The organism is Sphaerochaeta sp., assembly GCF_050256055.1.
Lineage (GTDB): Bacteria > Spirochaetota > Spirochaetia > Sphaerochaetales > Sphaerochaetaceae > Sphaerochaeta.
Map to the genome: position 1 here is coordinate 1 of NZ_JBFWIJ010000025.1, position 45846 is coordinate 45846.

Consider the following 45846-nt stretch of genomic DNA (forward strand, 5'->3'; position numbering starts at 1 on the left):
ATGATAACGTATTTGTACAGAATTATGTTTCTAAGCCCTAGGGGTATAGACGCAAAAAAACCACCCTGGGGTGGCTGGCGTGTGGTTTTGGGGTTTTGAATTAGATTATGCTGCTGTCAAACTGTGGAGGGTCCCAGGCTACTTGAAAGACGTACCAGCCTTCCAGTCTTCGCCGCGAATATTATGGTAGACCCAATAGGGTGTTTTCGCTAGGTCGATACACGTTGTGTACAATTGATTGAGCATCCATAATACCGTGGTATACTATATAGTATATCCAATTATCATCTCATGGAATCTGTGGACGAAGTGCATATACTATAAGTTTATATCTGCTAATTATAATATGCCTTCAGTACAAATTTATTCACTTCCTTGACTCACAAGCGAAGGCGGTATATAGTCTGAAGCAACGAAAACGACGTAAGGAGTCAATATCATGGCTTACAAAATCACTGATGCATGCGTGGCTTGTGGAACTTGCCAGCCTGAGTGCCCCACCGGTGCTATTTCCGAAGGCGATATCTATGTAATCGACGCTGATACCTGCATCGATTGCGGCACTTGTGCCGATGTCTGCCCCACCGGAGCTATCATCCAGGACTAAATCAACCGCTTTGGTTGAGAGACAGCTTCGATTGCTGTCTCTTTTTTTTTCATAAGGATATGTCATGCAAGGAGAAACAACAACACTCGGCGCCCCGATTCTGCTCTTGGGACTTTTGCTAGGTTTCTTTCTCTGCTTTTACGGCTACCGGGCCAAGCGGTTGTTCATCAAGATTCGCAGTGCCGTGGCTGGAGCTTTGGTAGCGACTGCCGCCGCTCTCTTCTTCCATGCGCGGGCACAAGTCCTGGCAGCCCTGCAAACAGACCATCAACTACACGAACTTTGGTTGGTGATTTCCAATCCAGCTGATTATTCCGGACTGCTGCTGTATCTTCTCGCCTGTTCGGCGGGCGCCTTGGCTCTCTTTTTTCTCGCCCGCAATGCACACCCATTCCTCGATACGGTGGTGGCATTCTTCACTGCCGTAAGTATGGATCTTTTGATTTTCCTTCTGATCATCCCCTACCTACCCCTCAGTGTCAGCATCATCATCTCCTTGACGCTTCTGGTCGTCATCCTGGCATTCAGTTTGATCCACTTCACCTCCTATCTGGCCATCGAAAGCGCGTTGGCAGGATCCCTGTTGGTTTCCTATCTGCTTTCACGATTCTGGTACCTCGGATTTTGGATATTTTTCGGCCTTTGGGCATTGTTGGCGTTCCTGGGGATCCTGAATCAGCTGCATATGCTCACCCATAGGGAGAGCGACAATGCCTGAACTCATCAACACCGAACTGACCGTCTCTGAATTGACCAGTTTGATCAAGCAAACCCTTGAGCAGGGGTTCTATGGTTTGAAAGTCAGCGGGGAAATTTCCAATTTTCGACCTTCCTCAACGGGGCATTGGTTCTTCACGCTCAAGGACAGCAGTTGTGCGATCAGTGCGGTCATGTTCAAAAGCGCCCTCTGGAAGGTTGATTTCTCGCCGAAGGAAGGTGACAAGGTAACGGTAACCGGAAGCATCGATGTCTATGGTGCTCGGGGCACCTACCAACTCAAATGCGATACCATGGAACAATCGGGGGTCGGGGAGCTGCTTGCACTGCTGGAGAAACGAAAACGCTTCTATGCAGAAAAAGGATACTTTGCTCCGGAGAGAAAAAAAGTACTTCCCGTACGTCCCAAACGAATCGGTGTGGTGACCAGTCCCACAGGTGCAGCCCTCCAGGACATTCTCAATGTCTTGGGAAGAAGGGCTCCCGGTTTGGATGTCCTCGTCCTTCCCGCAGTCGTACAGGGAGAAGATGCAGCACGCAGCATTGCAAATCGCATCTGCCAGGCGAACAACCTCCTGCTCTGTGATGTGCTGATCGTCGGACGAGGCGGAGGGTCGCTTGAGGACCTGCTTCCGTTCAGTGAGGAGTGTGTGATCGAGGCGATCCATGATTCGTCCATACCGATCGTCAGCGCTGTCGGCCACGAGATCGACTGGGCGTTGTCCGATTATGCAGCGGATCTGAGGGCCCCCACTCCGTCGGCTGCTGCCGAACTGGTGAGCCAAGGCTATATGGAAAGCAGGCAACGCATCAAGGAAATTGAGGAGCAGTTGAAGCAGACGATGCTGCATCGCCTTGTGTTCTTTGAGGAACGGCTGAGACGATATACAAGCCAAGCGTTCCAACAAAGACTGGAGGCCATCATCGACAAACGCCAGTATCTGCTCGCCAATGCAAGCAACAACCTGGTCCTTGCCCAAAAACAACTGCTTAGGGATGCGTCCTCCCGTGTGGAATCGGCCCAAAGAGAGTTGCAAGCCCTTTCCCCCCTTGCTATACTGGCCCGAGGATATACCGTCGTCACCGATGATACAGGAAAGCTTGTCAAATCCCGGGCCCAGGCCGAGATCGGAAAACAGGTAACGCTTACTTTCATCGACGGCAAGCGAACGGCGCTGGTCAAGGAGTAGTCATGAGTTTTGAGACTGATGTTGCCAGAATTGAAGAAATTGCACAAACGTTGAACGCCTCCGATACCTCCTTGGAGGAAAGCCTTGCGTTGTTCGAGGAAGGCATGCGTTTGTCCAAGAAATTGGAACAAAGCCTCGCCGAAGCGAAACGCAAAGTCGAGCAGGTGCTCGGCGAAGACACGGATTCCATCGAGATAACATCACGTACCTAGAGGCGGCAACCATGGCAGAAACACAGAAAAAAATTATATTCCTCATCCAATGCGAGGATCGCAAAGGCATACTCAGTGCTACATCCACCTGGTTCTACAACCGGTCGTTCAATATCCTGCACTGCCAACAGCATACGGACAATACCCAAGGCAGGTACTTCATGCGCATCGAATTGGATATGGATGACCTGAAGACGACCAGAAAGGAATTGGAGGATGATTTTGCTGAATTCGCCGCCGAATACAAACTGACCTGGGAATGTCATTACAGTGACTATCATGCCAGGATGGCCATCATGGTAAGTAAGACCAGTCATTGCCTGTATGACCTGATAGCCCGGAAGAATGAAGGTGACCTTGATTGCGAAATCCCCTTGATCATCAGCAATCACCCCGATCTGGAGATGATCGCCAACCAGTTCCGCATTCCTTTCTACTACCTTCCGGTCACGGCCGAAACAAAGAACGAGCAGGAAGCAAAAATCCGCAGTCTGCTCAAGCGGTTCGACATTGATTTGGTGGTACTGGCACGGTACATGCAGATTCTTTCAGCTGAATTCACCCAGGAATGGCAAGGAAGGATCATCAATATCCACCACGGGTTCCTCCCTGCATTCCAAGGTGCGAATCCGTACCGTCGTGCGTATGAACGGGGAGTGAAGATGATCGGGGCGACTGCTCACTACGCCAGTGAAGATCTCGACCAGGGACCGATCATCGACCAGGATGTAGTGCGCGTCAACCATGAACTCAGCCCGAACGGACTTCGCGACGTTGGCAAGGATGTGGAACGCAGAGTGCTCGCCAAGGCAGTCCAGGCACATCTGGAAAGCCGCATCATCATCTTCAAGAACAGAACCATCGTATTTGAGGCGGAACGGTAAGCGATTATCCACTTGGATCCTGCAAGCTTGAGAATCGATACTGAACTATTGGAGGATCGGCATGGGAGACAGGGGAAATTTTCGGGTACTCGGAAAAACAGCATCGGTCAGCGCGATGGTGATGTTTTTACTCATTCCTCTGCAAATCATCATATTCATGTTGCATCCCCTGCCGACGGATGTACAGCAGTGGTATGCTCTGTTTCATGACTCTTGGTTGCTCGGCTTGGTTTCACTCGATCTGTTGTACATCATAGACAACAGCTTGGTGGCCTTGGTATACCTTGCACTGTATCAGTTGCTCAAGGATGTTTCGCCCTCTCGGATGCGCATAGCGCTTCTGCTGGGATTTCTCGGGATCGCAGCATACTGGGCAAGCAATCCGGCATTTGAAATGTGGCATGCACAGCAACAATTCCAGCTTGCCCAGGACTCAATGAGCAGGCAAACCTGGCTCATCGTCGGAGAAACCCTCTTGCTGCAATGGCGAGGAACTGCATTCATCACCTACTATATTCTCAATGGGGTTTCCCTGATTCTCATCTCCTCCGTCCTGCTTCACAGTAATTACCCTAAACGCATCGGCCGTATCGGATTGGTAAGCGGCATCTTGATGAGCATCCCATCGACCTTCGGCATGGTGGGGTTGATTTGTTCCCTGCTTTCCCTGATTCCCTGGCTTATCTTTCTTGCTTACCTGATCCCGATCTTTTGGAAACAGGAATACTGATGATCGGGGCTGGTCCCTCAAAAACAACCCCGATCAATCTTCTCGGATACGTTACTCTTCCACCACCTCATCCTGAAGGGCATCATACCCTTCCTCACCGGTTCTGACCTTGATCACGTTGTCAACCGTATAGACGAAGATCTTGCCGTCACCAATATGCCCGGTATACAGTGCTTTCTTTGCAGCCTCGATGACTGTACGGACCGGGACCTTGCTCACCACCGTCTCCACCTGCATCTTGGGAAGCAGGGTCATGGAAACCGGCAGACCGCGGTAATACTCCTTGTTTCCTTTCTGCATGCCGCATCCCATGACCTCGGTGACGGTCAACCCGGTCACCCCGATGGCGTTGAGCTGCTGTTTCAGCTCATTGAACTTGCTCTGTCTGCTGACGATGACCACCTTGTACATCGGAACCTCTTTGCTCGGGCGTTTGGTCGGCGGGACCTCTATGACCGGCAACGCCTGCTCAACTGGTGCGATTTCCCCCAGGACATGGGGAACGGCAGGCATGAAATCGGCATAGGAGGAAACGATGCCATGTTCCTCCAGATCGAGCCCTGCAATTTCCTCGGCCGGCGACACCCGAAGTCCCACAGTCCTGTCGATCACGGCAAAGAGGATGATCATGGAAAGAGAAACCCAAATCATCACCGAGAAGACCCCGATTGCCTGAACGCCGAGCAAAGCGAACCCACCTCCGTAGAGCAGTCCACCATCAACGGAGAACAGTCCGACCAACAATGTTCCCAAAGCACCACAAATGCCGTGAACCGAAATTGCGCCCACCGGGTCATCGATATTGGCAACCTTCTCAAAGAATTCGACGGCGAACACGATGACCACCCCGCTGATCAATCCGATGATTGCAGCTCCCATCGGAGAGACTGCATCGCATCCGGCGGTGATGGCGACCAAACCCGCCAACGCTCCGTTGAGTGTCATCGACACATCGGGCTTCTTGTAGCGAATCCAAGTCACGATCATCGTTGCAATGGAAGCAAACGCAGCGGCGAGGTTGGTGGTGACGAAAATCTTGGAGGCACTGAGTATCGTGTCATCACCACTGAGACTTACCGTAGACCCCCCATTGAAACCGAACCAACAGAACCAGAGAATGAAAACACCCAAAGCACCAAGGGTGAGGCTGTGGCCGGGGATTGCCTTTGCATTCCCCTGTGCGTCGTATTTGCCTATGCGCGCCCCCAATCGTTTCGCACCCCAGAATGCTGCCACGCCACCTACCATATGGACTGCAGTGGAACCGGCGAAATCATGGAATCCCAGAGCTGAGAGCCACCCGCCGCCCCAAATCCAATGACCACTGACCGGATAGATGAAGGCACTGATGATCAAAGAGTAGATGCAGTAGGAAATGAACTTCGTCCTCTCAGCCATGGCTCCACTGACGATGGTGGCTGCAGTTGCACAGAAAACCGTCTGGAAAATCAAGAAGGCATAGGAAGGAAAGGATGCGCTGTAATCACCATGTACAAAGATGTCCAATGTACCGATGAAGGGGTTTGCTATGCCTGTAGCCCCGATGCCGAACATCAAGCCGAACCCGATGATCCAGAAAGCGGCACTTCCCAGGCAGAAGTCCATCAAATTCTTCATGATGATGTTTCCCGCATTCTTCGCCCTGGTGAACCCCGTCTCAACCATGGCGAATCCGGCCTGCATGAAGAATACCAACACAGAACCCAACAACACCCACATGGTGTCTACCGATGAATACATACCGTTTCCTCCCGTGCAAAAAAAGAGACGTGCAGTGACCTTTCACCGCACGCCTTCGTACGAAGCCCAACGGGCCGCAACAACGAAAGAAGGCGATGCGGATCACTCCACATCGCCTTCGACGTATGCACAGGTTATAACCAACCTCGGCCTATTCTGTCAAGCACCTTCAGAGCGAAAGATTCAGGCACTGCAACCGAGGGTGCACGAACAGCCCGTCCTTGCGTACCAATTCCCCGTCGAAATACATCTCCCCGCCACCGTACTCCGGCCGCTGGATCTGCACCAAATCCCAATGGACGGCGCTGCGGTTGCCGTTGTCACAATCATCATAGGCATTACCCGGGGTGAAGTGAATGGAACCGAGGATTTTCTCATCGAAGAGGATGTTATCCATCGGCTTGAGAATGCCTGGATTGCAGCCCAAGGCGAATTCACCGATATAGCGTGCACCCTCATCAATATCGAAAATCTCATTGAGCAGGACATCGTCATCGGCATGCGCCTCGACGATCTTCCCATCCTTGAAGGTTAGGCTCACATCCTTGAAACAATGTCCATGATAGGTGCTTTCCGTATTGTAGGTGATCGTTCCGTTCACCGAATCCTTGACCGGACACGAATAGATTTCCCCATCGGGAATGTTCATCTGCCCTGCACAGGGGATCCAACCCATTTTCTTTACACTGAAGGTCAGATCGGTTCTGGGCGCCTTGATATGCACCTTGTCCACGGTATCGAGATAGGCCTTGGCTTCCGCCATGGCCGCAGCCATCCTGTCATAGTCGACTTCAGTGCAGACTTTGTAGAAGAAGTCCTCGAATTCAGTGGTTCCCATCCCTGCCTGCATGGCAAAAATCTCGGTCGGGTACCGAAGGACGACCCATTTGGTGTGGGGAACCCTGGTTTGCATATGCACCGGAATATTGTAAAGCTTGCTCACCAGATTCGCCTGCTCGGGGATAGTGGCAAGTTCGCGTACGTTGGCGATTCCCCTGATTCCGATGAAGGCATCCATCTGTTTCATCCGGTAGGTATCGACATCGGCCCATTTCTTCAAGGATTCTTCCGTCGCCCCTTCCGACATGGCCCGTTCGAGACGAGCCTGCCAGAGATTGACCACAGGATAGCCGCCGGCCTCATACACGGCCTGTACCAACGCTTCGGTCATGGTGATTGGGACATCGACTGCGTTGATCAGACAAGACTCCCCTTTCTGAAGTTTTACTGAATAATTCACGAGAAGCTTCGCCAGCTTCTGTTCCCTAGGATCTGCCATCCATCATTCTCCTTCTTCTTGGCTTTGAATTCGTATTTCGAGAGGCTTTGCGGTGATCGGATGCACCAGTTCAACCGCAACCGCACGCAAGCCGAGATTATGCGCACTCCGTCCATGATACACCTCATCGCCCTCAAGCGGCCACCCACTCCAGGCAAGATGCACCCGCACCTGATGCCTGAACCCGGAGGACAATCTGCAGGTAAAGTGCTCCCTACCTCCGGGACCACTTCCGGCATAGGTGACCTTAGTCATGTACCAGGTACCGGTGGTCTTGTCCAACAGATGCTTGGGACTGTCTGCGAGCACCGGCCTTACTTCCCTCCGGTTCTCCCCAAAACGCCGGAAAAGACTACCTATGGCAACCTCCTTCCCTTTTGCAGCATAGGGATCCTCATACGGGTAAGCAGGGAAACCCGGCAGATCAGGAACTCGGGGACCGCTTGAGATGGCTTGGTATTCCTTGAAGAACAGATCGGCTTTCTGCAACGCCTGCAAGGAAGCATAGGCCTCCTTGGTCCTCGCGATGACCACCAAGCCACTGGTGGCGGTATCCAGACGATGCAGGACCCCGCCTTCCCAGAGGTTATGGCCGGCGATCTGCCGCACCTCGGGATATGCTTGGGAAACCAGACCCAATAGGGTCAGTTTCTCCACAGGATCATCCTTAAGCGGAACGGTGGGCAAATGGGCGGGCTTGTCCACTACCAGAATATCATGGTCTTCATAGACGAGTGCGAACTTCATTTCCTCTTCCATACCCTTTCACTATACTAAAATTTCCGGGTTCCGGCATCAAGAAAAGGGTCGGTCGAAAGCCAAGGTTTCTTTGCACGCGTACAAAGCTGATGTATACTCATGCTATGCAAGAGATCCCTATCAATACCTACACCTCACCCAATGTCATCCTCGAGCTCATTTATCGGCTGAAGGTCAAGGATGTCATGACCACCGACCTGATCACTGCAGCCAAGGAAACATCCTTGCGGGAAATCCAGTACATCATGCGTCAGCAACAGGTGACCGGACTTCCGATCGTCATGGGCAAGCGCTTGATAGGGATCGTCAGTATGGATGACATCATCCAGGCGTTGGACAAGGGCTATATCGAGGAAAAGGCGCAGGACCATATGACCAGGAATCTCATCGTTCTTGAGGATGATATGCCCATCTCCTTCGCGATCAGCTATTTCGACCGTTTCAAGTACCATCGGTTCCCGGTGCTGAACAAACATAAGGAACTGGTGGGTATGATCACCAGCCGGGATATTACCAGCACCTTGCTTGTCGAGGTAAACCGGGAAATAGAGGAGCTGGAGAAACGCACCCGCACCACCAGCCTCAGCGAGGAGATGAGTGGGGAGATCCACACCTACTCGATCATGAAGAATGATTTCGAGAATGCAGGATATGCATCAACGGAGATCAAGAAACGTTTGAAGAGTGCGGGGATCCAACCGCATATCATCCGACGAGCGGCCGTGGCAAGCTATGAGCTGGAGATGAATCTGGTGGTCCACTCCGATGGTGGGGAATTGATCGCTGAGTATTCCCCGCAAACGCTGCAGATCACCGCCAGGGACAGCGGACCGGGCATCAGTGATCTTGCATCAGCTATGACTCCCGGCTGGTCGACCGCCAGCGAATGGATCAGATCCCTCGGATTCGGGGCGGGCATGGGATTGCCCAACGTGAAATCCGTATCGGATGACTTTACCATTGAAAGCAGTAGAAACGGGACGACGGTGGTCAGTACCATCGTTCTGCATCCCACACAGGAGGAATAGGACAATGGTTGTACGTGAACTTGCCGCAATCCAGGGATTCGCCACCGAATGCATGGAATCAGGCGATCTGGCGATTTTGGATGCATACACAGGAGATTTGCTCAGTGATGTTATGGGCAACGCCCCTTCAGAGAGTGTGCTCATCACCATTCAGGCCCATAAGAATACCGTTGCGGTAGCCTCGCTTGCAGGTATCCGAGCCCTGGTCATATGCAATGGACGGTCCATCCCCCCGGATATGCTGCAATCGGCGAAGGAAGAGGACATCGCCGTCTTCTCTACCGGCGACACCCAATTCGAGGCAAGTTGCAAGGTTGCCGCAGCATTGGGAATATTGTATGCGGGTAGCCGTTGATCTACACAACCACAGCTGTCTCTCCCCCTGTGGAAGTGATGATTTGACGCCTTCCCTGCTTGCTGTGGAAGCGATGGAACAGGGTATCCAGATTCTCGCCCTGACCGATCACAATAGTGCACGCAATCTGGTTGCATTTTCCCAAGCCTGTGAGATTTGCTCGCTTCTCGGCTTATATGGACTGGAGGTGACTACCATCGAGGAAGTGCATGTGCTCACCGTATTCCCCAATCTTGAGGATGCACTGGCATTCGGATCGTTCATCGAATTTCTGTTGCCCCCGATTTCCAACGATCCGAAGCTGTTCGGCAACCAGCTTGTGTGCGATGTGACCGGAACGGTCATTGACCGGGTGGACAGGCTGCTGATCAGCGGCACATCCCTTTCCTTCTGTGATGTCGTCGAGGAAGCGCTCAGCCGGGATGCGTTGGTCATCCCTGCCCATATCGATCGGTTTGCAAACAGTGTGCTCGCTAACCTGGGATTTCTCCCTGATCTGCCCTACACGGCATTGGAAGCCATCCATCTCCCGGTACAAGCAGACACCCACAACCTTACAATTCTCACAGGAAGCGACGCTCACAGTCTGGATCAGGTAGGCAGACGAACCTGCTACCTTGAGCTTGAGGAAATTTCCTATGAAGCGTTGAAAGCCGGATTGAGAAATCCGGCACAGGTGCGCTACAGAAAGTAAAGCCGCCTTAGCTTTCTCAGGCGGCTTGGATCCACTAGTTGCGGCTTGACCGAGAGAAGATTCTGAGCAGGTACAAAAAGAGATTCAAAAAATCCAGATACAGCGACAATGCGCCGATGATGCTCAGCTTGGTGAAGGTTTCCTCATCAATACCCGAGCCATATTCCTGATTCATTCTGATGATCTTCTGAGTATCATAGGCGGTAAGGCCGAGGAATACTGCAACTCCGATGAAACTGATCAGATAATCGAGTCCGGAGGATCGGAAGAAGATGTTGACCAGACTGGCGATGATCAAGCCCCACAATCCCATGATCAGGTAGGAACCGATTCGATTCAGATCCCGTTTGGTCGTCATTGCATAGAGGCTCATCCCGGCGAACATCAATGCGGTGGTGAAGAACGTCTTGTAGATGACCACTCCTGCATATACGGCGAACAGGGTGCTGAGCATGATGCCGTTGAGTGCTGAATATGCCAAAAACGCCCCGATCGCACTCGCTTGGCTCATTCGGTCCAATCGAGCAGTGAGATAGAAGACCAAGGCGAACTCACCGATGACGATGAACAGGAATCCCATGGTATTGCCGACCAACGCACGAAGCAGCGAAGGATTGCCGGCGATAAAGAAAGCAATGACGCCGGTCAAGGCAAGTCCTGCAGTCATCCAAAGGTATACGTTCTTCAAAATGGTCCGCTCGCGGGCGAATACATTCTGAAGCATCGAGGTATTTTGTTCGTTCATGTAGGTAGCCTCCATTGCTATCATATCATAATTTCGTAATTCTTTGCAAAATCGTCAACGCCCTTCCAACCATCTGCGTTTTCTGAACGCAACCAGACGCAAAGCACATTCCGCCCCATCACCGATCAGGTAGGCCGCCCACAACCAGGATACATCGAGTCTGAACAGCAATACGACAACCAATGCATACGGTATTTGCAGAAACCAACTGGAAATAAGAGAAGATGACAAGATGGGGCGGGTATGCCCGGATCCAAAAAAGGCAGCTCCAAGTGCGCTGCTGACCGCTAACACAAGCAGACAGACACCATAGATCCGCATCAAGGGTATTGATGAATCCATCACGGAATCACTGCCGAGAAAGAGGCGCAGAATAGGCTGGGGAAACACTTCCAGCATTACGACCAGAGGAAGGGAAAAGACCAAACCATTGAGGATGGAGAGCCGGACAACCTGTTGTGCTTGGTCCTGCTCGCCTGATCCGAGCCTTTGACCCACCAGAATCCCCGATCCCATACCCAGCCCACCGGAAGGCATGCCGCAGAATTGGTAGATCCGGTTGGCGATTCCCAAGGCTGCCAATGCAGAAGTCCCGTAGAGTGCGACCAGCTTGAGGAAGATGAAGGTCACCAAGGATCTGAGCAACATGTTCACTCCGCTGGGAAGCCCGATCGTGAGCAGGGCCTTGTCCAGATCCTTGTCCAGATGAAAAATCCCGTGCAATCCGATGCGTAGCGGTGCTTTTGCGCTGTGTAGGTACCAGAACCCCCCGATGAAGGCAATGGTATAGGAGATGCAGGTTGCCAAGGCGGAACCGGTCATCCCCCAACCAAGTCCCCGGATGGAAGTGCCGGGAATGAGAGAGAACATACACACAGGATCCAGCACAAGGTTCAGCACCGCCGTTGCAAGCAACAGACGCATCGGGGTCTTGGCATCAGAGGTGCTTCGCAGGATGGTGTTGACCGTATAGGAGGAGAAAAACACCGGGATGAAAAGCGTCCGCAGATAGCCATACTGCATTCCAAAGGAGAAGACCTTGGGATCGTCGGTATAGATGCGATAGAAGAACGGGAGCGAAAGCAGGAGAAGTACGGCACCCAGGCTGCCCAGCAAGGCCTTGAATACGAATGTCTGTTCCCCGATTCTTCTGGTCAGTTGGACATCGCCGGCTCCCCAGCTGCGACTGAGCATGGATACGCTGCTTGTTCCCACAATCTCGTTGAGGATTTCCAGCGCCCAGAACAAGGCCAAATAGATGGTAAGGGCGGCGACCGCCTCCTTGCCGAGCATACCGATCCAAAACATATCCACCACGTCGTAAAGAGCGGTGAACAGCATGCCGTACATGGTAGGGAGGCTGAGTTGGTGGATTTGTTTGTTGATCACGCTTCGATCGGTGTCCATCGTGCGGATTGTACATGGGTAAAGCATGCTATGCAAGACGAAAAGCCGATGGTATAGTGGGGAACATGAAACGGTTGCCAATTTTAGCGTTGCTTCCTGTATGCCTGCTTCTCATTGGATGTACGACAACCCAACGACAACAGCAACCAGCTGCACTGACCAGCGAACAGGCACTCACCGAGGTAGTCAAGCTTGCCAGCGAATCGGTCGATGCCAATTTGTTTGCGCCATTGACGTTGGAGGAGCTGCTTCCCCCACAGGCTCAATTGTTCGTCGACTTGGAGGAGATACCCTTGTTTTCCGACCAACTTTCCCTCTGGAATGATCAGGTGCTGCTTGCCTATCGTCAGGTGGTGCTGCAAATCCCCGCTTTGGTGCAGGACGCAGTGGGGAAAGTGACGTGGCAGCAACCGGATCAGTTGGTGAAGGGGGGAAACCAGAGCGCCACCACCTATTTTTTGGAGGATCAGGGCAAGTTTCTGAGCCAAGGAATCCGAATAATGCTGACGGATGCGCTGAAGCAGAGCCAAATCACCTGGGATTTGATTTTGAAACGATATGCAATATGGCGCGAGGCGACCATGTTGTGGGGCAGAGCTCCGCTGCCTGAGATCACCGTCTCCGTGGACGAACATCTGTTCGATCTCTGTATCGCCACCTATTATGCTGAATTGGGAGTGCAGGAAGCTCAAGCACGTACCACTCCGGTTCCCAAGGGGAGCGGATCATTCCTCGAACTCTTCCAACAGGATGTACAGCCATGAATCTGTTTACCACAGCCAGTGAAGCAGACCAGCAGAAGAATCAACCTCTGGCCTACCGGATGCGTCCCCGTACGCTGGATGAATATATCGGTCAGGATGCAATCATCGGGGAAGGCAGGTTGCTCAGACGTGCCATCCAAGCCGACCAGCTTTCCTCCGTCATTTTCTACGGTCCACCGGGAACCGGAAAAACCACGCTGGCGCGCGTCATTGCGAATACCACCAAACGGCATTTTTCCACGTTGAACGCAGTGCTTTCCGGGGTGAAGGAACTGCGCTACGAGATCGACCAGGCACGGGAACGGCTTGCCTTGTACAGCCAAGGGACGATTCTCTTCATTGATGAGGTGCATCGATGGAACAAGAGCCAACAGGATGCGCTCCTTCCCTGGGTGGAAAATGGGACGGTCATCCTGATCGGAGCGACGACGGAAAACCCCTACTTCGAGGTGAATGCAGCCTTGGTCAGCCGCTCCCGGATTTTTCAGTTGAAAAGCCTGACCAATGAGGACTTGCTTCGTATCGCCCGCCAAGCTTTGGCGGACAAGGAACGAGGGTACGGCAACTACCAGGTATCGTTCGAGGAGGGAGCTCTGGAGCATTTGGTGGAAATTGCAAATGGTGATGCCCGAAGTTTGCTCAACGCCCTCCAATTAGCAGTGGAAACATCCCAGACCTCATTTCCTCCTCCCCTTCATGCGGCAATTTTCATTACCAAGGATGCCGCCGAGCAATCAATCCAGAAGAAGGCCGTGCTTTATGACAAGGAAGGCGATTATCATTTCGATGTAATCAGTGCCTTCATCAAGAGTATTCGCGGCAGTGATCCCGACGCTACCTTGTATTGGCTTGCCCGTATGGTCAATGCGGGAGAAGATCCCAAGTTCATATTCAGAAGGATGCTCATCAGCGCCTGTGAGGATGTAGGGCTTGCCGATCCCCAGGCCATTGTGGTAGTCCACGCCGATGCAGAGGCTTTCGAGCGGATCGGTTTTCCTGAAGGACGATTCCATATGACCCATGCGGCATTGTATCTGGCAACGTGTGAAAAGAGCAATTCCACACTTGCCTTTTTCGATGCACTCAAAGCGGTGGAACAACAGGCACAGGATGAGGTTCCCAATCACCTCAAGGACGGCAACCGCGATGCAAAGGGATTCGGGCATGGTGAAGGATACCTCTACCCGCATGCATATCAGGACCATTGGGTGGCACAGCAATACCTGCCGAGCTCCCTGCAAGGAAGGATGTACTACCAGCCCAGCGACCAAGGATACGAGAGGACCATCAAGGAGAAAGTCCAGCGGCATCGTGAGCAGCAGTTGGAAAGTGTGGAAGTCGATGCCTTTGTGGAGAACCTCACCTATTCCCCGGGAGACAAAGGACGGGAGCGGTGGGTCAATAGAACCATCAGCGAACGGGGTGCTTTGCTTGAGGCCATCCGAAACGCCTTGTTCTCCCGCACCGAGCTGAGACGAAGCGACCGGGTGCTCGTCTGTAATGCCGGCCACGGGCTTCTGCTTTGGGAGGCTTTTCGGAAAACACCAGAGGGATTGGTGGTTGCCCAGGTCCGCTCCCAGGATCATATGGAGCATATCTCCCATTATGCGTCTTCGTTGAGTGCCTTGGAACGACCGGAAATTCATTGTGCCGAACTGCCTTCCGTACTGGCGAATCTGCCCCAGGCTCTCCGTTTTGAATGCATCTTAGGGCGCAATGTGTTTTCCCGGGCCAAGAAAGAACAGAGTTTGCTTGAGCAGTTGACTGCCCGTCTTTCCACCGATGGTCAAATTCATTTGGCTGAAAGCGTGCCGGTTTCAGGATCACGCCTCTCCGATTTCGTCCCCCCCGATATGCAAGCACTGCTCAGACAGGCTGAGACGCTCTTGTATGCGGATCCAAGCAATGCGTTGACCAACTGGGATGAAGCGGATCTGGCGGCAATGTTTGAGGAAAAGGGCCTTTCGGTGGAAATTGAAAGCAGGGACTTGATCGAACACCGCAGGATGACTCCTCTGGATGTACGCCGGTATGTGGATGCATCCTACCTACCGGCTTTCGCACAACTGGATCTGCCCGTGGATCCGGTCGAACTCCAACAATCACTGGAGACGGCTGTTTGCAATTCCAATCTCCCTTGGAAACACCATCTGGCTTTTCTGCATGCCTACCGAACGGAATCACCGGGGGGAAAACAAAGACAGGGGGATGCACTCCTTCAGGAAGTCCATGCACGGGTGAAGCCATCCAAATGATTATCCTTCTTGCAATTGCTTGCACCATGCCATTTTTTTGGAAAAATTGGGAGAGACTTGTTGACAAAGAAAGGTCTTTGAGGCATAGTATGCAACGTTGAAACGCACTGGTGATGAACCACTGCTTCAGCTACCATGGTGGAAGTAGTTCAATGGTAGAGCACCAGATTGTGGATCTGGCTGTTGCGGGTTCGAGCCCCGTCTTCCACCCTTAACCGGGTCAAGAGCGCGCTCGTAGCTCAGCTGGATAGAGCGCCGGACTTCGAATCCGTAGGTCGAAGGTTCGAATCCTTCCGGGCGCAATTGGTTTTGGTTTTTGTTAGTTTAGTTGTCATGGGCCGCTAGCTCAGCTGGTAGAGCAGCAGACTCTTAATCTGCGGGTCAAAGGTTCGATCCCTTTGCGGCTCAAAACATGGCGAACCTCGTAAGGGGCAAGACATGCACCGCGAGAGTGGTGAAATTGGCAGACACGCCAGACTTAGGATCTGGTACCTTACGGTGTAGGGGTTCAAGTCCCCTCTCTCGCATAAGGACAATCCTGTGGAGGGCTGTCTGGACAACAACGGTTTTTGCGAAAGTAGCTCAGTGGTAGAGCTCCACCTTGCCAAGGTGGATGTCGCGGGTTCAAGTCCCGTCTTTCGCTCTTAGGCAACCAGAGAAATTTGGTTGCCTTTTCTTTTGTACTTGAATGAACGAAAAACACTGTATATGCTGGATGCATGATTGTTGAACCGGGTTTGCATCAGCTCTCTGACCATCGAATGGTTGTCGTTCGCTCCCTTGAGAAGAACGATGCCGAGGCTACTGTTTCGTTTGTCGGGAGGATCTATGGATCCTCACCCTATCTTGCCCGCTATCCGGAAGAATGGAATGTCAGGACGGAGGAGGAGCAGGCATTCATCCAAACCGTCAATACCAGTAGGAATCGAGTCATGCTAGGGGCTTTTTTCGAAGGTAATCAGATTGCTATTGCCGACTTCAGTCCGGTATCTGCGAACAGCAAGATGCGTCATCGAAGCATCTGTGCCATTTCCATCGAACCGTCCTTCCAAGGAAAGGGGCTGGGTACCATTCTGATGCAAACTTTGATCGACTTGGCGAGGGCAGCTGGTTTTGAGCAACTGGAGTTGGAAGTGGTCAGCACCAACGAGGCGGCTGTACATCTCTATAGAAAAGTCGGCTTCGTCAAGGTCGGGACAATCACCCACGGATTCAAAACCAAGGAAGGAACGTATCTGGACCTGGACTATATGATTCACCGACTTACTTGAGAAGCACCTCGTCCCATTGCTCCTGTTTGAATCCCACCAACACGAAATGCTCGTCGACCAGCAACGGACGCTTGATCAACATTCCATCCCCTGCCAGAAGGGCGAGCAATTGTGGCGTATCCATCCCCTGTATGATTTTGGACAAACCCAGATTTCGGTACTGTTGCCCGCTGGTATTGAAAAATCTCTGCAACGTTAGATGACTGCGCTGTACAAAATCAGAGAGTTCGGCAAGCGATGGGGGATCGTCCTTGATATTCCTATAGGAATACGAGATGCCTCTTGCAGAAAGATACGCCTGCGCCTTTTTACAGGTCGAACACTTGGGATAACAAAAAAGAGTCATGCAGCCCCTCCTTCAACATGATACCTAGAGTGTACCACGGCGAGGCAATCGGGACAAATACGCTTCTTCCCCTAGACCAAACGGAAAAAAGTTGCTATATACAATATGTTTCCGGTAAAGGGGTTTCCCTAAATTACCCCTATATGGGTGGTCGAGCTTACTTGGTTGTTGTATACTCCATACTGGCTCGATTGCATAAGGAAGCTACAAACGGGCTTTGCCGTAAGGATATACATGGTCCAGCAGAGGACCGAAAGGATGAACATAGGATGATCGCTGATAAAAGTATCAAAGAATTGGAGAATTCCTCCGTCGCGCTGACGGTCACAGTGACCGCTGACACCATCGAAGAAGGCTATCAAACTTCCTTGAAGAAGTATGCCTCCACCATTCAGCTGAAGGGCTTTAGGAAAGGCAAGGCCCCTCTTTCCGTGCTGGAAGGCAAATTCGGTAAGGCCATCCGCGAGGAGAGCACCTTCAACACCATTGAGGAAGAACTCAAGAAAGTGCTTGAGGACCTTGATGCCAAGTACAAGCCGCTCACCTACAGCACTCCTGAACTCCAGGACGAGGAATCCCTGCTCCCCTTCAAGCCCAATACAGATGTGACGTTCACCGTCCACTACGACATCATGCCGATCTTCGAGCTGCCCGCTTACAAAGGACTTGAGGTCACCTATCCCAAGGTAACTTTGACCGAGGATGCAGTGAATGCAGAGATCGAGAAGCTCCGGGACCAAAACGCCATGGTGATCGACAAGAATGATGCCGCTGCCATGGGGGATATCGTCACCGTCGATTACGTCGAGTTGGATGACCAGAACAACGAGGTTCCCGGCACCGAGCGCAAGGAATTCACCTTCACCCTCGGGTCCTCCTACAACCAGTACCAGATGGACAGCGACCTCGTCGGCATGAAGGCCGGTGAGGAGAAGACTTTCTCGAAGACCTATGCAGAGGACTCCACCGTCGAGGGATATGCGGGCAAGACCATCACCTTGAAGGTGTCTGTGTCAAGCGTCAAATTCCGTGATGTTCCCGCTCTGGATGACGAATTCGCACAGGATGTGAAGGAAGAATACAAGAGCGTGGAAGACTTGGTCAACGCAACCAAGGAGAAGCTGCAGAAGGCCCTCGATGCCAAGTTGGAACAGGAGAAACTCAACGCATTGAGCGAAGAGTTGCTCAAGGGCACCACCATTGCAGTCCCTGCCAGCATGGTCGATCTTGAGGTTGAGCAGAGCTGGAAGCGGTATGTCAAGCAAACCGGCCTGACCGAGGAGCAGATCCTCCAGTTCCTGGAATTCCAGAAGCAGACCAAGGAAGATGTCACCGCTCCTTGGAGAGAAGCTGCCGAGAAGTCACTGCGCGTCCAGCTCATCATGGAGAAAATCAAGGAAACCGAGAAATTCCCCTTGGACGAAGAAGAGCTGAACAAAGTGGTGGAAGAACAGCTGAAGGATGTCACTGATGAAAGTCAGAAGGACTACTACCGCACCATGATCGAGGACGATATGCGATTCCAGAAGATTGCCCCGTTCCTCCAAGAAAATAATACCTTTGTCGAGGGTGACGAAGTCGCCTATGCAGACTTCATGAGTCAGACCTACGGTGCCTAGTCGGCAGCCTGGACAATGAGTAATGTTGTGAAAAGGCGGGTCCTCACAGGTTCCGCCTTTTCAATCCCAGCTTAGAAAGGGGGCTTTTGCCATGAATAATCATCCTACGAGGATGCAATCAACCATACCGATGGTCGTCGAGCATTCAGGAGTCGGCGAACGAGCCTATGACATTTACAGCCGCTTGCTCAAAGATCGCATCATCTTCCTTGATGGTGAGATCAACGATGCAACCGCCGATCTTGTCGTAGCACAGATGCTGTTCCTCGATTCCGAGGATCCATCCAAGGACATCAGCCTCTACATCAACAGCCCCGGTGGATCAGTGACGGCAGGCTTGGCAATCTATGACACGATGCAGTACATGCACAGTGACGTACAGACGATCTGCATGGGCCAGGCAGCCAGCATGGCTGCGCTTCTGCTTGCTGCAGGCAAGACGGGCAAACGGTATATTCTTCCGTCAGCACGCGTAATGATCCATCAACCTTGGGGAGGCGTGGAAGGCCAATCGACCGATATCTCCATTCATGCAAGAGAAATCAGCCGAATCAAGAAGTTGACCATTGACATCATCGCTCGGCATACACAGAAGAGTTTTGAACAGGTATCCAAGGATGTCGAACGGGACTTCTTTCTCAGCAGTGAGGAGGCGGTAGCCTACCAAATTGTCGACAGCATCATGATAAGGAGCAATTGATGGCACGAAACGCGAAAGTGTGTTCTTTCTGCGGCAAGAGCCAGGAAGAAGTAAAGCGATTGATCAACGGACCCGGTGTAGCCATTTGTGATGAATGCATCAAGGTCTGCAACGATATGCTTGCAGGGGACCCCAGTTTCCAGGAAGAGACGGTCGGGCTTCCCGACCGCATCCCTACTCCGAAGGAATTGAAGGAGTACATGGATGAGTATGTCATCGGCCAAGACGATGCAAAGCGGGTGTTGGCCGTAGCCGTGTACAACCACTACAAACGAGTGAAATTCCAGAAACAATTCTCCGAGCAAGGGGTTGAACTGGATAAGTCGAACATCTTGATGGTCGGTCCTACGGGAACCGGAAAGACTTTGCTTGCTTCCACGTTGGCCCGAAAGTTGCAGGTCCCCTTTGCCATTGCCGATGCCACGACGCTCACTGAAGCAGGGTATGTCGGCGAAGATGTGGAGAATATCCTGCTCAAGTTGATCCAAAACGCCAATGACAACATCAAGGCGGCAGAATACGGCATCATCTTCATCGATGAAATCGATAAGATTGCGAAAAAGGGAGAGAACCCCTCCATCACCCGAGATGTCAGCGGTGAAGGTGTCCAGCAGGCATTGCTGAAGATCATCGAGGGAACCGACGCCTCCGTTCCTCCGCAGGGAGGCCGAAAGCATCCCAACCAGGAGATGTTGAAGATCAATACGCGCAACATCCTCTTCATTTGCGGTGGTGCGTTCGTAGGGTTGGACAAGGTGATTGAAAAACGCGTCTCCTCACATGCAATGGGCTTCGGTGCGAAGATCATCAACACCAACGAAAAGGACCTGCACACCCTGTACAGCCAGTTGATGCCCGACGATCTGATCAAATTCGGGTTGATCCCGGAGTTCATTGGCCGTCTTCCCATCCATGTAGCGCTTGACAACCTGACCAAACAGGATCTGATGCGAATCATCATTGAACCGAAGAACTCGATCATCCGTCAGTACGAGGCGGCTTTCCGGCTTGACGGCATTGAATTCATATTCAAACCTGAGGCGGTTGAGGCTGTTGCGGAGAAGGCATTCGATCAGAAGACCGGAGCCCGCGGATTGCGTTCCATCGTTGAGAACATCATGATGGGCATCATGTACGACATTCCCTCCATCCAACAGGTGAAACAAGTGATTGTCGGAAGGGACTGTGTGGTTGAGGGAAAACAACCGGAAGTCATCCGTGGAGCCTGATATGTTCAAATACCCGCCGATCGACGACCAGATTCTGGATTTGCTGCGAACCAAGGACGAGTTCATCGTCCTTGGGCATGTCAGCCCCGACGGGGATTGCCTATCCAGCCAGATGGCTATGTATTCCCTGCTTCTGAAGCTCGGTAAGACCGTTCATCTGGCCAACGCAGGGCCGTTTGATCGTTCCGAGATCTCCCACTTGCGTTCCGATTTCCTTGCCCACATCGACAGTGAGCTCTATCACCGCAATCCGATCGCCGTGGTGGTTGATTGTTCATCGCCCGATCGTCTGGGTCATCTTGGAGCCGAGATTGATGGCCTCACGACGGTTGTCTTCGACCATCACAGCAGTGGCGAACAATTCGGAACCTATCGCTACATTGTACCGCGGTCGGTTTCCACCACCTTGATCATCATGCAGCTGTATAAAGCGCTTGATGTCGAGATTTCCCAGGAAATTGCTGAGCATCTCTTTTTCGGTTTTGCCACCGACTCGGGTTTCTTCCGGTTCATCAATGCATATCGAGGGGAGACATTGCGTCTTGCAGCGGAGCTCGTGGACCTGGGAGTTTCCCCCAATGTCATGAATGACCGGATGACCGGCGGAAAAAGCCTCGGATATGTGAAATACCTGGGAAAGTTGATCGACCGAAGCGAAAGTTACTACGACGGAAAACTCATGATCTCGTCCAGTTGTCTCAGCGATCGTGACACATACATCACCACAGACAAACCGAGTGACCTGCTCTACACCATGCTGCTCTCCGTCAAGGGAGTCGAAGTGGTGATCTTCTTCAAGGAATTGGAGATGGGTGTCACCGAAGTAGGGTTCCGTTCCTCCCATCAAAGTACGGTGGATGTCGGAGCGCTTGCCGAGCAATTCGGTGGCGGCGGCCATAAGAAGGCGGCGGGAGCCACGGTGCACCAAAAAATCTCTGAAACACGGAAATTGTTGATCGAAGCGGTGGGCAAACTCCTTTAGGCGTAAGTTGGCATACACATTGCATGTTCTTGTGTACCTTCACACAAGGAGTATGCAATGCTCAATCTTCCTCTTTCGGAACAAGCTTCACATGACTTGACCCAAGCTGTGGTGTATTACCAAGCCCATCGCAGCGACACGGTGGCGTACCGTTTGATTCACGGCCAGACACAACAGATTCTCTACGCCCTTCCCGCTTTCTTGCATCTGCTTTCCGAGGAAGATTGTTGCGAGTTTCTCTTTTCCTGTTATGAAATGATTGATTACTACCTGGAAAGCTATCGTATCGGCCGCCTCTCCTATATCGGGTATCTGACCCAAGTAGTCCGCAAACGAAGCAGATATTTTATTGCACAGAAACACACGATTCAGCACAAAGAGCATCTGGTCGCCCAGAGTGAGCAGTATCATGAACGGATGGCAGAGGAAACAATGCCCGATATGGTTGCTGAACATGCGTCATACACCCCGTTTTCGAATATATTGGTAAATGCCATGCAGGACCTCCCTGCCCTGTTTTCCTCCTTGATGGAAGTAACTCGTTGCCCTACCCGTTTTGAGCAACCCCCTGTGACCGCTTTGCAGAAGGAATTGGAAAAACCGGTGAACAGAAAGCGTTTTTTGATCATGCTCACACTATCACCGGACGTAGCCAGCCAGTATCTGCTCGAAGATCTTGCATCGATCCTGCGGGTTGAAGTGCCCCTGCTCGCCCGTTATCTGAACACTGCCAACTTGATGCTTGAGCAGAAACGCACATGCAAACAGGAATTTGAGCAGATCAGCAACCGCCATTTCCGCCGTCTTCTGGAAATCGAGTCCCAAATGGAAAAGGAAGAGGACAAGAGGAAACGACAAAAGCTGGAGGAACTTCGCACCTGGACACAGCGCGTCTACAAGGCGAAGGTGGAACAAATCAAGCACATGGAGTTTCGGCTCAGCCACAGCCAGGTAGGAACCTTACTCGGAATTCCCAAAGGAACGGTGGACAGCGCCGTCCATTATATGAGCCGGTTGCTCACACGGTGTCTGGACGAATAAGACGACAATCGGTATCTTAGGTACCATGAATATTCTTTTGGCATCTAACAATCCCCATAAGAAGGAAGAGTTTCATCGACTGCTTCCTTCCCATACCATCATATTGCCCCAGGATCTGGGACTCGATTATTCGTTTGAGGAAGATAAGGAAACCTTTACCGAGAATGCCTTGGGAAAGGCCCTCGCCCTCGCAAAGACAGCCCCTCAGGGGTATGCGGTGCTCAGTGATGATTCCGGTCTTTGCGTTGACGCTCTGGGCGGCGGACCGGGCGTACGAACCGCCCGATACGGGATGGAAACGTTCAACCGAATGTTGGAAAGCGAAGAACGCAATGCATTCCTGTTGCAGAATCTTTCCCATCTTCCCGATAGAGAACAAAGGAAAGCCCATTTTGTCTGTGCCTTGGCGTTGGTTGTCTCTGAATATCGCATCTTCACCATCTGTGAATCGGTTGATGGATACATCGCCCTCGAGAGTTACGGCAAGGGTGGGTTCGGCTATGACCCGGTGTTCATCGTCGCAGAGACAGGGAAAACAATGGCCGCTCTCACCGATACGCAGAAGGACCGGTACAGCCATCGTGGAAAAGCCGCCCGTCATCTCGTTACCTTACTGGAGGATCTCTAATGCAGATACGTACACGTTCAGAACAACTGGTGGAAGATACCTGGGATCTTGGCAGCCTCTTCTCAGACGCTCAGGATTGGGAACAGGGGATGGAAACGCTCAAGCGTTGCATCGAAGAAGCACCGTCTTTTAGGGGAAGCCTGCAAAAGGGCAAAGAGGAATTCCTTGCCACAATGCGCTGGTATGAACAGACAGCCATCCTCGCAGAACGATTGTACAACTGGGCGTTCCTCAATTACAGCAGCGATGCTTCGTCCAGCGAACAGGTCAGACGCTATGCCCAAGTCTCCAGTTCGATGAGCCAGCTCTCTGCAGCCATGGCATATTTCGACCCGGAATTGCTGGGATTGGATGATACAGTGGTCGAAGCCTATCTTGCAGACCCTGCATTCGGTGATTACGCGGTGTTCATCCGCAAAGCCCGAAGATTCAAGGCCCACGTCCTGGACGAGGCTCAGGAACGCCTGATGGCTTTGCAAAGTGAAGTCGCCTCGGTGCCCCGTACCACGTTCAGCGACCTTACCAACGTTGATTTTGATTTTGGGATGCTTGATGGATCACCTTTGACACAAAGTACCTTCAGTTCCTTTTTGATGCAGGAGGATCGAGAGCTTCGCAAAAAGGCGTACAAGCAGTTCTATCATGTCTATGATGCCAGCAAACATGCATTGGCTCGATTGTATGAGGGGCAGGTAAAGCAGGACATCTTCCGTGCAAAGGCACGTGGCTACGAAAGTTGCCGCGCCATGGCCTTGTTTCCCGACAATGTACCGATTGCCGTCTATGATTCATTGATCGCCGCCGTGCATGAAGCGCTACCCACCCTACATCGCTACTACAGGCTGCGAGCACGTCTGTTGGGTTTGGAAAAACTCGCCCATTACGACGTGTATGTACCCTTGGTGGGAGGGATCCATACCAATACACCCTATGCACAAGCGGTGGAAATCATAGCGAAGGCGCTCGCTCCCTTGGGAGCCGAGTATGTCCGGACGCTGACCGACGGCTTGACCACCGAACGATGGGTCGATCGATACGAAAACAAGGGAAAACGCAGCGGCGCATTCTCAAGCGGGACTTTCACCTCAAAACCCTATATCCTGCTCAACTACAAGGAGGATGTACTGCGCGATGTCTTTACCGTCGCCCATGAGGGAGGGCATTCGATGCACAGCCATTACAGTGCCGCAAACAATCCCTTCTTCCAGTATGACTACACCATTTTCGAGGCGGAAGTCGCATCCACCTTCAATGAACAGTTGCTTGCCCGGTATTTGATCGAGCAATCGGAAGACCAGGCAATGAAGGCCTATATTTTGGGGAAACAGCTGGATGACATCGTCGCCACCTTGTTCCGCCAAACGATGTTCGCTGAATATGAACTGCGCACCCACCAGTTGGCTGAGGAAGGCACTCCCCTCACCCTCGAGCTCTTGCGCAGTGAATACCGGTCCCTGCTGCAGACATACTTCGGGGATGCAGTCGAATTTGAGGAGGAAAGCGATCTTGAAGGATTACGGATTCCCCACTTCTACAGCTCCTTCTATGTCTACAAATACGCAACCGGCATCAGTGCAGCCATTGCTTTGAGCAGGAAAGTACTCGAAAACGGAGAATCGGCAAGAAAGGATTATCTGACGTTCCTGTCAAGCGGAGGCAGAGAGTATCCGATCGATTCACTGAGGATGGCTGGGGTGGATATGGCCGACGAGCAACCGGTTCGGGAAGCATTGGCCACCTTTGCAAACCTGCTTTCCCAATTTGAGGCTTTGGCATGAGGATATTCATCGCTCTTTTTCAAAAGAGGGCTTGACTCATTCCCCGGCCTTGTTGTATTGTTGCCACGTTCGGTTCATATGAACCGGATACAACCTCAAGATGCGGTAGTGGTGGAATTTGGTAGACACGCTAGCTTGAGGTGCTAGTGGGAGAAATCTTGTGCTGGTTCAAGTCCAGTCTACCGCAACGCAAAAGCCCCTTGTCAGAGATCTGGCGAGGGGCTTCTTGTTATCCAGATCAAGCACAGTAAAGCGGTGTCTCACCATACGGAAAGCACCAACGACACGGCGGTATATGCGAGTAAGAGCGCAAGTATAAGATTCACTGCTTTCCTTCGTTTCTCAGTTTTCAAAAGAAAGCTGATCGATTGCCCGAACAATGCCCAGAGTGACAGGGCGCTGAAGCTGAGAAGCGTGAATCCCAGAGCACTGGATACCAAGGCGAGCGGATTATGGGCAAGCCCTGTAAGAAAGGTGGAATATACCGTCAAGCCTAAGATGATCACCTTCGGATTCAATACTTGCAGGAGCAATCCTTTCGTGTACCCAAGCGGCTTGGAAGCACCACTGGAGAGCTCATAGCTGCTGAAAAGCATGTGGTGGGCAAGATACAGGATGTATGCGGCACCGAGCAGGGTAAGCACGGGCAGAACGTTTGCAAGCAATTGTTGGATCACAGCAGAGAGAACGGCGCACAGGAGCATGACTAAAAAGAAGCCGGTGGCGATTCCCAAGAAATACGGCAAGGAACGTCGATACCCGTACTTCATTCCCATGGCTCCACTGCTGAGCGTGTTCGGTCCTGGGGTAAAAATGGTGACCAATGCAAAAGTCAAGGTGGAGAGTATGTCGATCTGCATACCGCGATGGTACCAGAAGAACCATCGCTTGGCCAGAACAAATAAAAACAGCCCCAAAGAGGAGATCCTCCAAGGGGCCGCTTGGGATTCAAGAAATACTTACTGTTTCTTTACGCCATTGGCAAATGCTTCATCAACCAAGGTATAGAAATCCTTGACGTGCATGGTTGCACCGGCGATATCATCAGTATGGCCTTCCGCGTCAGAATACGTAATCTTCTTCGGATCCTGGGTGGAGAGCAGGTAATTCTGAACGGCAGCAGCCTGTTCATGCCATTCCTTGCCGATCTTACTGGCCTTGATCATGCCATACCCACCGTCTGCAGCAACGACCTGCTTGTCCTTGCCATCCTTGTCCACAGCACTCCAGAATACATTGACCAGATTGCCATTGTTGACGAACAGGGAGACGAACCCTTTCCAACCGGAGGAGCTGAACTCAGTCTCGGTTGCATAGTAACCACCGTCGGCAAACGGACCAATCTTCTGGGGACCGTTGGCGAGAGCCTTCTCAACAAGGGCTGCAAAAGAATTTACATGGATGGATACACCGGCGATGTCGTCGGTATGACCTGCATCATCCTTGTAGGTAAGACTCTTGATATCCTGTTTCTCAATCAAATAGGCCTCAGCCTTCTCAGCCTGCTGGTACCATTCGGCCTGAGCCTTGCCGTTCTTGACCATATTGTACTTGCCTGCCTTGTCATAGGCTTTCTTGTCATCACCAGTGCGATTCACGGCACTCCAGTCGACTCCGGCAATCCGTCCGTTGATGACGGTCAGCGAGACATATTCCTTCCAACCGGAAGAGGGGAATGCTTCATCGATGGCAAAGTAAGCACCGTCGGCAAGCGGACCACGTCCAACAGGACCGGCAGCAAGGGCTTTTTCGGCAAGTCCGAAGAAACCACTTACGTGAATGGAGACACCGGCGATGTCGTCGGTATGCCCTGCTTCATCTTTGTAATTGATGGCGGCAGGATCCTGGGTCTTGATCAGGTATGCCTCAGCTTTCTGGGCCTGTTGATACCATTCAGCCTGTGCTTTGCCGAACTTGACCATGTTGTACTTGCCGGCTTGGTCGTAGGTCTTCTTGTCAGCACCACCGTTGACATTCACACCATTCCAATCGGCTTTTACGATCTTGCCACCGGAAACGGTCAAGGTGACGGTTTCCTTCCAACCGGAAGATGCATAGACATCATCCATGGCAAAGTACACACCATCTTGGTATTTTGCCGGAGCAGGGGCCGGTGCAGGGGCGGCGGGAGCCGGTGCCGGAGCAGGGGCGGGGGCAGCAGCAGCGGGGGCCGGTGCCGGGGTAGCAGATGCTTCAGTCTTCGCTTCAGACTTGGAACAGCCTGCAAAGACAACCAGCGAGAGCAAAGCCAAAGCTGACAAGACAGCCAACAGGTTCTTTCTCATCGTACATTCTCCTCATTAGCAAACATGCATTTCAATAATGCTTATGTATAATCATATACCGATTATTTGCACTATTTCAATATCGTCCTAATTTTATCAATATCTGCTCGTTATTACGATTGATTCTTGATAAATTCTTTCTATATAAAGTTTTCTAATTCTAATTAATCCCATTCCTTTACTTTGATATAATAGTATCGATAAAATTTTTTTTATTTTTTTTATTTCTGATATTATTGGGTAGATAGGAAATTATTGTCAATTCAAGTAAATATACACTGGTGTTGGTTACAAAAATATGAGAAAATGGTTTCGATAAAAAAGGAAAGAATTGCATTAATTCTTACTTTTGTGCTAGAGTGTTTTTCGGCCAACGTGGCGAAGGTACAGTGTATGTACTACCCGATCTGCACCTTGTTCACGAAAACACGACCAACTTTGCCAGACAATGACCTCTCTTGAAAGAGGGATGATGAAGGAAGGAACCATGGATAAGAAACAGATTGTGGTCTTGGGTGGAGGCTATGCCGGCGTACATGCAGCAAAAGTGTTGCACAAAGCATTCAAGAAGCACAAAGACAAGGTTGAGATCACCTTGATCGACAAAAACCGCCACCACATCCTGATGACCGAACTGCATGAAGTTGCAGGCAACCGGGTTGATGAAGACTCAGTGAAAATTTCATTCAACCGGATCTTTGCAGGAAAGATGGTCAACGTGGTGCAGGACACCATAGCGGACATCGATTTCAAACAGCAGGTCCTCAAGGGAAAACGGGATTCCTACCGATACGACCAATTGATCATCGGCACCGGAGCACAGACCGCAGATTTCAACATTCCCGGTGTCAAGGAGCATGCCTTCTATCTTTGGAGCCTTGATGACGCGCTTCGTATCCGCTGCCACATCGAGCAGATGGTCAAGGATGCCAGTCGTGAAGCCGACAGTGAAAAACGCAAGCAGATGCTTACATTCGTCGTTGCCGGCGGTGGATTCACCGGTGTCGAGTTGGTCGGTGAATTGACCGAATGGCTCCCTACCCTCTGCAAGGAGAACGGTATCGACTTCAAGAAGGAAGGAAGGCTGATCAACTGCGAGGCATTGGGAAACATTCTGAACATGCTGCCAGAGAAACCTCGTGCCAAGGCGGTGAAGCACATGGAGAAAAAGGGCGTGGAGATCATGCTCAACTCCCTCATCACCACCGTCGATGCAGAAGGGTTCACCACCCGCAGCGGCGACGTCATCAAAACCAAGACCTTGATCTGGACTTGCGGGGTACGTGGTACCGAATTCTGCGAGAAGCTTCCACTGACCGATGGGAAAATCGGAAGAAAGCTCGTCAATGAATACATGCAGACACCGGACTATGAGAATGTCTATCTTGCCGGTGACAGCCTGTGGTTCCTGGAAAACAATAAAGCGGTTGCCCAGATTGTCGAAGCAGCTGAACAGACCGCGAAAACAGCCAGCGACGGCGTCATCTATACAATCAAGCAGGAATTGGGATTGAAGGCGGAAAAGCCCAAACCGTTCAAGTCGAATTTCCATGGATTCATGGTATCGATCGGTGGAACGTATGCGGTAAGCCATACCGCCGGCATCTCGATGTCCGGTTTCTTTGCAATGGCTCTCAAGCATATGGTCAATATGTATTACCAGTTTGGTGTCTGCGGGATCAACGCAGTATGGAGTTATCTCAAGCATGAGATTCTTGAGATCAAGGACCGCCGCTCGTTGATCGGCGGACTGGCTTCCTACAAGGTGCCTTCCTACTGGACGACCTTCCTTCGGATGTATCTCGGGGTGATGTGGTTGATCGAAGGCATCGGGAAAATCAAATCCGGCTGGCTTACCGATACCACCGGTTCCAAGGTATATTGGGGCCCGGTCAAGGGTGCGGTCGAAGGAGCTGCCGATGCGGTGGCTTCTGCCAGCCAAGCGGTTGCCGATAAAGTGGTGGAAACCGTTGCATCAGCAAGTCAGGCAGTCAGCGGAAGCACGGATGCAGTGGTTTCAACTGCACAGCAGCTCGCTCCTCCCCTGCTTGCCGAACCTTTGAAGCTTTTCACGTGGATCAACAACACGTTCGTTGCACAGGCGCCGTACCTGTTCCAGTTGATGATCGTCCTTGCGGAAGTGGGTATCGGACTGGCGTTCATCGGCGGTCTGTTCACCTTCCCGGCAGCCATCGTTTCCTTGGGATTGTCGTTCATGTTCCTCATCGGCGCTATGGCAGGCAAGGAAATCCTCTGGTATATGGCCGTCTCGATCGTCATGCTCGGCGGAGCAGGAAAGGCGTTCGGCCTCGACTATTGGGTGATGCCGTACTTGAAGAAATTGTGGAACAAGACCCCTCTTGCCAAGAAAACCTACTGCTATCTCGGTGAACCTGAATACACCCGTAAGCAGATGGAGAGAAAGCTGAGGAACAAGTAGGAAGGCATGGCTGATTTTTGGAACGACGAACCGACCATTCAATCGCACCTATCATTGGTGAGTGCCACCATCGAACAAACGGTGGCAAACGCTCATGGATTCATTCGCCAAGTATTGCTTGACCACGTCAAGAGCGGGGGGAAGATGCTTCGCCCCGCCTTGGTGATGATCACCAGCAAACTGGGTGAACATGAAATCCATGATGATGCAGTGCGGGTCGGTTCAATCATTGAAATGATACACCTGGCTTCCTTGGTACACGACGATATCATCGATACCGCAGAAAAACGAAGAGGACAGGCAACCGTATTTGCACGAGTAGGAGCCAAACAGGCAGTGCTGGCAGGAGATTTCCTCTTGGCAAAGGCCTTGGTACTCACCAGTGGGAAAGAGCGTGGCATCGACAGCAGAGTGGTTTCCAGCGCATTTGCACGGTTGTGTGAAAGTGAATTGGACCAGGACGCAGGCCAAGGAAATTTCTTCATCTCACGCAGGAACTACTTACGTAGGATTGCAGGAAAAACCGCCAGCCTGTTCGCACTCAGTTGCTATGCAGGTGCTGCGTTGCAGGAAGGGGACCCCTTGGTTGCAATGCGTTGTCATCGCATCGGATACTGCCTGGGCATGGCCTTCCAGATCCAGGATGACATTCTCGATTACACGGGAAGTGCCGACAAGCTGGGCAAGCAAACCGGCAACGATCTTCGCTGCGGTATACCGACGCTCCCCTTATTGTACGCCTTGGAGGCTGAACAGGAGCAAGGGAATGATCGACTGCGATCCCTTTTGGAGAACGTACAAGCTCCCTTGCATCCAAGGACGGTCAAGCAGGCATTGGTGCTGACCGATGAGCTGGGTGGTGTACAAAAAGCCCAACTTCTAGCAGAATCATATAAGAACCGGGCTTTTGCGGACATTCGCCTGCTCAACCATCCAGAGGTGGAGCGGCAGTTGACCAATCTGTTTACCAAACTATCTACCCGGTCCGTATAGGATACTGCATGAACGAGAACGACTTGGACTTTGAGACAGATCTCAGCGGTGAGACATTGGCCTTCCGCGAAGCATATGAAACCACTTTGCATCATTTGGAGAATCGCCAAACGACGAGTCCCCTCCGATTAATGGACATCGAAGGGGAACTCTATCACCTGACCGTATATGAAGGACAGGATTGGGGAGGCAGAGGCGTGCTCAAGAATGCCGAGATACAAGGGCAGATCTATGCATACATGGCATTCATCGACACCTTGAAAAAGGTAGAGCTGAACTGAACAACCTTGCCTAGCTGAGCAAGGTCTTCTGGCCTTCCAAACTTCTGAGCGAGGAAATTTCCTCGGTTACCTCAAGCACCCCGAGATATTCCTGTTTTTCGTTGCGTACTGCAAAATACCTGATCAGGACGAACTGGGTGCCACGCTGTATCCAGAAGGATTCGCTGTCTTTCCTTCCTGCCTTGAAATCCTCGACCAATCTCTCAACGACGGGAAGGCTCTTCGGTGGATGGCAATGCGCCACTTCCCTGCCTACGATGCTTCTCGTCCTGGGGAATACCCGATCCTTGCCTTCGCTGAAATAGCGGACTTTGTCATCCACACCGACAAACGTAACGTCACCTGGCAGGGTGTTGAGCATCCAAGTCAATTCCTCAAGGTTGAAATGTCCGCTGGGAAGCTGGATCTCACCCTGAGTATTCGCTTTTGGTTCATCCTCCAGCTTACCGCTCATGCTGGCATTCCAGCGATACCATGTGGTTGCGTCGCTCGGGCTGGCCCCTTCGATACCCCCGTTGAAACAGTAGCCGATGTCGGCACTGTCGCGTGCTACGGTAAGCCATGCATCACCATCCATGCATCCTTGCAGCATGGGAAGCAGGATGTTGTTCTCTTTGTCTATCATGGAGCGGACCTGCTCTTCCAGTTTTGCAAGCTCAGGCTCCAGAACGCTATTGGATTCCTCCAAGTTCCTGATCACCAATTTCCAAAGGTCTCGGATCTCGTCATCGACCCCCCACATCACTTTCGGGGGCGCGGTGATGCCGGCTTTCTCCAGATACGGGAAGAACAGGTTTTCCTTACGCAGGTAATGCTTGTCCAACTTGCTCAGGCTCTTCAATGCAGAAAGCAGGTCGGCTTTCGAGGCGTCACTCTTCTCTTGTGTGTACGTCTTCACCGCCGAAGCGAACATCCCATCGAGGAAGGCCTTCAGCCCTTCATTTTCCTTGATGAATACGAATGCCGGATGGCCGGCTGTCTTATCGACCTGCTTGCCCTGATGGATTTCCTCCACACTTCCTCCGAATACGGAAGCGTGGACATCACAAAGCCGCTGGACCTGCTCCACTTGGATGGATCCATCTTCCATCAACTTGCGTTCAGCCGCCGCAAGCTCTTCGGCACTGACACTGCCGAATTCAGCTTCGAACTCCTTTTTCACCGCATCGCTGCCGACTCCGGCATGGAGCTTCTCAATTATGGTTTTCAATTTCAGGATCTTGGATTCGTCCATACATACTCCTTCGTATAAATTCCTACTATTCTAGTATGTTAAAAAGCGCCCTCCAAGGAAAGCGCTTTTTGAAAAAAGAGTTACATTTTAATCTGCCTCAATAGGCATTCGTAATATAGTGCTCAAGCTCGCCGATTTGGAAGTCGCGTTCCTCCAGTACCGCTTTCACGACATCACCGATGGAAATCATACCAACGACTTTTTCCCCATCCACGACCGGAAGGTGTCGGAAACGACCGGCGGTCATAAGCTGGAGGCAGTCATCCAAGCTTTGGTGAGGTTTGACATACGTGACCCCGGTGGTCATCACTTCCCGCACAGGGATGGAAGCAGTGTTCAGATGTTCCAGCTTCCTGGAAAAGTGGCGGACGATATCGCGTTCGGAAAGAATTCCCTTGATATCGCCATTCTCGTTGAGAACCAACAAGGCACCTATCTTATGCTCAGTCAATTTCAGCAAAGCATGGGAGAGAGCATCTTCGGGTGTGATGCTGTACACAACACTTCCCTTCTGGTCCAGAATCGATTGCACATTTGCCATACAAGACCTCCACTATGTAGATTTTTGCTAACCTTCTGATTCAAGCGTACTCCAGTGTGCTCAATTCCGCAAGGAATTTGTACGTGTTTGACCTAAAAATCCCTACCATTTTACTGGATAGCAAAATATCGATAGAATCAGATCCATTCCCGACAAGTCCCATGCATTGCTTTCCCCCTGCAATTTTGCTATATGTTGGGCTAAAGGAAAAGCTGATGAACACCTTACTGTATGCAATGACCATTATCCTGCTGCTGCTTTCCGCTTTGAAGGATCGGCACAAAACCAAAAGAGCCTTGCGTAAAGCGCTCAAATCGTTTGAGAACATCCTACCCCAGCTTCTGGTGGTCGTATTGTCAGTCAGCTTGTTGCTCAGCGTGATGGACCAGAAAACCATTCTTTCGGTCATCGGGAAGGAATCACGCTGGTGGGGGGTGCTGCTCGCATCCGTGGTGGGAGCCCTCACCCTGATCCCAGGCTTTGTAGCCTTCCCCACTGCCGCATTGTTGTTGCAAGGAGGAGCTGGCTATATGCAGATTGCCGCCTTCGTGTCCACCTTGATGATGGTGGGCATCATCACCCTGCCGGTTGAAATGCAATACTTCGGGAAACGACTTGCCCTCCTTCGCAACCTATTTGCCTACCTTTTTTCCCTGCTGGTGGCATTGGTGATCGGAACGGTCATGGAGGTTCTGGTATGAAATCATTCTTTCGTCGATACCGTGTGTTTCTCGTCGGAGCTTGCATTCTGCTTGCCCTGGGAGTCCTGAACCGTGAACTCGGAGTCAGCGTGGTGCAGAAGACTGCGATGCAGCTGAAGGAAATGTTGCTGGTGATCCCCCCGATCTTCATACTTTTGGGCCTGCTTGATGAATGGGTGCCCAAACAGACGATGGTCGCCTATATGGGGGAAGGCAGCGGCTTGAAAGGGATACTGCTTGCATTCTTCATTGGATCGGCAGCGGCAGGCCCGCTGTACGGGGCGTTCCCGGTCGCAGCGGTATTCATGAAGAAAGGTGTCAAATTCACCAACGTCCTCATATTCCTGGGAGCTTGGTCGACGACCAAGATTCCGATGTTCCTGTTTGAATCGACCGCCCTGGGCCTGCCATTCGCCTTGACCAGGCTGGCGATCGACATCCCCGGCATTATCCTCATTGCCTATGCACTCAAGGCTCTGCTTTCCAAAAAGGAAATCGAAACCATCTATGCCAATGCCCAGAAGATCTCGTCAATCGATGGTGACCGAAAGGTTTCTCAGCGCTTCTAAGTCGAGGATGCGGATCAACTTGGAACCCAAGTTCTCGATCAAGCCCTCCTCCTCGAATTGGGTCAGCTTCCGGCTCAGTGTCTCGCGTGCCAATCCCAGATAGTTGGCCAAACCCTCCCGGCTCAAGGGGAGTGTGATGTCTATGTATCGTCCGTTCTGCTTACCATAGGAATCCTTGAACTCCAAGAGGAAACTGGCAATCCTCAATTCGGCATTCCTCCCTCCCATGCTTTGCATCGCCGTTTCCAACCGACTCATCCGGTTTGCCATCGCCTCGATGATCTGCAGGGCCACCGTACTGTGCTGCTCCAGCAATAGGGTGAACTGCTTCTTGCTGAGTACACAGACCTTGGTGTCCTCCAAGGCCTGTACGGTATAGGGAACCCGTTCCTCGGTGAAGAGGAATCGAGCACCAAAGTAATCGTTGGCCGGAAAGATGTACAAGATCTGCTCCCGCCCATCGCTGGTGGTCCGGAAAGCCTTTGCACTCCCCTCACGGATGACGGTGAACCCACTCGCCCGGTCTCCCTCCCGTACCAGGATCTCACTCTTGCGATACTCACGGTTTTCCATCTGCATGGTCAAGGTATGCACCGCATCAGGATCGAGGGTGGCAAACAGCGGGACGTTTCTCAGACACTGTGTATTGGTGCAAGCAGAGCACTGATCGGACGATTCCATGGTAACTCCTAGTAAAATAGTAGAATTGTGATTTCAATCACAGTACAACATTTGCATTCATGGTACACCGTAGACAAGAAAAGTATACGGAAAAATTCCAAGTGAGGATACACCATGAACGATGCACAAAAACGAACCAATACCAGAATGTTCATCGTAGAGAACTACACCCCCTACGATGGGGACGATTCCTTCCTGCAAGGGCCGACTGACCGGACACGCAAACTTTGGGACAAGCTCAAGGGACTCCTGGCCGTCGAGCGGGAGCGCGGAGGCATGTACGACATCGATGAGCACACGATCTCGACCATCACCAGCCACAAGAACGGATACATCGACGAAGAACTGGAACAAATCGTCGGGTTGCAGACCGATGAGCCGCTCAAGCGCGCGATCATGCCATTCGGCGGTATCCGCCTTGTCCATACCGAGCTGAAGGCATACAACCGCACCCTCCCGGAATCGGTGGATGAGGTTTTCAAATACCGCAAAACCCATAACGATGGCGTCTTCGATGTCTATACCGAGGAAATGAAAAAGGTACGGCACAGTGGAATCGTTACTGGACTACCCGATGCATATGGTCGCGGAAGGATCATAGGGGATTACCGCCGGGTCGCCTTGTATGGAGTCGATTACCTGATCGAACAAAAGAAGCAAGCCAAGGAGCAGTACGTTTTTGATGCGATGACCGAGGAGATCATCCGCGACCGTGAGGAATTGAGTGAACAAATCCGCAGTCTCATGGAATTGAAGGAAATGGCCCGTTCCTACGGTTACGACATCAGTGGGCCGGCGCAGGATACCAAGGAAGCCATCCAATGGGTGTATTTTGCATTCCTTGCAGCAACCAAGGAACAGAATGGTGCCGCCATGAGCCTGGGAAGGGTTTCCACCTTCCTGGACATCTACAGCGAGCGCGATTTGGAACAGGGAACCTATACGGAAGAGGAAATCCAGGAGCTGGTCGACCATTTCATCATGAAGCTCAGGATCATCCGTTTCCTGCGCACCCCTTCCTATGACGAACTGTTCAGCGGAGACCCCACCTGGGTGACCGAGTCCATCGGCGGCATATGCCACGACGGAAGGCATATGGTCACCAAGATGAGTTACCGTTTCCTGCACAGCCTGGTCAACCTCGGACCTGCACCGGAACCCAATCTCACCGTCTTGTGGAGTGAACACCTGCCTGAGCATTTCAAGGCTTTCTGCGCTCGCCTTTCCATCGAAACATCATCCATCCAGTATGAAAGTGATGATTTGATGCGCACCGAGTACGGTGATGACTACGGCATCGCCTGTTGTGTCTCGGCTATGAAGATCGGCAAGCAGATGCAATTCTTCGGAGCGCGGGTGAATCTGGCAAAAACCCTGCTGTATGCGATCAACGGAGGAAGGGACGAAAAGAGCGGTGAGCAAATAGGGCCGAAGACTGCAGCCATCGAGGGGGAGTACCTCGACTATGAGACAGTGATGGATCGCTTCGAGACCATGACCAGCTGGCTGGCCAAGCTGTATGTGGATACGTTGAATGTGATTCATTTCATGCATGACAAATACAGCTATGAACGGTTGGAAATGGCCTTGCACGATGAAAAGATCGTACGGACGCTGGCTGGTGGCATCGCAGGACTCTCCGTAGTGGCAGACAGCCTGTCCGCCATCAAATATGCGAAGGTCAAACCGATCAGGGATGCGTCCAATCTGGTCGTCGATTTCACCATTGAAGGGGACTTCCCCACCTATGGGAACAATGATGACCGCGTCGATGGGATGGCAAAGGATTTGGTGCACTCCTTCATTGAGAAAATGCGAAGACATGCAACCTATCGCAAGAGCATCCCCACCCTCTCGGTGTTGACCATCACCAGCAACGTCGTATACGGCAAGAAGACCGGTTCCACTCCTGACGGACGGAAACTTGGTGAACCGTTTGCACCGGGGGCAAACCCGATGCATGGCAGGGACGTGAAAGGATGTGTAGCAAGCATGAAGAGTGTGGCCAAGCTCTCCTACGAGGATGCACAGGACGGGATTTCCTACACCTTCTCGGTCATTCCCTCCACATTGGGGAAGGACAGGAAGATGCAGGTGGCGAATCTGGTGACCCTGCTTGACGGATATTTTGCCGAGACCGGTCATCACATCAATGTGAACGTCATGGAAAAAAGCACCTTGCTCGATGCCATGGATCATCCGGAGAAGTATCCCCAGTTGACCATTCGGGTCAGCGGGTATGCGGTGAACTTCATCAAGCTCACCCGTGAACAACAGCTTGATGTCATCCATCGAACCTTCCACGAAACCTTGTAAGGAGGCGGTGTCATGTCAGTTACAGGATCGATACACTCGTTCGAAAGCTTCGGAACGCTTGATGGTCCGGGACTGCGTTCGGTAATCTTTCTCCAAGGTTGCAGTCTGCGATGCCGCTACTGTCACAATCCCGATACCTGGAATCTGAAAGGCGGGAAGCAGATGGACAGCGAAGAGGTTATCAAGGAAGTCCTTTCCTACAAACACTTCATCGCCAAAGGAGGCGTGACGATCAGCGGCGGGGAGCCGTTGAAACAGCCAATGTTCGCCTTGGAATTGCTCAAACGCCTGAAACAAGAAGGATTGCATACAGCACTGGATACAGCCGGCTCGGTGCCGCTCGAAATTTCCAAGCCGGTACTCGATGCGGCCGATCTGATCCTGCTCGACATCAAAAGTCTGGATGACAAGCAATGCTTCAGTCTCACCGGCATGGGCAATGCACATACACTGGCGACCCTGGCGTACTGCCAAGCCACGAAGAAACCGGTATGGCTGCGTCATGTGCTGGTTCCCGGATGGACATTGCAGAAGGAACGGTTGGAAGACCTCGCATCCTTCCTGGAAGGCTTCGATTGCATCGAGCAGGTTGAATTGCTTCCGTATCATCGGCTCGGCCAATACAAATGGGAGCAACTTAAGCTTCAGTACACGCTCAAGGATGTTCCTGAGCCCTCGGAGGAAGATCTGAGGATGGCCCGCTCGATCTTTGAAGAGCACCACCTCAAGGTTTTGATGACATCCTTCTCCCAAGAAAAAGAGATAAAGGTCGGTTGAAAACGATGGGCTTGCGCATAGGCAAGCCCATCAATACCGAAAAACGACGAAAAAACGTTTGACTTAGCGTTCTTTCTGCGGAACCATGAACAGTTTTTCCAGATCATACCCCTGCTGTACGGCGATTGCTTTCATCTTTGCCAGCAATTCATCACTGACCGTAGGGGTACGGGAGAGGAACCACAGGTACTTACGGTTGTTGTTGCCTACCAACGCCCACTGATAGTTTTCCTCATCCAGTCCGAAAACCAGATAATCCGAGGTGAAAAGATTGAAGAACTTCACCTTCAAAGCCCCTGGTACGGCTTCGTCGGGTCTCCATGCCACAGCTTTCACTGAAGTGAACTTGCCGTCCAAAGTCGTTTTCAAACCACTGTTCACCACCTGGATTCTTCCATCGTCACGAAGACTGTAATCAGCCTTCGCCCCTACCAAAGTCTTCTCAAATTGATGTTGATACCGTGCGATCTCATACCACGATCCCAGATACCGGTTCAGGTCAAGTGAATCCACGGTCTTCAAGGGAGGAAGGCTATCCGCCTTCGTTGCGCATCCGCTTAATGCAAGCAAACCGGCGAGCAATCCGGTCATCAGAACTATCTGAGTCTTTCTCATTCGTCACCTTCCTTCTTCCCGCTCGCGGCGGGTTCTTTTCAGTTGTTGCAGCGTATCATCAAGCATGATCCTCAACTGCTCATATTTCCTTCCCTGTTCCGATACATCCGTGCTCAACAGACAGGAAGCGATGTGATCAGGTATGGACAGTGCTTTCTGCTCCAATGCACGACCCTCCTTTGTCAAGGATATCTGTACGGTACGTTCATCCGAAGGCAAACGATTTCGCGTGATCAGATGGGATGCTTCCAGTCTTTTGAGCAAAGGAGACATGGTACCGGTATCGAGACTGAGTGCAGCGCACAACTCACCCACGGTCCCCGTCTCATGCTCCCAGAGATACAACAGTGTGATGTACTGGGCATAGGTCAATCCCAGATGATCAAGAAGTGGTCGATATGCAGCCATCAACTCCCTCTCGAGTGCATAGAAGCGAAAACAGAGCTGGTTTGAAAGCAAAAGTTGGTCATGTGCCATTACAACACCTCCTCAAGGACAGGCACCAACGATTTCGGTGTCTGATTGGAAGCATACCGATGTACGGTCTTGCCGTCCTTCTCAACCAAGAACTTGGTGAAATTCCATTTGATCGCCTTCCCGGCAACACCCGGAGCCTGTTCTTTCAGCCATACATACAAAGGATGGGTTTCCTTTCCATTCACCTTGATCTTGCTCATCAAGGGAAAGGTCACATCAAAACGCATACGGCAGAATGATGCGATCTCTTCGTCGGTTCCCGGTTCCTGATGGGCGAATTGGTCGCAGGGAAAGCCAATGACGACCAACCCGCGATCCTTATATCGACGGTACAACTGTTCCAGTTCCTTATATTGGGGGGTGAATCCACATTTGCTTGCGGTATTGACGATCAGCAGGGTTTTGCCTTGCAATGAAGCAAAAGCAAAATCCTGCTGGTCATTCGCTCTGGCATGAAACTCGGTAATGGTGCTCATACTCTGTGTCCTCTATTAAATTGTAAACAATATAACAGAAGTCAACATGTATGTCAATCCTTGCTTGAACGCGCCCAGAGATTGATATTCCCTTCCTGCGCATACTCGTCGATCCGCCTGAGCTCCTCCTCGGTGAAGTCGAGCCTGGCCAACGCTCCTACATTCTCGGTGATCTGCTGCGGCGAGCTTGCTCCGATCAGGACACTGGTGATCTCCTTGCGTCTGAGGCACCAAGCAAGCGCCATCTGGGCGAGGCTCTGTCCTCTTGCCTGGGCGATCTCATTGAGCGAGCGGATATTCTGCAGGTTCTGTTCGGTGAGCATTGTCGGGGAAAGTGAACTGCCTTCCTGTGAAGCCCGGCTTCCTTCCGGTATTGCCGAAAGATACCGATCGGTGAGCATTCCCTGAGCCAAAGGAGAGAAGCAGATCGTTCCCACACCAAGTTCATCGACGGTGTCGAGCAATTCCTCCTCCACCCACCGATTGAGCATGGAATAGGATGGCTGATGAATCAACAACGGGATTCCCATCTCCTTGAGCAAGGAAGCAGCCTCACGTGTCTTTGCAGCCGAGTAGCTGGAAATGCCGACATAGAGACACTTTCCCGCCCGATACGCACTGGCCAAAGCCCCCATGGTCTCTTCGAGGGGAGTGTTCGGATCGTATCGATGGGAATAGAAGATGTCGACATACTCCAAACCCATCCGGGAAAGGGATGCATCAAGACTGCTCAACAGATATTTTCGGCTGCCCCACTCCCCATACGGGCCTGGATGCATCAAATATCCGGCTTTCGTGGAGATGATCAGTTCGTCCCGATAGGACGCGAAATCCTGTGCCAGTAATTTACCGAAATTGAGCTCCGCTGATCCGGGAGGCGGGCCGTAGTTGTTTGCCAAGTCGAAATGGGTGATGCCCAGATCAAAGGCTGTATGCAACATCTTGCGCGAATTGGAAAGCGAAGTGGTATCGCCAAAATTATGCCATAGTCCGAGGGATACGGCAGGAAGCTTCAAGCCGCTTTTCCCGCACCTGTTATAGAGCATGGCATCGTACCGTTGGGGGTTGGGTTTATACATAAAGGCCTCCTTGATAGGATTTCAGTATACACGATGTGCGCCTTTCATCAAAATACTTTGACAGAGCCGACAGAGCATGTCTACACTAACGACAGAAGGAGATCCCTATGATTAAACGAGATACGGCCCTTGCCCTGCTGACCATTCTTTCCTATTTGGTCATGGTTGCGATCAATGCATTGGCGAACATCCTGCCGATAGGAGGCATCGGCACCGGACAGGTATCGGATTCCTACCCCAATCTGTTCGCCCCTACCGGTCTCACCTTTTCCATCTGGGGTGTCATCTATCTTCTGCTAGCCGTATTTGCAATTGCCCAACTCAGCCTGCCTTCATCCGATGCGCTCAGATCCATCAGGATTCTCTTCTCACTCTCCAGTCTGGCGAACGCCCTTTGGATTTTCAGCTGGCATTACAAGAAGATTGCCCTTTCGGTACTCTTGATGCTCTGCATTCTGATCTGCTTGATCAGAATCAATCAAATCCTCCGAGCCCAGAATTTGAACCAGAGCGCATATTGGACGGTACAACTTGCCTTCTCGATCTACCTCGGTTGGATTACGGTAGCCACCATCGCAAACATCACCACCTTCCTGGTGGCCGTCAATTGGTCCGGCTTTGGGATTTCCCCGATGACCTGGACGATCATCATATTGCTCATCGGGACAGCAATCGGAAGCCTTTGGGCCCTACGGTATCAAGACAAGGCATATCTCATCACCTTGCTTTGGGCATATTTGGGGATTCTTTTGAAACACGCATCAGCAAAAGGGTTTTCACTTCGGTATCCTGCTGTCCTGGTCATTACGATACTCTGTATGGCGGTCTTTGCTGGAATCTTCATCACGTTGCTGCTCCAGACTCAGAAAGCCAAGCCGTCCGCGTGAAAGGTTTCTTCGAGTAATTCTCTATGATCCCGCTCTTTCTTGACTCTGCATACGCTCGATGGTAGCATGCAAGACACGTCAGATGGGAGGAATAGTGGATAATCGAAAAAAAAGGCAGTATGACAAACACTCCCTCTTCTCTGTTATCCTTCCCCTTGTATTGGTATTGTTCGTTATGGTATTCGGAGGATATTGGGCTACCGTATCGGTTCGGGAATTTTATTATCAGCAGAAACTACAGGAAGCATCACTGCTTGCCCGAGACTATGCCTTCAGCCTGAGTATCGTTGTCGACGCAAAGACTGAGCTGGACAACCAGATGTACAGTACCTTGAAAGTCGCAGGAGCCATGGTCGCCCAGCACAAGGAACCGTTCAGTCGAGACATCCTATCTGATATGGCAGAAAATCTGGATGTCGATGTCATCTACGTCTACGATCAGGATACGACCATCACCCAATCGAGCGATGGCAAGTATATCGGATGGAAAGCCCCGGAAGGGCATCCGGTACTAGCTTTTCATGAAAGCAAGCTGCAGTACTTCATTGAGGACATCCGGGCGGATTCCGAATCCGGAGAACTCTACAAGTACGGCTACTGCCGGTTTGCTGACAATCGAATGGTCCAGGTCGGTTTGAAAGCCTCCGCCATCTTCTCGCTGTATGCCCAATTCGACGCCCAGTATATGATCGACACCATCACAAAGGAGACACCATACATCAACTTGGTGTATCTGGACATGGTAAATCGTGTGGTGGCATCCAGCGACAAGGACAACCTCTCAGTGAACATTGACGCATCGCGTCTCAAACTCCCCCTTCAGCCAAACACCTCTTCGCGTTTCACCTGGGAGGGGAAGGACTATCTGGTACTCCGCATCCCCATCACCATCAAGGGACGAACGGCAGGTTCCCTGCTGTTATTCTACGACCTGCAACAAGAAGAGAATCTCATATTCCGATTGAGTATGATCATTGGCGCAACCTTGTTGGCGTTCTTTTTGTTGTTCACCATTTCCCTGCTCAAGATTTACCGAAAGAACAGTCGTATGCGTTCCATCGCATTTCATGACGAGTTGACCGGACTGACAAACCTCCGGTCATTCTTCCAGGAACTTTCCGATCTGCGGGCCGAAAACCTTGCATGCATTGCATTCAATCCTATGAATTTCCGTCTTCTGAACATCATCTACGGATACGACCATGGCGACGAGGTACTGAAAACGATCGGTACGGCCCTGTCCGACCTGCAGACCCGTTTCCCAAAGCTGCAGGTCTTCAAGTTTTCCGATGACCGATTTCTCCTGCTGCTCAGCGATTATGTATCCGAATCGTATCTGGAAAGCCTTCTCCATGCGCTGCTTTCCCTGAAACACGAGAACCGGATGTTTGCTTCCCTGACATTCAGTCTCGGTGTTGTGGAAAGCAGGGAAGGACGGTATGATGCCTCCCTCATGGTCAAGCAAGCATCCATCGCACTCAACGCCTGTACCGTTTCTGATCCCATCCAATTCTACAATACCACCTTGGAGGAAAAGCTCCTGCGCATCGATACCATAGAACAGGACCTGAAACATGCTCTCAGTGAAGAGGCTGGAACCCTACGGCTGGTCTATCAACCGATCTTCACCATCGAAGAAGGACAACTTGTTTCTTTCGAGGCCCTGGCAAGGATGGAAAGCAAGACACTCGGTCCCATTTCTCCGTTGGAATTCATCGACATTGCCGAACAGAGGCAGCTGATCATTCCGCTCGGGCGCAGGTTGCTGTCCTTGGCCTGCGATTTTCTCTCTGAACTCCAACACAAGGGAAACAAGCCCATCAAAATCGCTGTCAACATTTCCGCCATCCAATTGCTCGATCCTTCCTTCATCCCCTCTTTGAAAACCATCCTGGCAGCGAAACACGTCGACCCGCATGGACTTGAGCTCGAATTGACTGAATCGGTATTCGCCCAAAATCTTCAGAACGTTGCCGAACAATTGAAGGATATCCGCAGGATTGGTATTCACATTGCCATTGACGACTTCGGTACCGGATACTCGTCGCTGAGTAGGATCGAGGCATTGGAGATAGACGAAGTCAAACTGGACAAATCCTTCATCGACAAACTGGACAATCCCGCAACCGAGGGATTGATTGGAGATATCATCTCCATGGCCCACCATATTGAAAAACCGGTGGTTGCCGAAGGAGTAGAGACCAAACGGCAACAGACATTGCTCATAGCCCTTGGGTGTGATCTTTTGCAAGGTTATCTCATGGGCAAACCCATGGCTTCTTCTGAAGCTCTGAACCTATTCCTTGGCAAGGAGGCCTTCCATGCATCGATCGAAAGCTAGGCCCATCCTTGTCCTGTTGTTGTTCTTCATCGTCCATTCATACCTGTTCTGCGGGGAGCTGCCACCACTGGATCTTGTGGCGAAAAACACCCAATTTCCAATTTTGCTCATAGAATCACCGTCCAACATCATTGTCTGGGCCAATGATGCAACTTCCCGGTTTCTCAACACCAGCGAGGACCAACTAGTCGGCAATTCCCTGCCTATGGTGCTGGGGTTGGATACGGACGATCTGCTCTCCTTACAAGGCAAGACGGTTCCTGTAAAAAGCGACACCGGTACCTTTCGCTCCGTGACCTTCGGAATCCAAATGATGGAACATGACGGGCAATATGGAGCGGTTATGCTGCAGGATCGCACGGCACAGGAACGGTTGGTGGTACGCAACCGCATCCTCATCATCAGCTTGGTCACCTTGCTGCTGGTCGCTGTATTGTTTCTGGTCCTGTTTCTCTTTCTGCAGATCAAGTTGATGCGCCAAGTGCAACAACAACGAAAGCAGCAGGATTTCCTCATCCAATTGCTACAGCGATTCCTGGATGCCGACAGTCGCATCAGCTACATCAAGGATGCCCAGGGAAAATTCATTTTCGTCAATGCAGCCTTGGCCGCCTTCCTGGGAACCGAACCGGCCATATTGCTGGACAAAAGCATGGAGGAATTTGCTCCGGAGAAACTTGCCCGAGCAGCGCATGCCTACGATGCCACGGTTCTGGGAGACCAAACTCGCATCGATTATGAATTCGAATGGGACAAGCATATCTATCAGGTGACCAAATTCCCGCTCACCCTTCCCGACGGCAAACCCGGGTTGGGAACCTTTGCAATCGATATTTCCGAGCCCAAACGCCAGGAAGAAAGCCTGAAGAAAAGCCTGAAGCGCTCAGCCATGTTGGTGGAAATCCTCTCCAGCTCCTTTACGAATGTACAGGAACAATTGGAGACGGCACTCCAGCGAGCATGCGAGCTGACAGAAAGCTCTTCGGCTTTGCTGTTGCTTTGGGACGCAGATACCCAGCGGATACGTATACGTGCCCAGTCTTCTGGTGATGCACAACCTCTCCCGTCATTGACAGCGGGACAATCGCTTTCTGATGATGTTTCCGCTTTGTTCGCACAACTCTCCCCTACCCAAGCCGTGCGGGAAAGTTTCAATACCCTGCTTCTGAGTGAATTGTTCGGGGTGAAAGACCCAAAAGATCGGAAGAACACCTTGATCATTCCCTTCTGGATGGAAAACAACCCAGTCGGCGTCGTCGTATTCTTCCGGACGGAAGCCGGGTTCGAACAAGTCGACACCTACCAAGTCCAGTTGCTGTTCTCCGGGGTACATACGTCCATCCAAAAAGCACGGAAAGAAGCCGAATTGGCAGCAAGCCAGGAAAGTCTGCGGCTGATCCTTGACTCGACCGCAGAAGGAATTTATGGAATCGACCAAGATGGACTCTGCACATTCTGCAACAGCAGCTGCCTCTCCCTCCTCGGGTATGAGAAGGAAACCGACTTGTTGGGCAAGAACCTGCACATGCTTTGCCACTACTCCACCAGAGAAGGGGTTCCCATCGCCGAAAAGGATTGTCCGATCCAGCAGACCCTCCGTACGGGAGAGGGAGTGGTTATGGAAAATGACGTGTTCTTCAAGCAGGATGGATCGTGTTTTGATGTGTTGTGCTATTCATACCCGCAGATCAAAAACGGAGTGGTGATCGGGGCGGTGGTTACCTTCACCAACAATACGGAACGGAAGGCCGCGTTGAAAAAAATCCAGTATCTGAGCTACCATGACCAGCTTACCGGTTTATCCAATAGAGCCTATTTCGACGAAGCTTTGCACTATCTGAATACCGAAGAGCACCTTCCGATTTCCATCATCGTCGGGGATGTCAATGGACTGAAGCTTACCAATGACATTTTCGGGCACACTGCAGGGGACACGTTGCTTACCAATATCGCAAACACGCTTTCCCAAGCATGCAGAAAAACCGACATCATCAGCCGGATCGGAGGGGATGAATTCGTCATCATCCTCCCCAGTACCGATACGACAACCGTGGAGCGCATCCTCCAACGCAACAATCATCGACTGGACCAGAGTGATATTCTTGCTGGAAGCCGAAGCATCGCCTTGGGGTCGGCGACCAAGATTACGATGGAAGAATCGATCCATACCGTTTTCGATCTTGCCGAGGAACG

The 45846-nt window shown here is 51.6% G+C and carries 44 protein-coding genes and 6 tRNA genes; 35 read left to right on the forward strand and 15 right to left on the reverse strand.

The annotated features are described in order from the left end of the window. Positions 1 to 439 precede the first annotated feature (439 nt). The 6 genes from AB7C91_RS10245 to AB7C91_RS10270 all read left to right on the forward strand — a co-directional run bounded on the left by AB7C91_RS10245 (position 440) and on the right by AB7C91_RS10270 (position 4340). Complete coding sequence (locus AB7C91_RS10245) at positions 440 to 607, forward strand: DUF362 domain-containing protein (RefSeq protein ID WP_332446205.1); 168 nt, start codon at positions 440 to 442, stop codon at positions 605 to 607. A gap of 64 nt (positions 608 to 671) precedes the next feature. Then, positions 672 to 1325 carry a hypothetical protein gene (locus AB7C91_RS10250; protein ID WP_428591165.1) on the forward strand — a complete coding sequence of 218 codons (654 nt, stop codon included), beginning with the start codon at positions 672 to 674 and terminating at the stop codon, positions 1323 to 1325. Continuing rightward, complete coding sequence (xseA, locus tag AB7C91_RS10255; RefSeq protein WP_428591167.1) at positions 1318 to 2514, forward strand: exodeoxyribonuclease VII large subunit; 1197 nt, start codon at positions 1318 to 1320, stop codon at positions 2512 to 2514. The genes AB7C91_RS10250 and xseA overlap by 8 nt, the downstream gene beginning before the upstream one ends. Before the next feature lie 2 nt (positions 2515 to 2516). Next, complete coding sequence (xseB, locus tag AB7C91_RS10260) at positions 2517 to 2726, forward strand: exodeoxyribonuclease VII small subunit (RefSeq protein WP_332446208.1); 210 nt, start codon at positions 2517 to 2519, stop codon at positions 2724 to 2726. An 11-nt stretch (positions 2727 to 2737) separates the two neighbouring features. Continuing rightward, positions 2738 to 3610, forward strand: coding sequence for a formyltetrahydrofolate deformylase (gene purU / locus AB7C91_RS10265; protein WP_332446209.1), 873 nt, complete (start codon positions 2738 to 2740; stop codon positions 3608 to 3610). 61 nt (positions 3611 to 3671) lie between these two features. Next, positions 3672 to 4340, forward strand: coding sequence for a DUF4386 family protein (locus tag AB7C91_RS10270; RefSeq protein WP_332446210.1), 669 nt, complete (start codon positions 3672 to 3674; stop codon positions 4338 to 4340). Between the two features lie 51 nt (positions 4341 to 4391). On the opposite strand, the gene AB7C91_RS10275 is transcribed toward AB7C91_RS10270, so the two are convergent. The 3 genes from AB7C91_RS10275 to AB7C91_RS10285 all read right to left on the reverse strand — a co-directional run bounded on the left by AB7C91_RS10275 (position 4392) and on the right by AB7C91_RS10285 (position 8118). Next, the gene (locus AB7C91_RS10275; RefSeq protein WP_332446211.1) at positions 4392 to 6080 is read right to left on the reverse strand and encodes an ammonium transporter; all 1689 of its coding nucleotides are present in this window, start codon (positions 6078 to 6080) and stop codon (positions 4392 to 4394) included. A gap of 169 nt (positions 6081 to 6249) precedes the next feature. Further along, a complete protein-coding gene (locus AB7C91_RS10280; protein WP_428591172.1) occupies positions 6250 to 7359 on the reverse strand; it encodes an aminopeptidase in 1110 nt (369 codons plus the stop codon). 3 nt (positions 7360 to 7362) lie between these two features. Further along, positions 7363 to 8118 carry a pseudouridine synthase gene (locus AB7C91_RS10285; RefSeq protein ID WP_428591175.1) on the reverse strand — a complete coding sequence of 252 codons (756 nt, stop codon included), beginning with the start codon at positions 8116 to 8118 and terminating at the stop codon, positions 7363 to 7365. A 104-nt stretch (positions 8119 to 8222) separates the two neighbouring features. Here AB7C91_RS10285 and AB7C91_RS10290 point away from each other — a divergent pair, with 104 nt between their 5' ends. The 3 genes from AB7C91_RS10290 to AB7C91_RS10300 are packed head-to-tail and all read left to right on the forward strand — an operon-like array spanning position 8223 to position 10195. Continuing rightward, entirely contained in the window at positions 8223 to 9146 is a 924-nt protein-coding gene (locus tag AB7C91_RS10290; RefSeq protein ID WP_332446214.1) for a CBS domain-containing protein, read from the forward strand. 4 nt (positions 9147 to 9150) lie between these two features. Next, complete coding sequence (locus AB7C91_RS10295) at positions 9151 to 9501, forward strand: iron-sulfur binding hydrogenase (protein WP_428591178.1); 351 nt, start codon at positions 9151 to 9153, stop codon at positions 9499 to 9501. Beyond that, positions 9485 to 10195 carry a PHP domain-containing protein gene (locus AB7C91_RS10300; RefSeq protein ID WP_332446216.1) on the forward strand — a complete coding sequence of 237 codons (711 nt, stop codon included), beginning with the start codon at positions 9485 to 9487 and terminating at the stop codon, positions 10193 to 10195. The genes AB7C91_RS10295 and AB7C91_RS10300 overlap by 17 nt, the downstream gene beginning before the upstream one ends. A 34-nt stretch (positions 10196 to 10229) precedes the next feature. On the opposite strand, the gene AB7C91_RS10305 is transcribed toward AB7C91_RS10300, so the two are convergent. Then, entirely contained in the window at positions 10230 to 10940 is a 711-nt protein-coding gene (locus AB7C91_RS10305) for a Bax inhibitor-1/YccA family protein (RefSeq protein ID WP_332446217.1), read from the reverse strand. 54 nt (positions 10941 to 10994) lie between these two features. Further along, complete coding sequence (locus AB7C91_RS10310) at positions 10995 to 12347, reverse strand: MATE family efflux transporter (protein ID WP_332446218.1); 1353 nt, start codon at positions 12345 to 12347, stop codon at positions 10995 to 10997. A gap of 65 nt (positions 12348 to 12412) precedes the next feature. Between AB7C91_RS10310 and AB7C91_RS10315 the strand changes: the two genes are divergently transcribed. The 8 genes from AB7C91_RS10315 (at position 12413) to AB7C91_RS10350 (ending at position 16637) form a co-directional block, all read left to right on the forward strand. After that, positions 12413 to 13111, forward strand: a complete 699-nt coding sequence (locus tag AB7C91_RS10315; RefSeq protein ID WP_332446219.1) for a DUF4197 family protein — start codon at positions 12413 to 12415, stop codon at positions 13109 to 13111. Then, positions 13108 to 15366: an AAA family ATPase gene (locus AB7C91_RS10320; protein ID WP_428591183.1), complete on the forward strand. Its 2259-nt coding sequence runs from the start codon at positions 13108 to 13110 to the stop codon at positions 15364 to 15366. Before AB7C91_RS10315 ends, AB7C91_RS10320 begins: the two co-directional genes overlap by 4 nt. 138 nt (positions 15367 to 15504) lie before the next feature. Then, positions 15505 to 15576 (forward strand) — tRNA-His (locus AB7C91_RS10325). 18 nt (positions 15577 to 15594) lie between these two features. Beyond that, positions 15595 to 15668 (forward strand) — tRNA-Arg (locus tag AB7C91_RS10330). Positions 15669 to 15701: 33 nt separating this feature from the next. Continuing rightward, a tRNA-Lys gene (locus tag AB7C91_RS10335) sits at positions 15702 to 15774 on the forward strand. A 37-nt stretch (positions 15775 to 15811) separates the two neighbouring features. Further along, positions 15812 to 15893 (forward strand) — tRNA-Leu (locus AB7C91_RS10340). A gap of 44 nt (positions 15894 to 15937) precedes the next feature. Further along, positions 15938 to 16009, forward strand: a tRNA-Gly gene (locus AB7C91_RS10345). A 76-nt stretch (positions 16010 to 16085) separates the two neighbouring features. Beyond that, entirely contained in the window at positions 16086 to 16637 is a 552-nt protein-coding gene (locus AB7C91_RS10350; RefSeq protein ID WP_332447509.1) for a GNAT family N-acetyltransferase, read from the forward strand. Here the strand turns inward: AB7C91_RS10350 and AB7C91_RS10355 are convergent. Beyond that, entirely contained in the window at positions 16630 to 16983 is a 354-nt protein-coding gene (locus AB7C91_RS10355) for a Spx/MgsR family RNA polymerase-binding regulatory protein (RefSeq protein WP_332447510.1), read from the reverse strand. The two genes, AB7C91_RS10350 and AB7C91_RS10355, sit on opposite strands and share 8 nt — an antisense overlap. A 269-nt stretch (positions 16984 to 17252) precedes the next feature. On the opposite strand from AB7C91_RS10355, the gene tig reads away from it, so the two are divergent. The 8 genes from tig to AB7C91_RS10395 all read left to right on the forward strand — a co-directional run bounded on the left by tig (position 17253) and on the right by AB7C91_RS10395 (position 25147). Next, complete coding sequence (tig, locus tag AB7C91_RS10360; RefSeq protein ID WP_428591187.1) at positions 17253 to 18602, forward strand: trigger factor; 1350 nt, start codon at positions 17253 to 17255, stop codon at positions 18600 to 18602. Positions 18603 to 18714: 112 nt separating this feature from the next. Continuing rightward, positions 18715 to 19302: an ATP-dependent Clp protease proteolytic subunit gene (locus AB7C91_RS10365; RefSeq protein WP_428591190.1), complete on the forward strand. Its 588-nt coding sequence runs from the start codon at positions 18715 to 18717 to the stop codon at positions 19300 to 19302. Next, positions 19302 to 20531 (forward strand): ATP-dependent Clp protease ATP-binding subunit ClpX, encoded by a 1230-nt coding sequence (clpX, locus tag AB7C91_RS10370; RefSeq protein WP_332447513.1) that lies wholly within the window; start codon positions 19302 to 19304, stop codon positions 20529 to 20531. The genes AB7C91_RS10365 and clpX overlap by 1 nt, the downstream gene beginning before the upstream one ends. 1 nt (position 20532) lies before the next feature. Next, entirely contained in the window at positions 20533 to 21513 is a 981-nt protein-coding gene (locus tag AB7C91_RS10375) for a DHH family phosphoesterase (RefSeq protein ID WP_332447514.1), read from the forward strand. Positions 21514 to 21570: 57 nt separating this feature from the next. Beyond that, positions 21571 to 22554 carry a hypothetical protein gene (locus AB7C91_RS10380; protein ID WP_332447515.1) on the forward strand — a complete coding sequence of 328 codons (984 nt, stop codon included), beginning with the start codon at positions 21571 to 21573 and terminating at the stop codon, positions 22552 to 22554. Between the two features lie 25 nt (positions 22555 to 22579). Next, the gene (locus tag AB7C91_RS10385; protein ID WP_332447516.1) at positions 22580 to 23182 is read left to right on the forward strand and encodes a non-canonical purine NTP pyrophosphatase; all 603 of its coding nucleotides are present in this window, start codon (positions 22580 to 22582) and stop codon (positions 23180 to 23182) included. Further along, complete coding sequence (gene pepF / locus AB7C91_RS10390; protein ID WP_428591195.1) at positions 23182 to 24960, forward strand: oligoendopeptidase F; 1779 nt, start codon at positions 23182 to 23184, stop codon at positions 24958 to 24960. The genes AB7C91_RS10385 and pepF overlap by 1 nt, the downstream gene beginning before the upstream one ends. Positions 24961 to 25062: 102 nt before the next feature. Continuing rightward, positions 25063 to 25147, forward strand: a tRNA-Leu gene (locus AB7C91_RS10395). A gap of 73 nt (positions 25148 to 25220) precedes the next feature. On the opposite strand, the gene AB7C91_RS10400 is transcribed toward AB7C91_RS10395, so the two are convergent. Next, positions 25221 to 25820 (reverse strand): LysE family translocator, encoded by a 600-nt coding sequence (locus AB7C91_RS10400; protein ID WP_428591198.1) that lies wholly within the window; start codon positions 25818 to 25820, stop codon positions 25221 to 25223. Positions 25821 to 25919: 99 nt separating this feature from the next. Further along, positions 25920 to 27245 (reverse strand): hypothetical protein, encoded by a 1326-nt coding sequence (locus AB7C91_RS10405; RefSeq protein WP_332447519.1) that lies wholly within the window; start codon positions 27243 to 27245, stop codon positions 25920 to 25922. A 487-nt stretch (positions 27246 to 27732) separates the two neighbouring features. Between AB7C91_RS10405 and AB7C91_RS10410 the strand changes: the two genes are divergently transcribed. The 3 genes from AB7C91_RS10410 to AB7C91_RS10420 are packed head-to-tail and all read left to right on the forward strand — an operon-like array spanning position 27733 to position 30959. Beyond that, the gene (locus AB7C91_RS10410; protein WP_428591201.1) at positions 27733 to 29685 is read left to right on the forward strand and encodes an FAD-dependent oxidoreductase; all 1953 of its coding nucleotides are present in this window, start codon (positions 27733 to 27735) and stop codon (positions 29683 to 29685) included. 6 nt (positions 29686 to 29691) lie between these two features. Then, a complete protein-coding gene (locus tag AB7C91_RS10415; protein ID WP_332447521.1) occupies positions 29692 to 30678 on the forward strand; it encodes a polyprenyl synthetase family protein in 987 nt (328 codons plus the stop codon). Between the two features lie 8 nt (positions 30679 to 30686). Beyond that, positions 30687 to 30959, forward strand: a complete 273-nt coding sequence (locus AB7C91_RS10420; RefSeq protein WP_332447522.1) for a hypothetical protein — start codon at positions 30687 to 30689, stop codon at positions 30957 to 30959. A 10-nt stretch (positions 30960 to 30969) separates the two neighbouring features. Here the strand turns inward: AB7C91_RS10420 and AB7C91_RS10425 are convergent, their stop codons facing one another. Both AB7C91_RS10425 and AB7C91_RS10430 read right to left on the reverse strand, forming a co-directional pair. Then, positions 30970 to 32193, reverse strand: coding sequence for a DUF438 domain-containing protein (locus AB7C91_RS10425; RefSeq protein WP_428591206.1), 1224 nt, complete (start codon positions 32191 to 32193; stop codon positions 30970 to 30972). A 97-nt stretch (positions 32194 to 32290) separates the two neighbouring features. After that, positions 32291 to 32734 carry a CBS domain-containing protein gene (locus tag AB7C91_RS10430; RefSeq protein ID WP_332447524.1) on the reverse strand — a complete coding sequence of 148 codons (444 nt, stop codon included), beginning with the start codon at positions 32732 to 32734 and terminating at the stop codon, positions 32291 to 32293. A 215-nt stretch (positions 32735 to 32949) separates the two neighbouring features. Here AB7C91_RS10430 and AB7C91_RS10435 point away from each other — a divergent pair, with 215 nt between their 5' ends. Both AB7C91_RS10435 and AB7C91_RS10440 read left to right on the forward strand, forming a co-directional pair. Beyond that, positions 32950 to 33435 (forward strand): permease, encoded by a 486-nt coding sequence (locus tag AB7C91_RS10435; protein ID WP_332447525.1) that lies wholly within the window; start codon positions 32950 to 32952, stop codon positions 33433 to 33435. After that, positions 33432 to 34004 (forward strand): permease, encoded by a 573-nt coding sequence (locus AB7C91_RS10440; RefSeq protein ID WP_428591209.1) that lies wholly within the window; start codon positions 33432 to 33434, stop codon positions 34002 to 34004. Before AB7C91_RS10435 ends, AB7C91_RS10440 begins: the two co-directional genes overlap by 4 nt. Here the strand turns inward: AB7C91_RS10440 and AB7C91_RS10445 are convergent. Further along, a complete protein-coding gene (locus AB7C91_RS10445) occupies positions 33966 to 34685 on the reverse strand; it encodes a Crp/Fnr family transcriptional regulator (protein ID WP_332447527.1) in 720 nt (239 codons plus the stop codon). The genes AB7C91_RS10440 and AB7C91_RS10445 overlap by 39 nt on opposite strands. A 114-nt stretch (positions 34686 to 34799) precedes the next feature. On the opposite strand from AB7C91_RS10445, the gene pflB reads away from it, so the two are divergent. Both pflB and pflA read left to right on the forward strand, forming a co-directional pair. Next, the gene (gene pflB / locus AB7C91_RS10450) at positions 34800 to 37001 is read left to right on the forward strand and encodes a formate C-acetyltransferase (RefSeq protein ID WP_428591212.1); all 2202 of its coding nucleotides are present in this window, start codon (positions 34800 to 34802) and stop codon (positions 36999 to 37001) included. 12 nt (positions 37002 to 37013) lie between these two features. Next, entirely contained in the window at positions 37014 to 37778 is a 765-nt protein-coding gene (gene pflA, locus AB7C91_RS10455) for a pyruvate formate-lyase-activating protein (RefSeq protein WP_428591215.1), read from the forward strand. Between the two features lie 63 nt (positions 37779 to 37841). On the opposite strand, the gene AB7C91_RS10460 is transcribed toward pflA, so the two are convergent. The 4 genes from AB7C91_RS10460 to mgrA are packed head-to-tail and all read right to left on the reverse strand — an operon-like array spanning position 37842 to position 40425. Next, entirely contained in the window at positions 37842 to 38393 is a 552-nt protein-coding gene (locus AB7C91_RS10460) for a lipocalin family protein (protein WP_428591218.1), read from the reverse strand. 3 nt (positions 38394 to 38396) lie between these two features. Beyond that, the gene (locus AB7C91_RS10465; protein ID WP_332447531.1) at positions 38397 to 38870 is read right to left on the reverse strand and encodes a MarR family transcriptional regulator; all 474 of its coding nucleotides are present in this window, start codon (positions 38868 to 38870) and stop codon (positions 38397 to 38399) included. After that, positions 38870 to 39346 carry a glutathione peroxidase gene (locus AB7C91_RS10470; RefSeq protein WP_428591221.1) on the reverse strand — a complete coding sequence of 159 codons (477 nt, stop codon included), beginning with the start codon at positions 39344 to 39346 and terminating at the stop codon, positions 38870 to 38872. The genes AB7C91_RS10465 and AB7C91_RS10470 overlap by 1 nt, the downstream gene beginning before the upstream one ends. Before the next feature lie 53 nt (positions 39347 to 39399). Continuing rightward, positions 39400 to 40425: an L-glyceraldehyde 3-phosphate reductase gene (mgrA, locus tag AB7C91_RS10475; protein ID WP_428591224.1), complete on the reverse strand. Its 1026-nt coding sequence runs from the start codon at positions 40423 to 40425 to the stop codon at positions 39400 to 39402. A gap of 107 nt (positions 40426 to 40532) precedes the next feature. Between mgrA and AB7C91_RS10480 the strand changes: the two genes are divergently transcribed. The 3 genes from AB7C91_RS10480 to AB7C91_RS10490 all read left to right on the forward strand — a co-directional run. After that, positions 40533 to 41312 (forward strand): tryptophan-rich sensory protein, encoded by a 780-nt coding sequence (locus AB7C91_RS10480; protein ID WP_332447534.1) that lies wholly within the window; start codon positions 40533 to 40535, stop codon positions 41310 to 41312. A 94-nt stretch (positions 41313 to 41406) separates the two neighbouring features. Continuing rightward, positions 41407 to 43653 carry a putative bifunctional diguanylate cyclase/phosphodiesterase gene (locus AB7C91_RS10485; protein WP_428591228.1) on the forward strand — a complete coding sequence of 749 codons (2247 nt, stop codon included), beginning with the start codon at positions 41407 to 41409 and terminating at the stop codon, positions 43651 to 43653. Further along, on the forward strand, positions 43634 to 45846 hold a 2213-nt coding region (locus AB7C91_RS10490; RefSeq protein ID WP_428591231.1), incomplete at its 3' end, for a diguanylate cyclase domain-containing protein. The genes AB7C91_RS10485 and AB7C91_RS10490, both read left to right, overlap by 20 nt.

Coding starts and splice junctions, on each gene's coding strand:
- tig (WP_428591187.1), top strand. CDS start 17,253: ATGATCGCTGATAAAAGTATCAAAGAATTGGAGAATTCCTCCGTCGCG.
- AB7C91_RS10440 (WP_428591209.1), top strand. CDS start 33,432: ATGAAATCATTCTTTCGTCGATACCGTGTGTTTCTCGTCGGAGCTTGC.
- AB7C91_RS10290 (WP_332446214.1), top strand. CDS start 8,223: ATGCAAGAGATCCCTATCAATACCTACACCTCACCCAATGTCATCCTC.
- AB7C91_RS10470 (WP_428591221.1), bottom strand. CDS start 39,346: ATGAGCACCATTACCGAGTTTCATGCCAGAGCGAATGACCAGCAGGAT.
- AB7C91_RS10365 (WP_428591190.1), top strand. CDS start 18,715: ATGCAATCAACCATACCGATGGTCGTCGAGCATTCAGGAGTCGGCGAA.
- AB7C91_RS10280 (WP_428591172.1), bottom strand. CDS start 7,359: ATGGCAGATCCTAGGGAACAGAAGCTGGCGAAGCTTCTCGTGAATTAT.
- AB7C91_RS10305 (WP_332446217.1), bottom strand. CDS start 10,940: ATGAACGAACAAAATACCTCGATGCTTCAGAATGTATTCGCCCGCGAG.
- xseB (WP_332446208.1), top strand. CDS start 2,517: ATGAGTTTTGAGACTGATGTTGCCAGAATTGAAGAAATTGCACAAACG.
- AB7C91_RS10285 (WP_428591175.1), bottom strand. CDS start 8,118: ATGGAAGAGGAAATGAAGTTCGCACTCGTCTATGAAGACCATGATATT.
- pflA (WP_428591215.1), top strand. CDS start 37,014: ATGTCAGTTACAGGATCGATACACTCGTTCGAAAGCTTCGGAACGCTT.
- AB7C91_RS10415 (WP_332447521.1), top strand. CDS start 29,692: ATGGCTGATTTTTGGAACGACGAACCGACCATTCAATCGCACCTATCA.
- AB7C91_RS10350 (WP_332447509.1), top strand. CDS start 16,086: ATGATTGTTGAACCGGGTTTGCATCAGCTCTCTGACCATCGAATGGTT.
- AB7C91_RS10460 (WP_428591218.1), bottom strand. CDS start 38,393: ATGAGAAAGACTCAGATAGTTCTGATGACCGGATTGCTCGCCGGTTTG.
- AB7C91_RS10315 (WP_332446219.1), top strand. CDS start 12,413: ATGAAACGGTTGCCAATTTTAGCGTTGCTTCCTGTATGCCTGCTTCTC.
- AB7C91_RS10245 (WP_332446205.1), top strand. CDS start 440: ATGGCTTACAAAATCACTGATGCATGCGTGGCTTGTGGAACTTGCCAG.
- AB7C91_RS10310 (WP_332446218.1), bottom strand. CDS start 12,347: ATGGACACCGATCGAAGCGTGATCAACAAACAAATCCACCAACTCAGC.
- AB7C91_RS10375 (WP_332447514.1), top strand. CDS start 20,533: ATGTTCAAATACCCGCCGATCGACGACCAGATTCTGGATTTGCTGCGA.
- purU (WP_332446209.1), top strand. CDS start 2,738: ATGGCAGAAACACAGAAAAAAATTATATTCCTCATCCAATGCGAGGAT.
- AB7C91_RS10385 (WP_332447516.1), top strand. CDS start 22,580: ATGAATATTCTTTTGGCATCTAACAATCCCCATAAGAAGGAAGAGTTT.
- AB7C91_RS10465 (WP_332447531.1), bottom strand. CDS start 38,870: ATGGCACATGACCAACTTTTGCTTTCAAACCAGCTCTGTTTTCGCTTC.
- AB7C91_RS10405 (WP_332447519.1), bottom strand. CDS start 27,245: ATGAGAAAGAACCTGTTGGCTGTCTTGTCAGCTTTGGCTTTGCTCTCG.
- AB7C91_RS10435 (WP_332447525.1), top strand. CDS start 32,950: ATGAACACCTTACTGTATGCAATGACCATTATCCTGCTGCTGCTTTCC.
- AB7C91_RS10250 (WP_428591165.1), top strand. CDS start 672: ATGCAAGGAGAAACAACAACACTCGGCGCCCCGATTCTGCTCTTGGGA.
- AB7C91_RS10275 (WP_332446211.1), bottom strand. CDS start 6,080: ATGTATTCATCGGTAGACACCATGTGGGTGTTGTTGGGTTCTGTGTTG.
- AB7C91_RS10430 (WP_332447524.1), bottom strand. CDS start 32,734: ATGGCAAATGTGCAATCGATTCTGGACCAGAAGGGAAGTGTTGTGTAC.
- AB7C91_RS10480 (WP_332447534.1), top strand. CDS start 40,533: ATGATTAAACGAGATACGGCCCTTGCCCTGCTGACCATTCTTTCCTAT.
- AB7C91_RS10445 (WP_332447527.1), bottom strand. CDS start 34,685: ATGGAATCGTCCGATCAGTGCTCTGCTTGCACCAATACACAGTGTCTG.
- AB7C91_RS10300 (WP_332446216.1), top strand. CDS start 9,485: ATGCGGGTAGCCGTTGATCTACACAACCACAGCTGTCTCTCCCCCTGT.
- AB7C91_RS10380 (WP_332447515.1), top strand. CDS start 21,571: ATGCTCAATCTTCCTCTTTCGGAACAAGCTTCACATGACTTGACCCAA.
- mgrA (WP_428591224.1), bottom strand. CDS start 40,425: ATGTATAAACCCAACCCCCAACGGTACGATGCCATGCTCTATAACAGG.
- AB7C91_RS10270 (WP_332446210.1), top strand. CDS start 3,672: ATGGGAGACAGGGGAAATTTTCGGGTACTCGGAAAAACAGCATCGGTC.
- AB7C91_RS10295 (WP_428591178.1), top strand. CDS start 9,151: ATGGTTGTACGTGAACTTGCCGCAATCCAGGGATTCGCCACCGAATGC.
- AB7C91_RS10355 (WP_332447510.1), bottom strand. CDS start 16,983: ATGACTCTTTTTTGTTATCCCAAGTGTTCGACCTGTAAAAAGGCGCAG.
- xseA (WP_428591167.1), top strand. CDS start 1,318: ATGCCTGAACTCATCAACACCGAACTGACCGTCTCTGAATTGACCAGT.
- clpX (WP_332447513.1), top strand. CDS start 19,302: ATGGCACGAAACGCGAAAGTGTGTTCTTTCTGCGGCAAGAGCCAGGAA.
- AB7C91_RS10320 (WP_428591183.1), top strand. CDS start 13,108: ATGAATCTGTTTACCACAGCCAGTGAAGCAGACCAGCAGAAGAATCAA.
- AB7C91_RS10410 (WP_428591201.1), top strand. CDS start 27,733: ATGGATAAGAAACAGATTGTGGTCTTGGGTGGAGGCTATGCCGGCGTA.
- pflB (WP_428591212.1), top strand. CDS start 34,800: ATGAACGATGCACAAAAACGAACCAATACCAGAATGTTCATCGTAGAG.
- pepF (WP_428591195.1), top strand. CDS start 23,182: ATGCAGATACGTACACGTTCAGAACAACTGGTGGAAGATACCTGGGAT.
- AB7C91_RS10425 (WP_428591206.1), bottom strand. CDS start 32,193: ATGGACGAATCCAAGATCCTGAAATTGAAAACCATAATTGAGAAGCTC.
- AB7C91_RS10400 (WP_428591198.1), bottom strand. CDS start 25,820: ATGCAGATCGACATACTCTCCACCTTGACTTTTGCATTGGTCACCATT.
- AB7C91_RS10420 (WP_332447522.1), top strand. CDS start 30,687: ATGAACGAGAACGACTTGGACTTTGAGACAGATCTCAGCGGTGAGACA.